This is a genomic window from Anaerovorax odorimutans (assembly GCF_024459955.1).
GTDB lineage: Bacteria > Bacillota > Clostridia > Peptostreptococcales > Anaerovoracaceae > Hominibacterium > Hominibacterium odorimutans_A.
Window position 1 is genome coordinate 57672 of the sequence record NZ_JANFXK010000004.1, and the last position, 57671, is coordinate 115342.

Consider the following 57671-nt stretch of genomic DNA (forward strand, 5'->3'; position numbering starts at 1 on the left):
TTCGGCAACTTTCGCCCCCTGGTCGGCCTGGGAAACAGTATACTGCTCAATCCGCTGTTTTTCGGTGGCAATCTTTTCCATCAGCTTGCCGATGGCCTGATTTTTCTCTGCCATGGATTCTTCCAGCTCTTTTCGTATGGTTTCCAGCATAGTAAGCTGCACCTGTTTTTGCAGCAGAGTGGCGTTTTTCTCCAGAGTGGAAATATTGGACCGGCAGTTCTCCAGCTTTGTTTTAATTACAGACAGTTTTACCAGCACATCCAGCCGATACTTTATATCCACATCCGCATCTGTAGTCAAAAAACCGGTTGCTGCTTCCAAATTCTCCAGCTGCTGCTGATCGGCCTGCATCGCTTCCTCCAGCAGCCCATACTGACGGTTGGCCTGCTCCAGCTGAATGCGGAAAGCATTTTTTCCAATAAAGGGTACCTCAAAGATCGACGGCTTGATGGCGCTCGCAACCCGATTCTGGTATTTCATGCACTCCTTGGTGATGGCGGTCTTGTATTTTTTCAACTGGTCATAGCGCTGGCACATCTGCACGTTTCCGAGAATCATATTGATGTAACGCTTGGCATAACGGCGCTTTGACTCCACCACCGAAGCAAGGGTTCCCGCGGGAGTTTGATCGTATTCTTCCATTTTCTGCGTGTTAATCAGCCCCACGCCAAAGGCTTTTCCCTCTTTGCGCAGCTTGTCATAGGTGCCCAAAGCGATATCAAAGTTCTCCGGTTCAACCAGCAGATAAAACCGCTGAGTGTTCAGGTAACCCTCCACCGCATTGCGCCAATCCTCATCGACAATTTCCAAAAGCTCACACAGCACATGGGGCTGCGAATCCCGCCCCAGCCTCGCGAATTCCTCTTGAATCGCTTCCTGCACACAAGTCACGGCCCGGGGATAGGACAGCTTTTTTCTGCTCAGATTTTCAATTTTTTTCTTAAGCTCACTTCTTTCGGCCTGCTTCTCATTGAGGCGAACCTGCAAGCGGGCTATTTCCTGCTGAATCTTGGCAAACTGCTCCTTTTTATAAGCAATGGCCGCTTCCACCAGACTCCGCACCTGCGACAGATCACCGGCCTGGCCCAGATGTTCCAGCATTTGCTGATATTCCGTCAGCACCGGACTTTCCTGTCCCAGCGTCTGCAAGCTGTAGAGATTATCCTTCGCCGCCCGTATGCTGATTTTCAGAGCCTTTTCTTCTTCCAGCTGTTCCCGTTCTTCCTCCTCCAGCCGCTCTAACTTACGCTTTTCCTCTTCCAGGGCCAGAAAATCCTTATCCTGCTTCATTTCCACCCGCAGGGCGGTTTCCATTTCCTGCTTCTGCTCTTTTTCTTTGGCAATGGCCGAAAGCTTCTGCCGTTCCTCCTTTAGCCGGTATTCTTCTGTCTGAATATAGCGCCTGGAATTTTGAATATTTTCCTTTGTAATATCCAGTCCCACCTGCGCCAGAAAAAAGTCGTACATGCTGTCCTGTTTGAGGCCCTTTACGACTTCATCGTGCAGCGTTTCGATTTGCTCCAGTTTGCCCAGCCGTGTCCTTACGCTGTCCAAAGTCTTTTGCAGATCCTGATAAGTCCGCACGTTTTCCCGGAGCACGTCAATGTTGACTTCCTTTTCATCCAGCACATAGGAATAAACAAAGTCCTTGATATCATCGATGGGCTTAAAGGCCAAAGCCTTCGGGATCAGCCGGAAAAACTTTTCCTCAATTCTGCCGAAGCGGGCTTTCATCATTTTTTTCGCCTCAGCCTGGGTCTTGCACCACTGCTTGATTTTCTTGGCAGAGCTGCGAAATTCGGTGATGGATTTGGGAACTTTGCCGTTAAGAAACAGTTCCTCCGTAAAGCGGATGTCGTCGATCAGATAACGGGCCACCGCCTCCTGCCCTTCGGAAGCCGAATCAATTACCGCTCCCACCACAAAATACCGGTCTTTGTCTTCTTCGTAAAACTCCAGCGCAATATGGGCGCTGATCTCCCCGATTCTCTCATAAGGCTTGTTTTCCCGCCCTGTTTTGCAGCGGATGTACCCGGTCAGCTTTCGCTTGCCGTTGTCGTGGGCTGCTTTGTTAAAGTAATTTGCCGAGCAGGTAATGACAAACTGAATGGCATCCAAAAGGGTTGATTTGCCGGCCCCGTTTTCACCGGAAAGCAGGGTCGCGTCTCCGAAATCAATGGTGCAGTTTGTAAAACGGTGCCAGTTAATCAGCTTCATTCTCACCAGTTTCTTCATCGACTTTTCTCCCCTTTCTGTAAATTTTCAGCTTTTCGTAGGCCTGCTTGATGTCCTCCACCCGAACCGCCATCAGCACCGAATCGTAAATCAGCACCCTCGATTCCTCGTCAGTCAGATCCTTATCCACAGTTTCGATAATCTGAAACCTGCGTAGCAGATTCAGCGTGTTGCGCATGGTCGTTTTGTCGATCATTTTATCCCGGATTTTCAGGCTGAGGAAGCGGTCCTGAATATCGCCCAGGTTGACGATCACTTCATCGCTTACGGAAAGCTCCCTCTTTTTTTCATCGTAAAGCACCCGCAGGATCAGCAGAATGATCGACTCAAAAAGCTTTAAATTCTGCCGGTTGTAATTCTGCGGGTTGGTCAGCTGAACTACGCCGTACTCCTCGTTGACTTCCAGGCGGTAGCCCAGAATCCCCAGATATTCTGAAAAACGTTCCTTATATTTGAGAATAAAATAGTAGTCCGACCTGGTGGTGCGATTGCTCTTGCAGAGAAAACACACGCTTAGAAGTCGGTTGCATATGCGCTTGAATTCGTCCTTATCCCTTTGCAGCATACCTTCTAATAATTCCACTTTTATTTCCTCCAAATCTCAAAATCCCGAAAGCGATAATCGTTCACTTCTTCCACGTCTTTCAGTTCTATCCGGTAGTTGACGTTTTTGCGCTGGCCGTACAGCCGCGCGTAAATAATTTTAATGAAATCCTCCGCCGTTTTAAGGGGCAGCGCCGTCGCCAACATGGTTTCCCGCCCGCCCATCTGGTCTTCCAAGTAGCGTTCGATCTTCTCCGGGCTGAGGGCGTTTTTCATCTTTTCCATCAGCTTGCGCAGCTTTTCCTGCCGGAAGAGCAAGTCCGGTTCGCCGTCCTCCACCTCCTGGGGCACAAATTCTTTTTTCCCTTCAATCGGCGAATAAAGGGAATTGCCGTCCAAAAAACTGCAGCTGTAGATACGGATCAGGCTCTCCAGGAATTCCACCTCGTAGATACCGCCAAGATCCATCTGTTCTCTGTTAATGGCTTCGTTGATGCCGATGAGGATTTCCTTCAACTGGCCGCGAATGTCTTCGCTGCCGGTCAGTAAAAACTTGGCCCGGTTGATAGCGGCCCTTTGGTACTGAGTGTTTTTCTGATTGATTTCCACTAAAATATCGTCCATATTGCGGAAAGCGTCTATGATTTCATGCAGGTAGCGAAATACGGTTTCCCTGGCCTCTTCTAATGAAATTTCCTTTAATGTCGCGAGTTCTGCCGCTGCTTTTTCTACATAACGTTTGCTCTTGCTTTTGCTCTCCAGCCGTTCGATGATTTCCGGGCGGAATTTGGAAACATTGTCCGAGGTCAAAAGCCGGTGATAGGCCTTGTCCACGATATTGGTGATATAGTCATTGAAAAGCGCGTCCATAATCTGCGCCACCGTACTGTGTTTCGTCAGTTCGTCGATGTAATGTTTGATATTGGAATTGAGGTTTTTCAGCCCAGTAATCAGCAGATCCGTATTTTCCAGAATTTGTGTCAGTACCACTCCGGGATGATCGGTGCTGGTGCGGACCAGGCTGTAGATGGTATAGATGTAACCCTGATATTCCACCTGTTTTCCGTCGGCAATTTCCAGGAGGGTCTTGATGATCCTCACTGCGTATTCTTTGAAGTTGACTCTCTGGACATAGCTTTTGTCAGTTTCAATTTCAATCCATCCGTAATTTTCCAGACGGCGCAGGATGCCGTTGGCCTTTCCCCTGCTGTCGGCTTCGGAAAATTCCTCGTCCACGATGTCGGCGGCATTGATCTGTTCAAAGTAGTATTGCAGTTCGTCCACCAGAACGTCTCTTTCCACACCAAAAGAAAGCTGATTATCCATGATGGAAAACAGCTTGCAAATACATTCCCAATATACGGTTTTGTTGGGCGATGCCAAAGGTACGAAAAAGTTTGTCGGAATTACTTGAAACATAATACCCCCAATGTCGCTGGACGGATTGCGGAGCCTGCGGAAAGGAGCCGCCTTTGTCACTCATTATAATACAGCTGCCCGGAAAACGACAGAGAAACTTTTCTACTCACAGTTTCCCATCTTTTATTCGATCCACTTCTTTTGGGTAGCGAACCTTGTCTTTTTCCGAAAATTCAGCAGCAGCTGCTTCCGTTCTTCTGGGGCCTGCCTGGCATAGTTGTGGATCCGTTTTCTTAGTTTCTCGGCGTCCATGCCGCTTATCAGCTGATCTACCTGCTCCATGTAGGGTTTGAATTGTATGTTTGGCCTCCTTTAAACAAAATTCCATTCTGCTGATTTATGCCGTCAATTCCTATTTGCTGCTCGACACATGCTGGAGTCTATGTTATTGCACTTCTGATTGCGTCATTTTCTTCAACAAATTACCGGCAGACTTCAAAGCTCCTTCTAAACAGCCGCTGTCCCCGAATACCAGGAATGAATCTTTCGCCCTTGAGACTGCAACATTCATCAAACTATTATTTCTATTGATAAAATAGCAGCCATCTTGATTCCCATATACGCTTGAAAAAATAATGACTCTTTTTTCCGCTCCCTGAAAGGTATGTACGGTTCCGACCTCTATGTCCTCATTCCATTTCAAAATTTCTCGTTTCATCAACCGTCTGATTAAATTACTCTGACTTTTGAAGGGGGTAATAATGCCCATGATCTGTTTCGGATTGAAGTTCTCCTGGTTTTCTATGGACTGCTTTTTATACAAATCGCAGATTATTAAATAATTTGCTTTTATCCACTGAACGATTTGCTTAGCCTCTTCTAAATTTTGTCTGCTGGTACCCATTCGCTGCGAATAGGCAGTTTTTATCTCTTTATGGCCCATTGCCGGTAAAATAGCCTTCAATACGTTTTCCCGGTCTTCTTGCGCAGTTCCGCGGAGAGGCTCCAAACGGCCATTATAAACCAGCTCGTTACAATAGGAAATAATCTCGTCATAACATCTACGGTGTTCACTCAGAAATAATCCCTTCCCATACTTCCCAAAAGCGCAGGACTGTGAGGCAAGCTTCATAAGGCTTGATTGCGAACAATTCAGACCATTATTTTCGATAAGAGGATATTGACATCTATCGCCAATCATCCCGGATTCTATTGCCATCGCAATATCTAAGGCTCTAATTGTCCCCCATACCGGCGGGATCTGCTGTTCATCGCCTACAACCACCGCCCTTTTCGCCAATGAAAAGGAAGCCGCTGCAATTTCCGGTGATATCTGTCCAGCCTCATCGACGATAAGTAGATCTATGTAATCGTACATGTAGAAATGTTTTTTATCGTTTCCATCATATGCTAAAAACTGTTTTGGCATCATAAAAAAGGTCATGACCATACACGGGGCCAGCATGGCCATCCTGCGATAACGGTTATTCAAAACATTTTCAAATGTCGTCTTTTTTTGTTTTTCTGATATCGGATTGTCTTCCATCAGCCATCTGCACTCGTAGTAATGGACTGCAAACCAGAACTCCACATATCGAATCTGATCAAGCAGATCGTTGATCTTACAGGCATCGAATTTTGCCCAAAGGTCCTCCATGTTTTTAGGCAGCTCTATGTAACCGGATAACTGATCAGTTTTTCTTTTCAAGCTATTAAGAGAGCTCTCAATTCGTTTTATTTTTTTCTCTTGTCTGGTTCTATTTCCTTTTATGGTATTCTTTTTATTTTGCAGGATTCTTAACTGCTCATCATTATCGTCAACTTTTTTTAGGTATGCGGCTTCAACCTCTTCTATTGTCATGTCCCTTTTTAAAAATTCTAGTTCGTCATCGTTCATAAATGCATATGACCAGGATAAAAGCTTTCTCTTAAAAGGCGGCAGGAATTTAAAAAGCCTTATGTACCACGGAAGCAGTTGGTACGACTCTCTCCATTTTAGACGTCTATCCAAAAATTCCTTGGTTCTTATCTTTATATCGCTTATTTCTTGTTTGATCCTGTATTCTTCTTCCTTATATGAGGTGAGTTGAACAACCAGTTTGTCAATATAGTCTTTGTAGCTTATCCCGTCTAAAATTGACGCTATTTTCTCAATAGCGGAAATGCAGTTTATCCGGGCCGTATCCAGCCAGTTTAATTGGGCGGATAAAGCATCCCTGCATTTAAGCAAATCCCGCTCAGGACTTCCAAAAAAAGCCGCATACTCGGAATAAAAAACATCCTTTGATTTGTCCCTATTTTCTTCCGTTTCAATATCTTCAGCAAAAGCCTCACCGAGTACATTGGTATATTGATACCGTTTTCTCTTTGCTTCCGCAGTTTTACTCTTTGCAGGAAAGTATACGGCAAAGCTGTTTATCCCTGAAATCCATCTTTTTTCCAGATTGTCCTCTCTGATTGAATTAATCTTTCCAAAAGAGTCTATTATATTTGTTACTGCTTGATTGTTTGTCGATGCGGCGACAATGATTGGCGCAGCTTCCTCTTTTAATGCGGAATTTACGTACATATTGGCTACAACGGACTGCAGCAGCGTCGTCTTCCCTGTTCCGGGAGGTCCATTGACAGCCAGGATTTCTCCCTCCCCGATTTCGTCAAAGTGATTTATTACTTCTCGTTGAGAGGGCGACAAAGGATACTCCCCACCCATTTGCCCCTTATGCTTTTTCATCTTTGCAGTATCAGAATTTTTATATAATTTTTTTGATTTTTCTGCTTCGCCGCTGGTTAGTTTGGAATACAGTTTATTTTCTTTGCTTTTCAGAAGGTGATTATACAACTGCAATATATGAAATGTGGTATTTATCGTGCGATCTTCAAAAAGATAATACTTACCGTCTGTCTTCACGATTTCCTCCCCGCACAGGAGAACTTGTTGGTCAAAACGGGCCTTTGTTACAAATTCATATAAATGCTTTGCATAATTCAAATACGTTTTCCATGAGCAGATTTGATTTCTTTCATCCGTTGTTTCTTCAAAAAAGGCATCGTATACTGCCGCATCCCCTATTGCCAGCACCGGCTCTTCCATAGGTTTTAGATATTCCCTCGGTATCCACGGTATTTTCCCGTCCTCTGCCGGATAAAGTCTTCCTTGGCGGCTGACTTTTACCGGCAAAAACAGAATGGATGTCATTTCTTCAAGATCCGTCTCTGTCTTCTTAGAGGCGACAAATTTTGTAGAAACAGTTTTTAACGCAATGATCGCCTGTTTTGTCTTCCTGTTACTGTCGTCTTCTTGAACATCTACTTCCTCATCCTGGCCAGTTGTCCTTAAAAAGGCCATTGAGTCACTTCCGAGCTGCCCTAATTCCACTTCACCAGCAGTAAGTGTGTAGAACGTTTCTTTCTTATAATCAATCGGTCCATTGGTACTTGCAGCAATTGCATTTCTAAAATAATTGGTTACTTGTTTCATAAACATCACCTTAGCGCTTGTATTTATTCCTCATTTTACCACTCCTTCTATAAGTTCGCTATAATATTCCGCAAAAAATACGTTGACTCCCACGTAGTCGCACCCTGCAGAAACTACGGCAAATCTTATTTTTTAAAGAGCTGGATTGCAAAGCTTAGGAACGTGAGCCTCTCACTAAAGGGCAGTTCCGGTAACTTTTCCCGATTTTTTCAAAAAGTTACGCATTTTTCAACGATCCTGCGGTCTTCAGAACGGACGAAAACACAAATTTTCATTTTTTGCAGTTTCGAGCACCCGCAAACCCACAACTTTGCGTAACTTTGCATAATTTTTTTAAAAAGTTACCGCAGCGCAGTGAAAATATCAATATTGTGCTGCTACTGGACACCCATTGATATTCGCAGGGACTTCTGCCTGCTACTACTGGACTTTCTACCGGACCGCTCGGCTCCCTGAGCGAGCGAATCACCGAAAGTTACTACTCTCCGGCCGACCGCAGCGCAGTGCAAACTAAAAACGGCGCTGCCCCAAAGTCACATATCCATGAAACTTCTTGGCAGCGCCGCAATTCAGTTAAGGCTTAATTTCATTTTTATTTCCAATGAGTCTGATGTTTCTCCCCATTTCTGCGAGCCTTGCTTTCTGCCAGCAGGCACATCATTTCAAAGGCCAGCCCCGCAGCCAGGCAAGCGGACTTTCCGGTCACGTCGTAATCCGGGCTCAGCTCCATCAGGTCCGCGCCGACAACGTTCATGCCGTACATGCCCCGGATGATATCTCTGACTTCTCTTCCGAAGAGTCCAAACGGCTCAGGCAGCGTGGTTCCGGGCATTTCGCCGCAATCGATGCAGTCCGTGTCAATAGTCAGGTAGCAAGGATAATCCCCGATCACCCTCTTGATTTCGCTTACAACATAAGGGATTCCCTTCTCCTGCGCTTCATCGACCATAATTCTTCTCATTCCGCTGTTGGTCGAAAAATCGCAGCGAATGATGCCTCTGCCCCGCTGGCCGATCTGCACCATCTTCTCCGGCGCAATGTAGCCGCCGCAGGCAGCATTCTGGAATAGCGACGCATCGCTCACCACCGCACCCTGGAAGTCAACGCTGGTATCGCCGTGAGCGTCGATGTGCACTACTGCCAGAGGCTCATCCTTGCCCAGTCCCTTCAGCATCGCATAGGTACAGGTATGCTCACCGCCGATGGTCAGAGGCGCAATGCCCTTATCCTTGAAGGTTGCGTACAGCTCAGCGATTTCATCTAAATCCGCCCGCAGATTATATGGATCGTTGACAAATTCCACATCGCCGTAATCTATGATATTGCACATGTCATACGGACACAGGCTGTTATAATAATTTACCATGTTCCTGTCCAGGCCCCAGAATCTTACGGCCTTCGGCGCATTTCTTGTGCCCGGTCTCGGGTTGGGCACGCCCAGATCCAGCGGCAGCCCCACCATGGCGATATCAACGCCGTCAAGATCCCGGCTGTAGGGCGCTCTGAACAGTCCCAGCTGGGGAACGTTATTGCTTACCAGCTCCACGCCTTCCTCCTCCGCTCTCTTATAGAAAGCTCTGACATCCGGATGATCCACATCCCACAGACCTTTTCCCTCAACCAGCTTTTTGTAAGTTTCAATTCTTTCCTGTTTATTCATCGTTTCTCCTCCTCAATATAGTATCTTTAAACTTTAATTACCATCTTCTTTGAACCATCTGAACAGTCCGACCAGCATCCCTATAATAATGAACAGGAACGGCACCGACAGTACAATGCAGACCGTCTTAATGGCTGTGAAAGGCGCTCCCGCAAACATGATGGACAGTGGAACCAGGGTCAGGATCAGGCACCACAGCACTCGGAACAACGGATTTGGATTGTTGTCCGCATCCAGCTTTTTCGTTGCGGATGCCGCCAGTGTAAAGGATGCCGAATCCAGCGATGTAGTCAAAAGTCCGATCGTTACCAAAGTAAAAGCGATTGGCAGGATCACGTTTCCACCCGGAAGCGTTCCCAAAAGGTCGAATAATCCCGCGTTTACATCAGCTGCTTTGCTCAGTTCATACGCACCCGTCAATTCTGCGTTCAGGCCGAAGCCGCCATTGATGGAAAACATGATCCAGATGCCGCCGGTAATTCCGATCAGGCAGGTGAGGATCATCTGTCTCAGGGTCCTGCCCTTTGAAATCTTTGTAATGAAGATTCCCATCATGGCCGCATAGTTGAGCGCCAGTGTGAACAGGAAAATGGTGTTCAGTTCTGGGAATCCCGACTGGGCCACCGGATCGGTGTAAGTGCTCATCTGAACGTAGTTCTGGAACATCTTGCCCAGACTGTAGGTAAATTCTTTCCAGATAAACTGCGTCGGGCCAACGATGAAGATAAAGGCGATGAAGATAATTGAGAGATACATGGTAAGATCGCTCAAGCGTTTCATGCCTTTCTGGATACCTACAAGGGATGTCACGGTAAAGATTACCGCAATAATCAGCAGTACGATAACGTTAGTCGTGAAGTTTGCTTCCAGTCCGAAAATCTTACCCAGACCCGCCGTTACCAAAGGAACGCCGACTCCCAGCGATACACCCAGGCCGCCGACAATGCTCAGTATGGTAAGTCCGTCAATAATCCTTGCCAGCGGCCGCTTGTATTTGAATCCCCCTAACATTTCTTCACATACGGCCCCTACTCTTAATACCGGAACCTTGCGCACATAGAAGGCGTACGCCATTGATACGGCTGTCATGATAAAGATTACCTGGCAGCTGAACCCCCAGTGGAAGAAGGTGTAAGTCATTGACATTTCGGCAGCCTCCACCGAATAGGGTTCAATGGAAAATGCCGGAGCAGCGTAATAGTAGGACCATTCAACAAAGGAATAAAAAATTGCGGTCGCGGCCAGCGATGCGCACAGCATCATGCCGATATAGCTGAATGTCGAATACTCCGGGTCCCCCTCCCCCAGTTTCACCTTTCCGTGCTTGCTGAACGCAAGGTACAGGCAGAAGAACAAGCCGATAAAGACAAACCATAAAATTGGCGGCCCCATTACCGCGGTAACCTTGGCGAAAACCGCGTTGACTACATTTAAGGTCGCATCCGGCTTGATACATATAAAAGCCACGAAGATCGCAACCAGTACAATGCAGATCAGCGATATGGGTTTGTCCGATACTGCCTTTGATTTGGTGTTCAAATTGTTTTCCATAAATCCTTTCTCCTTTCCGTTTAATTTGTGTTTATCGTGCCCATATAAAGAGCAACAACCGTGCCAACCAATAAAAACGTTGAAATTTCAAGGTTTAATTTAAAATCAATTTGCCGAAAATGAAAAGAGAAGGTCAAATCTGAACTTCTCTTTTCCGATGTTTTTATGGTCTTTTGCCAAATTGTTGGAATCTGCGCTTGTTTTATCAGGCGTCAACTCTGACCCCCAAAGTCATTTTTGACCCTGGATGTGAATCGCAGGTTGTGCTTACGCAATTTTCTTTTTAACGTGCTCTCTGAAAGGCCCAGGCTTTCCGACATTTCTTTGATGGTCCTGCATCCGGACATTCTTGTTTTTAAATACTCGTTTTCAAAGGCGTCCATCGCGCAAAGGTAACTGTCGCTCTGTTCAAAAATGGTTTTGATGCCGCTCTCACCATAGTTGGGGATGGCCTGCACAACATCCGCCAGATCGATTTCCGACTTGGGCGTAACCACAACCAGCCGCTCCATGATGTTGGACAGCTCTCTGACGTTTCCCGGCCAGGAATAACGGTACAATCCATTCACCGCCTCCTGAGAGATGGTTTTTCGATAGCCGTGCTTGTCGTTATACCGCTTTAAAAACAGCTGTATGAAATCAAAGATATCTTCCTTCCGCTCTCTCAGCGGCGGCAGCTTTACCGGAACAACGTTGAGTCTGTAGTAAAGATCCTCCCGGAAAAGCTTTTTTTCCACCATATCTTCCAGCTCTTTATTGGTGGCCGCGATAATTCGTATGTTTACCTTCTTTTCTTCCACGCCGCCGACGGGCAGAAAGGTATTGTCCTGCACCAGCCGCAGCAGCTTTGTCTGCAAGTTGAGCGGCATTTCTCCGATTTCATCCAAAAACAGCGTACCCTGATCGGCAGCTTCCGCAAGGCCCACCTTCCCCTTCTGGCTGGCTCCTGTGAAGGCGCCCTTTTCGTATCCAAACAGCTCCGATTCCAAAAGGGATTCCGACAGCGCCCCACAGTCGATTTTGATAAAGGGCTTGTCCTTTCTTAAGCTGTGCTCATGAATCCAGTTGGCAAACACATCCTTGCCCACGCCGGATTCTCCAATAATCAGCACCGACACCTCCGACGGTGCGATTCGCTGCAAAAGATCGATATTTTCCTGCATCTTATGGCTGTTGCTGATCAGAACATTTTCCTCACCGTTCCTTTTCTTCATCCGCTCCAGCTCTTTTTTATATTTTTCCAGCTGCTTCATAACCGCCATTTTGTCCCGTTTGACCTGAACCAGCTCCGTTACGTCCCGTTCATTAATATAGACCCACTTAATTTTGCGCCCCTTAAAAACCGGCACCCCGGTGATTACCAGCTGCCTGCCCCCTTTGAACTGCATGATGGTTTCCTTTTGGTTGGATCGGAAAACCTTTACTGTTACGGAAGCTTCATAGATCCCCTCTTCCAGCAGATCAGCGGCCCGTCGTCCCAGAATGTATTCCTTGTCCACCTCCTCAAGCCGCTCCGCCGCACGGTTCATATATACAATTCTTCCAAGTTCATCAGCGATGATAATACCATCATAGGACGCCTCGAAAAAGTCTTTCCAGTCGTCATGAAACATTTCCGGAACTCCTGCCATAGCGTCCCCCTCCTTTTTTGCGGTTTGGTCTCGTTTGCTTTGCAATGTATTTATTGCAATTATACAAAATTTTTGTACTAGAATCAATGTTAATGCACATAATGTTTATGGAAAGGTTTGGTAATATTTTATGTCCCAAAAGTTAAGACAAATCCGGGATGTTTCCATCGGGGGAAATCTCAGAAAACTGAGAAAAGAAGCGCACATGACGCAGGAGCAGGTAGTGGCTCAGCTGCAGCTTCGCAACCAGCCTACGACCAGAAGCACCTATTCGCAAATAGAGTCCGGCACTTACAATATACGCATCAGTGAACTGGTCGCACTCGCTGAGATTTTCCATACGGACTATAACACGATTTTTGATGGGGTGAGCTACAAGAAGTAGCTCCGGGAGAAGCGGCCTGAATATTGGTCAAATAAATTTTCTTGACAAACCCGATTTTCTTCTGATAAAATATGGTGCGTTGAAAAAGTTAAGATGTGTTTTAGATGCAAATGGTAGTGAAGATGGCAGTTGTTGTCATTCGTAGCGAAAGTTAGGAATGATGGCAGCTGTTTTTTTGCGTAGCAAACGCAGCAGAATAAAGGAGGATTTTATGCCGCACAACAAAAGAGAAAGTTTGATTTATACTGTGATTATGTGTTTTGTCATGGTGCTATGGATGAGTGTTTACAATGTATCCCTGCATAGTGGAGGATTGTCCGCGGAAAGCATCCGGGCCGGCTGGCTGGGGTTTCCCGCCGCTTACATCTTTGCCATGTGCTGTGACTGGTTCTTTGTCTCCAGACTGGCAAAGGGATTTGCCTTCCGCTTTCTGGTCCGCCCCGACGGCCACCCGCTGAAAAAGGTACTTTCAATTTCCTGCTGCATGGTGGTACCGATGGTCATCATCATGTCCCTGTACGGCGCATTGGAAAACGTTATTCACACCGGCCAGTGGAATATTCTTCCCATGATCTGGCTCACCAACATTCCCATGAATTTCATTATGGCGCTGCCATTTCAGCTTTTGATCGCGGGACCGGTGACCAGAAAGGTCTTTCGCCTGGCTTTTCCAGAAGGCAAGGTTCTGGCATAAAAAAAAAAGAAGAGCCTCTTTGAATTTATAACTCAAAGAGGCTCCTTTTCAGCTTGTGTAAACTCGGTTGCGCCCTTCATTTTTCGCCTTGTACAGCACCTTATCCGATGCTGCGACAAAATCCGCTAAGCAGTCATCCGGACACGGCTCGACACAAGCCACCCCGATGCTGACCGTTACGCTCGTAGGCTTCCCGTCGCCCAGATTTTCCACAGCAGCGCTTTCAACCTTCCGGCGAATTTTTTCCGCTACAAACGCAGCCCCTTCCAGATCCGTATTGGGCAGCAGTATGGAAAATTCATCGCCGCCGGTACGGGCCGCAAAATCCCCCGGACGCATAAGCGCTTCCCTGAATATGGCGGAAACCGTCTGCAGCAGCAAATCCCCCTGCGGGTGGCCATAGGTATCGTTATATTCCTTAAAACAATCTATATCGATTGTCAAAAGGCTCAGCGGAAGCCTGTATTTTATGGCTTCATTCCACTCATGCTGAAGCTGTTCTTCAAAGAAGTACCGATTGTACAGCGATGTAAGGTGATCCGTTATCACCATCTGGCGGGAAGAACGTTCTCTCTTTCGGTATAGGATCACCACCAGCACCAGCACAATAATGAGAAGGGCGCAGATACCGATCAGATACGGAATTCTCTGCTGGGCCAGTTTCTTATCATAGTCGAAAACCCTTCTTTCCCAGTGATCCGTGATTTCCTCACAGTCCACCACTTCCTGCGCCTTGCTGACAATGGAACAAAGAGTTTTCTCTTCCTTATTAAACCCGAAATAGGATTCGCAGGGAATATCCAACGCCACATTCACCTTAAAACCCGGACGTTCCATATAATTGGTAATGTACAAAAGCAGGTGACGGGGCATCATGACAAGATCCACCTCCCCGGAATCCAAGGCTTCAAAGCACTGCTGCGCATCAGGATATAAAACGGAATTTGTATGATCCGGAAAAATACGGTTGAAAATTTCCTCATACGCGGAACCTTCCAGCAGCCCTACCTTTGCTGCGGATACCTGGCTGATGGTCATATCGTCTCTATCCATGCGGGACAAAAGCACATAAGTATCCACAGAATAAGGCTCCTCCGGCCATAAATAGTGTCCTTCCCGATCCTTGGACTTAAGGAGATTGGTGATGATTGCCGCATCGCCCCGGTCTAATTTATCGAGAATCGAATTCCAGGGCTCGTCTGCCCCGGTGGTCACTTCAAATGTAAGGCCCGTCAGGCTCTGCATTTCTTTCAGGATATCATGCGCAATCCCCTGCCACTCTTTTTCCTGCTTGTTGTAAAAGCTGACCGGATAGTTGTCAAACTCAGCCGCCACAGGCACCGGTATCTTGTTGTCAATATGATATTCCAGATATTCCTTTTCCTCTTCGGTAAGCTTCTTATAAAGATTGTGGCGCAGATATTCCTTTTCCCCCTGCTCATGAAGGATGGACAATTCCTCTTTGCCCCCGTGTTCCAGATATTTCTGGACCACATCGATCAGGGGGCTGAGCTCCGGATCGGCAGTAGCCAGCGAAGCCGAGGTAAATGCTACCGGATAGTATTCCTGGTATGCGATATCCGGGTAGTACTCAAGGAGAGACTCGCTCATCGCCTCATAGATAAAGCCGTCGATCGTACCGTCCCGCAGTTTCTCGACCCCCTGTTGATAGTCCTGCACAAAGACAGCCTCAAAGGGCACTGCGGAAGTCTCCCGAACCCTTTCATAGGTAATGGAACCCTTTAAAAATCCGTAGCGAAGCTTCTGGCTGCCATTGATCAGGTCCAGCGGCGCCCGCTTTCCATTGCGAAATACGGAAAAGGACCGTTCCGCTATGGAGCTGGTCATAAAATACTTTTCACGCCTGTCAGGAGTCGCCGTCAAATCTCCGCACAGATCGACAGAGCCGTTGCCCAAACCATCCATCAACTCATTCCATTCCATGATCCTGGGAGTGATTTTCAAGCCAAACAGGTCGCTGAGCCGCTGGCATATGAGCCGGGTATAGCCTTCGATCTCGCCGTCCCCTGCCACAAATGCTTCCTCCGAATGGATCATTCCATAAACAAGCCCGTCGGGATTTTGTTTTTTTATCGATTCGATATCGGCGATTTCTTCTTTGGTCACTTCGGGAATGTCCGTATAATATGAAATATCTTTGCCGTTTTCCGTTTCCGCTGCTGAGGAAACGAGCGGACAGGCGCATAATATAAGGATCAAAGCGAAAACGCAAAAAAATCGATGCTGCTTATGCATCATTTATCCTCCAAAAAATAATTCTCTATGTTATTCATCCAGAACAAGTCCGGCGGCCTCCTCGAGTCCCAGCCCGATAAGCCGCTTCACAATCAATCTGATTTCGTGCTGCATCATCGCCTCCAGGTTTGCGGAAAAGCCCTCCACATCGCGCCGCTCCAAACAATCCAAAATGGGTTGGAAATACGGAATATAAACGGCGGTGTACTTTTGCCTGTCTTCCAGCAGGCCCCGAAGGGGGTACCCCCAAAGCAGAAGCCGGAACAGTTCCGTGTAGACCATCCTGACCGTCGCGAGGGGCGAGTCCTGGGAAATTCGTTCTATAATGGTGTATGGCACAAGCTCATGCCGCTGCTGCTGCGCACAGATAATGATCCCTGCTTTCCACTTTTCAGCCGTCTTTTGATCGATAGAAGAAAGCGTGGCCTCGGCGACCTGCCGGCAGGATAAAGTCAGGATATGCACACTTTTCACATGGGTCAGCAGACGCTTGTGCACAGACGGCTGGGAGAAATCACAGTTTTCCGTGATCTGCTCCGGCGGAAGAACCTTTGTGCCCACACCGTTGACGGATTTCGCCGCACCAATGTCGTTCAGGAGAGCTATCGCACGGCGTGCTGTATTGAGAGAAATATGCTTCTCCCTCGCCAGTGTGTTCAGCGAAGGCAGCAGGGAATCGGTAGGATAAACGCCCTGACTCATCTCAACCAAAAGTTCCATACTCAGCGAATAACAGATCTGAGAGGCTTTCTTGTACGGGCTCCACGAGAAAACGGCCTGCTGGTCAGAGGCTGGGAGCCGAACCCCGTTCTCATAGAACTGGCGAAGGGCGATCTCCTTCTGTCCCTGAAAGGCCTCAACCGAAGCGCGAAGGGCCGTCCAGTTTTGTTCCCGACACAACGTAATCATTTGCAGCAATGGATTTTGGTTCTGATTGAGCAGATTCAGGTTGCCGGACACGCTGAGAAAAGGCGTCAGGAAAAACATGAGCGTCTTCCACACAAGGCGATTGAGCATATCATTTCCCAAATTACCATAGATCGCCTGGAGCTGCTGAATCATAACATAGGGCCTCATGCTTTCATTCGAGGCGGAAAGCTGCTCGACCTGATCCAGCAATTCCGGAGAAGCATGCTTGAAACCCAGCCATTGCGCATTGCTGAACAGCGGCTGTATAGACTGCCCCAGATCCATCAGGGCGTCCTTCCGCCCCGCAAAAAATTTCCGGATACATGCTTCGGAATCCTGCCCGCTGTAAGATACGCTGACCTTGACACCGACGCTTTTGGAAATCGTAATATAGCCCTCACGCTGCAGCTGCCGGTAGGCAGCGCGAATTGTCTTGACGGAAACCATAAAAAGCCGGGCCGCATCCTCTATGGTTGGGAGACGTTCTCCAAACCTATAGACGCCAAACTGAATTTGCGTCCTGAGAACATAGTAGACCTCCTGCTGCAGCTCCATGCCATTCTCCACACAAATCCCCCCATTCCCGGTGTTCTTTTCAACTAGTATAGCATTTTTTATAAAAAATCACCATAAAAAAACGCAAGGAACTCCCCGGACCGGCCCCGGACCATTGCTATTTTAGAATAACTCTGTTATAATAAACGCTAAGTAACTATGTGGACAAGGTCGGAGGGGGCTTATGAGAAACTGGAGAAAAGGCAAAATTGTAGCCGTCGTTTTGACGACTCTGGTTGTTTTATCAGCGTCAGTGTGGGCGTATATCGATCGACTCTCCCATGCGACGGAATCATCGGTTCTCACCTTCATGAAGGAGCTGTCCTGGCACGACCTGCGAAATATACAAAGCGAGCTAAACAACTCGTGGAATGAAATCGCGGCTGTTTATTCCAGAACGGAAACCAGCCGGTGCAAAACCATACAGGAGGTCTGCAGTCGCCTGAATATTGAGCAGACGACCAACATCTTCGACCTCATTTATTTGGTGGATTCCGAGGGAAAAACCTATTCCGGCACAAATGCCGTGCAGGATGACAGCGACAAGATTTATATACGCACCCTGCTCTCCGGGGATCAAAAATTTGTCATGCGCTATGATGAATCGGATGTCTTAGAGACCACAAGGGAAAACCTTGTTTATGGTGTTCACTGCAACCCGTTTCGCGTAGACGGTGTGGAGTTCATCGGGATCGTCGGATTTGCGAAGATCAATCTGATTGAGGAACGTCTGAAAATCGACAGCTTTGACCAGCAGGGCTATACTTCCATTATCGACGTGGCCGGAAATTACGTGGTCAATCGGAATCGCGATGCCGGAATTGGAAAAATAAGTAATTATTATGAAGAGCTTCGAGATGGTGCAAATCTCTCGGAAAAGGATCTCGAATCAATTACTACCCGACTGGAACAGAGGGAATCTTTCATCGAATACTTTGACTATGGGGAGGATGACGCACAGGTCGTATCGTTCGTTCCCATCCCCGAATCGACATGGAGCATCGTTCTGACCGTTCCTGAAAAGGTATTCAACAAACAAACGCAGCATTTTGTCACGCTGACTGCCATTATGCTGGCAGTCGTTGTCCTTACGCTGTGCCTGATGATGCTGCTCATCATCCGCATGTCGGCGACTTCCGCCATAGCAAGAGCGGAAGCAAAGGCCCGCGGTGACTTTCTCTCCAGCATGAGCCATGAAATCCGTACACCGCTCAACGGTATCGTCGGGCTGAACCACCTGATGCAGGAAAATCTTGAGAATCCAAACAAACTGAAGGACTATCTCGGCAAATCGGATTCTACCGCAAAGTACCTGCTCTCCCTTGTCAACGATATTTTGGATATGTCCAAGCTGCAGGCCGGAAAGGTGGATTTACTCCTCAAGCCGTTTTCCCTTCATCATCTGCTCTCCATGGTCGAATCCATCACGCGCAGCCGCACGGAAGAAAAGGAAATTCACTTCCAAATTGAATCGGACCTCCAGGCCCCTGATCTCGTGGGAGATGAAATACGGGTCGAACAAATTTTAATCAACATCCTCGGAAATGCTGTCAAATTTACGCCGAAAGGCGGCCGCATCGTCCTGCGGGTGTTTCAGTCGGAGGCGGCAGCCGGCAAAATCACCACGACTTTTGAAGTCGAGGATACCGGCTGTGGCATCAGCGAGGAGTTCCAGAAAAAGATATTTAACCCATTCAGCCAGGAACACGGCACCATTTCTAAGGGGATGCAGGGTACCGGACTTGGCATGTCGATCAGCTCCCTGTTGGCAAAACAGATGGGCGGAACCCTTTCCGTCAGGAGCAAGCTCGGTGAAGGAAGCTGCTTTACCTTTGCGATGACTGCGGATCTGGCAGACGCGGTCCCAATAGTAGCAGTAGATGTGGACGCACAACCACTCCAAGTGGAGACGAACAGGAAGTTGAAGATTTTGATTGCTGAAGATAATGAGCTGAATGCGGAGATCCTGATCGAGCTGCTGCATACCGCGGGTTTTGACGTGTCCCACGCTGCCGATGGTGGACAAGTGGTCGAGATGTTTGAGGCCTCGAGCGCAAATGAGTTTGACGTCATCTTGATGGATGTGCAGATGCCCGTGCGGAATGGCTATGAAGCGGCCAGGATCATTCGCGCCATGGACCGCCCGGATGCAAAAACAGTTGTCATCTATGCCTGCACAGCCAACACCTTCAAGGCGGATCAGGAAAAGGCCAAAGAAAGCGGTATGGACGGATTTATCGCAAAGCCGATCGACGTAAAAAATCTCATGCAAATGCTTACTCTGCCAAAATAAAGGAGGACCTGAAAATGAAAAATTGGAAACGGATGTTGGCGGCAGGACTAATCCTGACAGTGGCTTTTGGCGTGCTGATCGGTTGCGCGCCCAAGGGGGCTGCGAAACCACAGGTAACGTTGATGATCAAGCTCCCGCCGCTGACCGTGGCAAATGCCGATACCGACATAAAGGACGCCTATGAGATTCTAAAACAGGCCGGCCAGGAATTTGCGGCGCAGTACGCAAATGCGGATGTTACGGTCAAGGTGGTCAAGTTCGCCTATACTGAGGAAGACGACTACATCACGGACTGCTTTGACACGGAGGATGCTGCGGATGTCCTGTTTGAAGGCTACTTCAATATGGCGGGGTATATCCATACGGGCCGCGTAGTTCCCCTGGACGATATTATCACGGAGGACATGCGCTCCGACGTGGATGACGCCAGCTGGGAAATGAGCCAGGTAAATGGGAAAACCTATATGCTGCCCTATTACAGCCTGCAAAACACCCTCTGCTTTAAGAAAAAGCTGTTCCGCCAGTGCGGGTTGGACGAATACATCGGAGAGGAGGGCACAATTCAAAGCTGGACGCTGGATGAATGGGAGCACATTCTCTCCACATTATCCGAAAAGCTGCCAAAGATGTCATATCCCATGCTGATGTACGCCAAGAACGATCAGGGAGATACCCATATCATGACCCTGCTGCGCAGCCGTGGAAGCGAATTCTTTGATAAAAACGGCCGCTTCCATATTAACACGCCGGAGGGAGTCGCCGCGCTTCAATGGATCGCGGATTGCTATAAAAAAGGATACTTCCCGGCCGGCTGCGAGAACATGGAAATCAATGACTGCAACACGCTCTTCCTGAATAACCAGTTGGCAATCTACATGACGAACAGCGCCACGGCGATCAATCTGGATTCGGACACGATGGGCTTCGTCAACTTCCCCAGCGAGGACGGGGCCGGATATAACACTTCGTTTGTCACTGGCTTTGAAGTCTTTGACAACGGGGATGCGGCAAAGCTGGAAGCAGCCAAAGCCTTTGTCCGCTATTTCTACGACAACGAGGAGCTGATGAATTATGCGCAGGTTGGCATTCCTGCAAGCAAGGCCACGACGGAACGCGTAAGCGAGCATATCTTCATGCAGGAAGCTTATTCAGCCAACGCCGTCAACACGGTAGATTTTACGGCCAACAACCCCAACTGGCGCGGCGTGCGCGATGTGTTCTATCCGCACATCCATGACCTGCTGGCCGGAAACAGGACCCCAAAAGAGGTTGCGGCGGCCATCGATGCGGACTGCAACGCTGCTATTGAAAACGGCTGGGCAAACAGTAAATTACATAAGTAGATATATTCTGTCTGCCTTTTCCTGAAAAAATAAAATAGTGTAAATTGGAGAGGAGGGAGTGACTAGCTCCCTCCTCTCATGGCGTCGTGCGCACTGTTTCCCAAAACAAAATCATTTCCTGTCTTCATGCGTAGGAAGCTTTTCCCTTGTTATTACTCCTCTGATTAATTTAATATCTCTCCATATAATAAACAACCATCCAATCAATCCGACATAGCCTACCGCAGGTGTAATAATGTTCACTAACATCTCAAATGGCAGATACGATCCGAAGAATCCCAAAACTGCTATGATTAAACAGGCTATTACAAACTTTACCGTTTTTTCCTTAGTGAGCCGGGCAGCAACTGACCACATGAGCGGTACGGCTGTTGTGAAGATCGCAAGGGCCAGAACGACCGCGTAAATGATACCCAGTATCGGCGAAAGCGATTGTGCCATTGCCAAAGCAGGAACCGCGATCTCACCTACCACGCTAATCTGCGAACCTTCTGCCAGCACCAGAAACAGCGCTCCCGCCGTAAACAGTACATTTCCGAAAATAACCCCTGTAATAACCTCTGTCCTGTTTTTGGCCTTTGATCCCATTGCGGACATAAACGGCAGACACATTACAATATTCCATAAGGCGTATAAAATTCCTGCCATTACCCACGAACCGGAAGCGAGCAAAACATCATGTGTAGTAATGTAATGATTCCAGTTTTCAAAGTCAACACCATGCTTTACGATTACGCCAATAGCCATAACCATTGTCACAACTATAATCGCCGGCCCTATGAATCCAATGGTGTCAATAACACTGGCCAACCCTAACAATACCACCGCTGTCACTACAATTACAAGAATGAGTGACCCCAGCCATTCCGGACCTCCGAATATCTGATGAAAGGTAGATCCAAATCCGGCCATCATTGTCATCAGTGTAAGGAACATGAATACAGGGACAAACCAGGAAAGAACCGTTCCTACATACTTTCCGCATAAATTCTTGTAACATTCCAGCCCCTGTACATCTCTGCTTTCATTTCCCAGATTCATAACAGCGGCTGATGTCCATGCGCCAAGCGCGCCATTGATAACCATTACTCCAATTGCTTTGGCAATACCATAGTTGGTAAAATACTGCATGACTTCCTGCCCTGTAGCAAACCCTGCTCCGATCAGGAACGCACAGAATGCGCCGGCAATCTTTATCACCATACTGATACGTACTTCGCTTTTTCCAATTTTCAACATGACGGTTTTCCTCCCTACTGAGGACAAATTTACAATTCACGTAAATTTGTCCTCAGAATACATGATTTCTAAAATCAGATCCCTATCTAATCCAACATTGAAAGGTCAAACTCAACATATGGCATTTCCTGATTAATTCCAATCTCAGGATGTACAATCTGTCCTTTAAGCGTGCTGATACATCTGCGGATCGCAGGATCATCCGTTGCCGCCTGCTTCAAGCCCTTATTGGCAATGTTCAAAATATACGGCCCGGTAATCATCAGCAGCGCTTCTGTCGCTGTCTTTGGACAGAGCGACGGCATATTGGGCACGCAGTAATGCAAAATGCCTTCTTCCGTAAAGGTCGGTTCTCCTAAGGTCGTATAGTGGGAAGTCTCTACAATTTCAGCTCCTGCAATATCCATGATGAGCGAACATTTTTTCATCTTTTTTACCGTTGCGCGCGTTACGAGCGGTTCTCTTTTTCCCGGTTCAGGGGAAGGGTATATGCAGTTAATAAAAACGTCACAGTCGGTCAGCAGTTTTTCTAAAGCGTGCGCTTCATATAAAACGACATCTGCTTCCGGAATCGCTGCCTTCAAATAATCAATCCTGTTCCAGGATGCTTCGATGATTGTAACCTGCAGTCCCAGGCCAACGGCTACCTGCGCGGCGTTAAAACCCGCATAGCCTCCTCCTAAGACTACGATTCTTGGCGTGGGCAGCCCATACACTTTTCTCAGCAGAAGACCGGTTCCCCCATTCACGGTTTGGCAGTACTTTACGGATTCCAGCATGGCCATGCTTCCCGCAATGTCACTCATTGGCTTCATGGTTGGTCTGGAACCGTCATCCAGCACGATCAGTTCCATGGACAGGCCGATGCTCTTTTGATCCACCAGCGCCTGAGCCATTGGCTTGTCATAGTCTTCGGCTAAATGAAACCAGGTCATAATCATCTGGTCTTCCCTGATTAATCCGAATTCCTGGGGCTGCAGTTCCTTGACCTTTGTTATAAACTCAGCCTTGGCATAAATCTCTTCCGCAGTGCCTGCCACCTTCGCGCCTGCCGCTATATAATCCTCATCGGAAAAACCGCTGTTTTTTCCTGCGCTTTCCTGTATCCAAACCTCATGTCCCGCATCCACTAATCTTTTTGCCCAGATCGGATTCATTGCGACTCTTGTTTCATTTTCCTTAACTTCTTTTGGTGTTCCTATGATCATTGTGTAACCTCCCATTAAATATTGATTTAACAGCTGTTGCCACTTATTAACGCAAGTAACATGCCATGATATATTGATAATTTAGAAGGTTTAAATTTCAACGTTTTGTCGGATCTCCAAATGGTAAGCACAAAAAAAGCGGCGCATAAATGCGCCGTCAAGGACAAAATGCCCCGGTAAAACATCAATCTAAAAAAACACTTTTTATTCCATATTTCTTTATTTTTCTATTTAAAGTTGATTTGTCGATTCCTAAAGCCTCAGCCAATTCCCTGCTTCCTTTATAGATTTTCATCTGCGACATTATCATATTTTTTTCGTATTCTTCGACGCAGGTGCGGAGATCATTATAAAGCGGCATGCTGTCTGCCACATTAAGGTCAAAGTTATCCAGCTGCTCTATGATTTGAGCCCCCGTCACTTCACTGTCATCTGAAATAATAACAAGCCGTTTAATTATGTTTTGCAGCTCGCGGACATTTCCCGGCCACGGATATTTATGCAGGGAGGCCCAGCCGCTTTTGTCGATTTTTAAATCAGCGTCAAATTCTTTATTATATATTTCGAGGAAATGTTTTGCTAAAGGGATAATGTCTTCTTTTCGCTCTCTTAAAGGCGGAATTACAATCGGCACTACGTTTAGCCTATAATACAAATCAAGCCTGAATTCTCCGGCTTTAACTGCGTTTCTCAGCTCCGTATTCGTCGCAGCAATGATTCTCACATCGATGGGAATGTATTCATTGCCTCCTACACGAATGATCTCTTTGTTCTGCAGTACCCTGAGAATTTTTCCCTGCAGAGACAGCGGCATAATTCCGATTTCATCCAGAAACAGGGTGCCTCCGTCCGCCAGCTCAAATAGGCCCGCCTTCCCCTTTTCTGAGGCACCGGTAAAGGCCCCTTTTTCATATCCGAAAAGCTCAGATTCAAATAAGTTTTCAGGAATCGCGTCACAGTTTACCTTTATAAAGGGCTTGTCCCTTCTTTTGCTGGAATCGCAAATATAGTTAGCGATTACCTCTTTTCCCGTCCCCGATTCTCCCTGTATCAGTACGGTTATATCTTTTGAGGCCACTTTATCACACATCGCAATTGTCTCTTCCATCGCTTTGCTGTCATAAATTATATTCTTCAGTTTCCGGTCCTGCTTCTTATATTGTCCCAGCTGGGTTCTATAGGTTTCCAGTAATTTTCTGTTTTCCCGCAATTCTTTTTCAAGCTGATTAATATCGGCTACATCCCGTTCGGTTACGACCACCAGCTCAACCTTCCCGTTCTCCAAAAAGGGAACGCCCGTTACCGTTATCTCGTGTTCGTTGTTTTTCCCCTTTTGTATCAAGCTCTCTTTTTTGCCGCTTTTTATGCATTTTAAGGAAACCACTTCATTCTCGTCAAAGTAGCCTTCGTTTATTAAATCCCTGACATTTCGCCCGATCAGCTGTTCTTCGCTATACTCGCTCAACTCAGCTGACGCCTTGTTTACCAACACAATATTGCCTTCACCATCCGTGATAAATATGCCATCCCTCACGCAGTTCAAAAGCTTACTAACTTCCTTATAATCAAAACCCCGCATGTTTTTCTCCTCCTACATTGCCACAGGTTTTCCGCAAACCGGCTGCTGTTTTGCGGCTTCTGCTTGTTAGTAATATTTGCATTTTCAATAATTCTCGTATTAAAGTTAGATTTTAGCTATATTGTATCATATATGGCTTTTTTGGGAAGTGCAAAAATTATGGGAGGAGGTTAGCAACACACTATCGTGCCTTTTTCTTGCTATTAAAATCACACTTTCGTATAATAAAGCGTAGTGAAGGAGAATGTTATGAAGGAAAAAAACGGCTTTAATTGTAATCGATATGCAGGCAGACTACATAGGAGAAAAGAGCAAAAATAATTACTATTCCCATGACCTTATAGAAAAAATCAACGAGAAAATTGCGGTTTTTCAGAAACAGGAAAGCCCTGTCATATACGTCAAAAATGTTGGCAGACGGAAAAAAGAGCCGTATATTTCCGATTTTGTATATGGGTTCTCGGTTGTTATGCCTATAAAATGTGTCGGGATAAAAGACCGAGGGCGATTTGCCAATACACGGAAAAAATTGACGGAGGCTAATGTAATTATAGTCGAGTGATGGATGTAAACCGTTCTCTCGAAACACCCAAATCTATATCTCCAATAGTTACTTTGTGCCATCTAAGACTAAAATTAAGCGTTAGTTTTTACATAAAGTAAAACACCCGTCCCACGCTTTCAAAATCGGACGAGTGCTTTTACTTTTCCAATTTGGAGCAACCGTTTACCGGTGGCTCTTTTCTTATCGGTATTATATGCCATGCATTTAAAACGTTTTTCAATCGTTAAAATTTCGATAATTCATCACTCAAACTCGGCGTGTCCTTTGTCAATCTTAACTTTATTTGCTTATGTTTCATATAAATACATGCCATTTTTTACTTCAATTATATCATTTATTCTGGCTTACTGATTTTCCGTTGCCAAAATATTGCCATACTACTCCATTAAATCGAATAACTGCAGCTTTAAGGGGGCGTTAGTTTTAAGCCATTCTCGCCATTTATTATATTCACTTTCTCGCCCATTCTGTTTAAATATTCTAAGTGCTAATTGAACATGATCGTCATCATATTGCTCATTTTGATACAGTCTTAAACATGCCACAATATTTTGTTCAGCCAAATCATACTTTTTCATATCAAATGCAACTAATGCATAATTATAAAAATATGATGGATTTGATGAAATTTTGGTTACCTCATCCAAAATTTCCATAATCTCTGAATATTTTTCTTCGCCTAAACCAAACAATAACCGTTGCTTCTGATTTAGCAAAAATGCTCTGAATTCTCCCAAAACACTTCTATTGTTTAACATATTCTCAAAATAGTCATTTAAAACTTCCAATCCTTTACTCTCTAAATCATGTTTTATATATGCAGTTATAACACTTCCAATAATCTTTTCTTGTTCCTCTTCTGCATATGTTGATACTACAGGAATTATGTTTTTTTCCAATATTTCTACGGCTTTGATAGAACCAAGAGCTGCAATACTCGGCAAAACAGTTTTATAATATATATCTAAATCCATCATAACCTCTAATTTAGACATTAAAGATTCCGCCAAAGGAAGATTTCTTTGTTTCAAAGCAATAACCAATACCTCCCTTGGATCTAATTCCCCAAAATCATTCTCCCTTAAAGTATCAAGTGTTACCTCAGACGATTTGCTTGTTATTAAATTAACCTTTCGCTCAATCCTATTTAATACCTCTATTACTGTCGATAAACTTTCACCAGATGCATTACTAGAGAATCCCTCCTTATATATCCTATCAACAAACTCCTGCAATGTAGACATTGCTTTGTGAACATTTCTAGGTGTATCAAGTTCGAAAAATATTGTCCTCATAATATTTATATCAAAAGGTAATTTTTCTCCATTTTTAGCCATAAGAATAGTGGGTTTACCTGTTTCATGCCTTCTTCCACATTCATACATCACATTTGCATTTTGTCCAGTAATGTCAACAATACATAAATCTGCTTCTTGTATCAGTTTAATAATTTCAGAAGTGATTGATGCAATTGTACTAAGTCTATCTGCACGAATGATATCAAGATCATACTTTTGCAATGCCGTTCCTATTACCATTTCAAACAGATCATCTGCGTGTTGTCTTATATCTGACCCTTCTTCCCCAATAGGAGAAATTACAAAACAAGTATATTTCATCTACATTTCCTCCTCTGCTTAGAATAATAATTTGGAGGCTCTTTTTAACCCCAATACTTTATTTTGCAACATATTTCTATCACAATCTAACATTTAAAATACAGCCAATAATCCGATAACCCCCCTACCATATAAATAATGTATCCTTGTACTATTTAAACTCCGCATGCTTTTCAATTACATTAACTATATTTATTTAATTTCATACAAATATACGCCCGTTTTCACTTCAATTATATCATTTATTCTCGCTTACTGATTTTCCGTTGTACACCTTTATTATAACAAATCCTCGCAGATTAACAACCTAAGTGTTACGCAATACAAGTCCATTTTCGGGGCGGTAGATATAAAATACCGCCGTATACTCCTATTCCGTCTGGAATCTCTTGAAATATAAGATTTCTGGAGTGCCTATAGCGTAATACCTGGACAACTAGGAATTATTATTTCCGATTCGGTTTTCTTTTAATAGCCAACAATTTCATATAATCATCAAATTCAGCAGTAGTGCACTAGTCAACAAAAAGTAGACAGTTATCTTAATAAGTAGTCATTGATGGATCCGCGAAGTATTGCCGATACTGTTTTGGAGTCAGGTAGCTCAGAGAGTGAGCAGGACGCTGTTCATTGTAGAACACGATGTAATCCGCCACTTCTTCTCGGATGTACTCGTTACTCGTAATATGAAGGTCCGTAAAGAGCTCGGCCTTGATCCACCCATTCATGGCTTCCATTGCCGCGTTGTCCGTTGGCGTACCGGCGCGTGACATGGAATGCAGGATGTTATGTAGAGGGAGCAACTCGTTGAAGGCTTTTGACGCGTATACGCAACCCTGGTCCGTATGGAGCACCATGTCGAGCTTTGGGTATTGGCTTTTGATGTCGATCAAATCATGGAGGCCACTGATATAGGTCATCCGGTCTCCTCGCTTTCGCGATAGACGAGGGGCCAGAATCTCATGGTTCCACAGGTCCATGAAAACGGTCAGTTCATAGTAGACCCCTTTGAAGGAAATGGCCGTCATGTCACTTACGACGCATTGAAGGGGTCCGTTGACCTGGAGTCCTTGCATCAGAAGGTTCGGATAAACTTTAAAAGGGTCTCCCGGTTTTTTATATCGATAGTGCTTTGACTTGCTGACAATTCCCGCCGTTTTACAGCATTTATGCGCGTAAGGGTTCGACAAGACCAGGCCCGTGTCAAGGCGTATTTTCGCGTTAAGCCATCGATACCCATGGGAAGGATATTTTTCGTGGTATTCCTTGAACAGCATCAAATTGTTCGCAAAGGTTTTCAAACGCTCCGAAGGATGCTCAAGACGGCGTTTCCATTTATAAAAACTGCTTCGGTTGATGCCTAAAAGGTCGCAAAGCACCTTTATGGGAAACTTCGCGGAAAGTTCAAAAACTATTTCGAATTCTTGCTGTTTAAAGAAATGAACTCCTTGTTTTGCCCACCCCCTTTCACTTCGTACCCTTTTTTTGCGCACAATTCATTCGCCTTTGATCGAATTAACGCTTGGATTAATTCTTCTTTTGAGATCGATTGATACGATTCCATATCTCCATCGGATCCGGATTCAATGGCAACCGCTGAGATGGATTGGTGCTACTTTACTGGAATGCCATGCGCTCGTTTGTAGTCCGTGACGTACCCCTCCGCGCAGGACTTGCTGATTTTATATTGGTCCATCGCGTCCGCTTTACTGATTTCACGGGTGTAAATCCGTCTGCCTATGTCTAATCGTTGTTCTTTTGGGTATTTCATTTGACACCTCCTATGGATACTTTTGTAGAAGTGTTCCAGGTTTCACTTTAGTGTAACCCTTATTAATTACGGTGTCTACAAAAAGTGGGTAGGTGTCTACTTTTAGTTTACCACTACAAACTGTCGATGACATACAAACAATAGACCTTTTTACACTCAAACATCCATTAGTAACAGTCGCAACTATTCTCTTTCTAACGGTAATGTTAATTGCAATATCTCATCTACAGAATCTTCTTCATCTACAATTTGAATTTCATCTTCACATTCTTCCAATTCACCTAAATTTTCTTCATCTAATATATTAGATCGCAACGTTTTTAATATGTTTTCCATTTCGACAGAAACATCTCTTTCTTCCATTGCTTCTAATATATCTTCTTTATTAAGATTTAGCTTTATTTCATTGTTTAACCAATAAAAAATTTGCTTTAACGTTTCCTTTCCCATTCCGACCTTTTTATAAGCTTCGCCATCAATAATTTCCTCATAACTCCTTCTAATTCGCTCTGCTTCGCTCTTTACCTCGTTATTATTTCTATATTGATGCAAATTTAAAATTAAACTTGCTTTGAAAATACTATCTTCCAAGTTATCATCATATTTATACCTTGACATTATTATTGTATTTTTCAAGAACTCGTATATCTTATTTTCAATTTGTTCTACGGTTGGTATATTATATCCTGGAAACTTTTTACATAATGCTCTATGTATCAATTCTCCATTTAAAATATAATTTTCCACCTCATACTTTTCTAATAAGTATAACTTAACTTCTTTTTTCTCTCCATATTCAATTAGTTTTTGTCTCCATTCATCAGATAAGCCATCACTATCACGAATAAAGATAATCTCAATATCCTTATTCAAAAAATCCTTCAGCAACGGTTTAATTTGAAAGGGCATTTTATCATCTTTGCTTCTCCCTTTATGTATTGATACTGTATTAGCTCCATAAAATACTTTTGTACCCAAAATTTTATCTATAGTTTCCCATACTTCAATATTAGCATCTTCTATAAACACCATCTTCCCACTAATAACAGATTTTGCCAACTCATAATTATCTAGTTGTGCAATACTCTCTTCAACCTCTTCCTCAACTGATAATGGCTTACAAATCAAATTATTGGTCGATATTGGGACAACACTAGACGGTCTTACAGATTTAATTATTGCCGCGGAATGGGTTGATATAATTATTTGTATACCCAGCTCTTTTTGAATTTTTTGTAATGATTTAGCCAATGCTATTTGCATATTAGGATGTAAATGCGCATCCGGCTCATCTAGTAGAACCACTTTACAATCATCAGGGCATACAGTATAAATAGGTGCTAAAATCTGTAGTACCTGCATAAATCCACTTCCTGATGAGTTAAAATCAAACGTAATTTTTTCATCTTCAAACTTTTCACTATAGGCAGCTTTAACAAACATGTCTTTTTGTTCATTGAATTCAACATCATCTAGATAAAAGCTAAAATCATCAACTAATCTATCCCTTAATTTATTATAGTTTTCAATGTTATTCTTTTTCAAGTCCAGTACAAGATTTCTAATAACTGCGCTGACATTCCCTGATGATAAATGTTGCCTTATATTTACCGGAAAAGACCTTTGCTCCGTTTCCTGTAGACCAACAAATCCTGAAATTAAAAGAGGTGTAAAATCATATATTGTTGGGGCATTTTCCAAGTCGTTAGCTGTTGATAAACATTTTAGGTTAAATCCTCCAAACAATGAAGATACCTGTAACTTATAAATATTTTTTTTGTCATCTGTTAATTCAATTATTGCACCAAATGTCCTATTGCTTTTTCTACTTTGCCGAGATATTTTTCCATAATATAATTCTCTAAAATCTGCAATATTTATTCCGGGTAGTGTTGTTGCTCCAATACCTTTTACCTTTGGAGTCGCTTTACCACCTTTAAGCGTGATTAAACCACTTTTAGCAAAAGTGTTTAATGATAAATTTATTGCTTGTATAACTGTCGTTTTACCACAACTATTTTCTCCCATCATTACTGTAAATGGTTTTAGCAGGACTTCATTATTTTTAAATTTTTTAAATCTTAAGAGTTTCACTTTCGTAATCATAATATTACCTTCTTCCATTGTACTTAAATGTGATGTTATCATCACACAATTGATTATTCTATGTTCAAGCAGTTCTATCAAGCCATTTATCTTCAAATTTTATTCTATCAAAGTTAAAAGCCATAGCCGTAGAGCCTTCTCGTTTATTCTATAAAGATTATACAAGAATACACATAAAAAATCAAAATTTTATATACCTTTATTAATGTCAAGCTATTATGTAATTTTCTTACATGAAGCCATTCTTCCAGTACAAGATTAAATCCTGTTTGACATTATCACACATTAAAGCATATCGCACATAATCGAGAAAATATTTGGCAGCGTATTTGTATCCGTTAATGGTTGTGCCCAATAAGTTCTTTATTTTATACTGTCGTAAATGTATCTCAGTCAAACTTTTATATCCAAAGAATCCTCGCTAAATGTTTTTCTTTCTCTTTCTTCCCCTCATTAAAAAGGTCCTCGGAATTGCACAGCCAGTCCTCATCTAACCTGTCTGCCATTTTGATTTGCCTTGTCGGAAATAAGTGCGCATATCACAATGTAGCTATCTAGACACATATTAAGGCGTACGTATGATGACGATAGGTGATAGAATCAAATATTTTCGTAAGAAACAGTATATAACACAAAATAAACTTGCGGAACCATCCGGTATTTATCCTGTTTTGATTCGTAAATATGAAACGAACAAAATGATTCCACAGGACCCACAGCTAACAAATTGCATAGGATTTAAAAGTCAATGTGATTGTATTAACCGCGTATATATTCCCAAAATGCACTTTGATACTGTGGGAGATGTAATGGGTGTGCTCATGCTTCTTTTGAGTACCAGTATTATTGAAATGACTTGCGACAAATCTCCTAAGGGGGGGTGATCCTTAAGGCTGTTGAAATTAAACCACATTCTATTTTTTCATCATTTCTAGGGTTAGCGCCAACATCGAATACGAACAGCAAAAACGTTTGAATGATTTTATTACTCAAATCACTCATCAACCAATGACCGGTGATTTAGTTGCTTGGTATGAAAATCGGAATGACTATTATGAACTATTATCCCCTACTGCTTATAAGGATATTAAAGCGCCGGATTTGGAGTTGTACAGATGCAAAGCGTTAAAAGAAAGCCAGGAAAACTAGCTTCAGTTTGACAGATTGCCCTTTGAAGAAATGTTAAAACGTAGTCTGGAAATACACGCCTCTGAGAGGGATACGGTTATTAACAGGGCTAAAAACAGATGCCAGATTATATGAATCCTGAAAAGAGTAAAGAGAGAGGAAATGAAAAATTGTACTCAAAGCACATAAAAAAATCCCACAAACCCGCATAATTGCTAGATTCGTGGGATTCATTTTTCTATTCAAACTCAATCGTCCCCGGCGGCTTGCTCGTAATATCATACATTACCCGGTTCACATGACTGACCTCATTAACAATCCTGCTGGTCACCTTCTGCAGCACCTCCCAAGGGATCTGCGCCGCTTCCGCCGTCATAAAGTCAATGGTATTCACCGCACGCAGCGCAATGGCATAATCATAAGTCCGTTCATCGCCCATAACGCCTACCGACCTCATATTGGTCAGCGCCGCAAAATACTGGCCGATATCACGCGCAATTCCCGCTGCCGCGATCTCTTCACGATAAATCGCATCGGCATCCTGCACAATCTTGACCTTTTCCGCCGTAACCTCGCCAATAATCCGAATTCCCAATCCAGGACCAGGGAATGGCTGACGGAACACCAGGTGCTCCGGAATTCCCAGCTCCAGACCTGCCTTGCGGACCTCATCCTTAAACAGGTCCCGCAGCGGCTCGATAATCTCTTTGAAATCCACATAATCAGGAAGTCCGCCTACATTGTGATGGGACTTAATGACCGCTGACTCGCCGCCAACGCCGCTTTCCACCACGTCCGGATAAATGGTTCCCTGTACCAGGAAATCCACCTTGCCGATCTTTTTCGCTTCCTCTTCAAAGACGCGGATAAACTCCTCGCCGATAATCTTTCGCTTGCGTTCCGGCTCAGTGACCCCGGCCAGCTTGGAATAAAAACGATCCTGTGCGTTGACCCGGATAAAGTTCAAATCATACGGGCCTGACGGGCCGAAAACTTCCTCAACCTCATCGCCCTCGTTTTTACGCAGAAGACCATGATCCACAAAGACACAGGTCAATTGTGAGCCGATGGCTTTGGACAGCATAACTGCCGCCACCGAAGAGTCCACGCCGCCGGACAGCGCGCACAGAACCTTGCCGTTACCCACCTTCTCGCGAATCGCTTCAATGGAAGTCTCAACAAAGGAATCCATTCTCCAGTCGCCTTTGCAGCCGCAGACGTTGTACACAAAATTGGACAGCATCTTGGTTCCTTCCACCGTATGGAGCACTTCCGGGTGGAATTGGAGGGAGTACAGTCCCTTTTCCGGCATTTCGGCCGCTGCAACCGGACAGTCGGAAGTATGGGCAGTCACCGTAAATCCCGGAGCTGCCTGCTCAATATAGTCATTGTGGCTCATCCAGCAAACCGTCTTTCCTGACACGTCCGTAAACATTTTCGAAGTCCGATCCACTGTCACCTCAATCTTGCCGTATTCACGGACCGGAGCCTTGCACACATGTCCGCCCAGAAGGTGCATCATCAGCTGCGAACCATAACAGATTCCCAAAATTGGAATTCCCAATTCGAACAGCTCCCTGGTATAAGTCGGAGAATCCGGCTCATAGGCACTGTTGGGCCCGCCGGTCAGGATAATGCCCTTTGGATTCATCGCTTTGATTTCTTCAATATCTCTTTTATAGGAATAGATTTCGCAGTACACATTGCACTCACGCACGCGCCGGGCAATCAGCTGATTGTACTGCCCGCCGAAATCCATAACAATTATTTTTTCATGTTCCATGGAAATTTCTCCTTAAAGTAAATTCAACAAGTTTCCTGTATCTCGATTGTTTTGACAGCTAAAAATTGACCTCAAACTTTTTGTATCCATTTGCCGCAGCCACCGGGCCGATAAAGCTCTGCTATCTCAGGTTGCTGCTGTTGGAGGTGTCTTTCAAAATAACATCGTGGGCGCCGCCCTCTACCAGGCTGGTTGCCGAAACGATGGTCATCTTTGCGTTTTTCTGCAGCTCCGGAATGGAAAGCGTCCCGCAGTTGCACATAGTAGATTTCACCTTCTGCAGGGAGTAGCGAACATTGTCGCTGAGCGCGCCTGCGTATGGAACGTAGGAATCCACGCCCTCTTCAAAGGAAAGCTTGCTGTCGCCACCCATGTCGTAACGCTGCCAGTTGCGGGCACGGTTGGAACCCTCGCCCCAGTATTCCTTCACGTAGTTTCCGTTGATGTTCAGCTTGTTGGTCGGAGACTCATCGAATCTGGAGAAGTATCTGCCCAGCATGATGAAGTCAGCGCCCATAGCGAGAGCCAGCGTCATATGATAATCGTAAACGATTCCGCCGTCGGAACAGATCGGAATGTAAACGCCCGTCTTTTCGTAATACTCGTTTCTGGCCTGGGCCACTTCAATTACAGCGCTGGCCTGACCGCGGCCGATGCCCTTCTGCTCTCTGGTGATGCAGATGGAACCGCCGCCAATACCGATCTTAATAAAATCAGCGCCGGCTTCTGCCAAATAGTTGAAACCGTCTTTATCGACAACGTTTCCTGCGCCGATCTTAACCGAATCGCCGTATTTCGCACGAACAAAGTCGAGGGTATCCTTCTGCCATTCGGAAAACCCTTCGGAAGAGTCGATACAGAGCACGTCCGCGCCTGCATCAACAAGGGCCGGAATACGTTCCGCATAGTCCCTGGTGTTAACGCCTGCGCCGACCATGTAGCGCTTGTGCTCATCCAGCAGTTCATTTGGATAAGCTTTATGTGTATCGTAATCCTTTCTGAACACAAAGTGGGTCAGCCTCTGGTTATCATCAATAACCGGCACGGTGTTCAGCTTATTGTCCCACAGAACATCGTTGGCTTCGGAAAGAGTAGCCCCTTCTTTTACATAAATAAGCTTTTCAAAAGGTGTCATAAATTCCTTAACCTTTGTTTCCAGAGACATTCTGCTGATTCGATAGTCTCTGCTGGTGATAATTCCCACCAGTTTGCCTTCCGCGGTTCCGTCCTCTGTAACGGCTGTTGTGGAATGGCCTGTCCGCTTTTTCAGTTCCAGCAGTTCACCCAGAGTCTGGTCGGGACGGATGTTGGCATCGCTGGTCACAAAACCAGCTTTATGACTCTTCACCCTGCGGATCATCGCCGCCTGATTCTCAATCGTCTGGGAAGCAAAGATGAAGGAAATGCCCCCCTCCTTTGCCAGCGCAACGGCCAGCTTGTCATCGGATACCGCCTGCATGATCGCGGAAACAAGAGGAATTTTCATCTTTATGGAAGCTTCCTCACCTTTTTTAAATTTAACGACCGGGGTGGCAAGGCTCACATTGTCAACCCTGCATTCCTTTGAGGAATAGCCCGGTACCAGTAAATACTCGCTGAATGTCCTTGATGGTTCATTGAAATATACTGCCATCTTTACCCTCCTTTAAAACGTTTTTATACTTCTCCCAAATATTCTTCGAGAGTAACTTTCTGTTCATAGATCTCTTTTGCCGCGTCCTCGCCCACATAGCGGATATGCCACGGCTCATATTCATAGCCTGTAATATCTTCCTTATCCTTTGGATAGCGAATAATAAAGCCATATTTGTGCGCGTTCTTCGCCAGCCATTTTCCCTCCTTGGTCGAGCCGTAGGCCTGCTCCAGATTGTAGTCCACCGAAGGCGATGAAACATCTGCGCAAAGACCGCTCTGATGTTCACTGTATCCCGGTTTGGCGCTGTATTGCTCCGCTGTGTATTTCCCATCCTTGTTTACATACGTCTCATAGAGCGATTTCTGATAAGAGTACGGGCGAAAACCACTGGTCAATTTAATCGTATGACCCTGTTTTTTCGCAGCCTTTGCCAGGCTGTTAAAAGCCGATGCCGCCGTTTTTCGCAGCTTTTGATACTGCGATTCCCGCGACGCAACAGCGTATTTAACTTTTTTTAAATCCCCCGGTTCATAATCCTTTCCAAGCCCATGAGTCTTATTGACAAGAACCAGATATTCCGAAGACTTGTCCACTGCCGGCGGCTGTGTCTGAGTGGTAGCTTCAGTCGGTGGAATCGTTGCGCTTACCTGCGCGTCCCCTTCCCCTACCTCTTCATGAACATAGGGCGCCAGCAGAAAATAGAATCCGGAAAACACCAGCAGCATCAATATGGCAACAGCAAGCCTGAGCGTAGGTTTTTTCCTGTTCTTAACCATTTATTTCCCCTTTTTCTTACTCAAAACTATATTAACATATTTTATAATAAATTACCCTCTTTTACAAATAAAATTTCCCTCTTTTCTCTGACTTCATTGAAATAATCCTTGTTAAGAATATCCTTTGTAAAAACATCCGCACTCCAAAAAAAGCTGTTGCCCGAAACTTTCTAAAGTCCCGGGCACAGCTTTTTTGTTCTTTAAACGTTCTTTTACAGGGTCAGCGAAGGCGCATTGTAAGTTCTTGCCGCCAGCTCGCTGTCCAGCATATACAGTCCTTTGGCATCGGTGCCGAAGAGTTCAAATTTGCGGACCAGGCTGTCAGCAGTATCCTCTTCCTCAGCCTGCTCTTTTACGAACCAATCGAGGAACTGCATGGTACGAAAATCTTTATCCTGATAAGCCGCGTCATAGATATTGTGGATCAGGCCTGTCACATAGCGTTCGTGCTCCGCGCCTGTCTTCAAAGGATCGATAAACTCTTTAAATTCCTTATCCGGCTTTGCGATAGCCTCCAGCGTTACGGATTCGCTGTTCTGCTGCAAATATTCCATAAACAGCATTGCGTGATCCCGCTCTTCCTGAGCCTGCACCTTGTACCAGTTATAAAATCCGTCCAGATTTTCATCTTTATAGTAATTCGCCATATCCAGATACAGATAAGCGGAATAAAACTCTTTGTTTACTTGATCGTTTAATAATTCTACTACTTTTTTCGATAACATGTCGTATCCTCCTTATTTTGATAATAACCTTATTTTATATTTATACCACAGTTTTTCAAATTCTAACAGCTTTATTCTATGCAGCTCATATTCCGGCCGGCACTGTCTTCTTTCATATTCCTAAAAAGGAAGAGCAGTCTGCTTAGCAGACTGCCCGAAACTATTTTTTTGGAAATGTCAGATTACATCATTCCCGGCATTCCACCCGGCATTCCGCCGCCCATCGGAGGCATTGCCGCGCCTTCTTCTGCCGGAGCATCCGTTACGCCTGCTTCTGTTGTCAGGAGCATTGCGGAAGCGGAAGCCGCGTTCTGCAGAGCGGATCTTGTAACCTTAGCAGGGTCTACGATACCTGCGTCGATCATGTTCATATATTCTTCGTTAGCTGCATTGAAACCTACGCCTGCGTCGCTTGTGAGGACTTTAGCCACAACTACGCTGCCTTCAAAGCCTGCGTTTTCTGCAATCTGTCTAACCGGTTCTTCCAGCGCTCTCTTGATAATTGCAGCGCCTGTCTTTTCGTCGCCGGCCAGGTCTTTCACATATTTTGCTACTGCCGGAATCGCATTGGCCAGCGCTACGCCGCCGCCGGATACGATACCCTCTTCAACTGCTGCTTTTGTAGCGTTAAGAGCGTCTTCGATTCTCAGTTTTCTTTCTTTCAGTTCTGTTTCCGTAGCTGCGCCGACTTTGATTACTGCTACGCCGCCGGACAGCTTAGCCAGTCTTTCCTGAGTCTTTTCCTTATCGAAATCAGAAGTGCTTTCTTCGATCTGCGCTTTCAGCTGATGAACTCTTGCTTCGATTTCTTTTGCGTCGCCTGCTCCGTCAACGATCACTGTGTTTTCTTTGTCAACCTTAACGGTCGCAGCTGTACCCAGCATGTCGATAGTAGCTTCTTTCAGGTCATATCCCAGTTCTTCGGAGATTACTGTACCACCGGTCAGGATAGCGATATCTTCCATCATAGCTTTTCTTCTATCGCCGAATCCCGGAGCCTTAACTGCTACGCAGTCGAACGTTCCTTTCAGCTTGTTAACTACGATTGTAGCCAGAGCTTCGCCTTCCATGTCTTCGCAGACGATCAGTAGTTTTCTTCCCTGCTGTACAACCTGTTCCAGAATAGGCAGCAGGTCCTGAATGTTGGAGATTTTCTTATCTGTCAGTAAGATGTAAGGGTTCTCTAAAACAGCTTCCATCTTTTCTGTGTCTGTTACCATATATGCGGACAGGTATCCTCTGTCGAACTGCATACCTTCCACTACGTCCAGAGTTGTTCCCATGGATTTCGCTTCTTCAACAGTGATAACACCGTCTTTTCCTACTTTTTCCATAGCCTCTGCGATCAGAGAACCGATCTGTTCATCAGCTGCGGAAATGGACGCAACCTGAGCGATGCTTTCTTTGCTGTCAACTTCTTTGGAAATCTTTTTGATTTCGTCAACTGCTACGTCTACCGCTCCCTGGATACCTTTTTTCAGTACCATTGGGTTTGCTCCTGCAGCTACGTTTTTAAATCCTTCTTTGATGATGATCTGTGCCAGCAGTGTCGCAGTTGTTGTACCGTCACCAGCTACATCATTGGTCTTGGTCGCAACTTCTTTAACCAGCTGAGCTCCCATGTTTTCAACGGAATCTTCCAGCTCGATTTCTTTTGCGATGGTCACGCCGTCGTTGGTGATCAGCGGTGATCCGAATTTCTTGTCGAGAAGAACGTTTCTTCCCTTTGGTCCTAACGTAATTTTTACTGTATCAGCAAGCTTATCAACACCTGCCTGTAATTTTCTTCTGGCGTCCTCACCATAGTGTAATTCTTTTGCCATTTGTCATTCCCTACCTTTCTTATTATTCCACGGTTGCTAAAATGTCTCTCTGGTTTAAGATCGTGTATTCATCACCCTGATATTTGATTTCTGTTCCCGCGTACTGGGAGAAGATTACAGTGTCTCCTGCTTTCAGCTCCATCTTTTCGTCTTCTGTTCCAGGTCCAACTGCAACGATCTCTGCCATCTGAGGCTTTTCCTTTGCCTGACCAGGCAGTACAATGCCACTGGCTGTCTTTTCTTCTGCTTCTAATCTTTTAATAACCACTCGTGCGCCCAAAGGCTTAATTCCAAAACTCATAGTTTCATCTCCTTCACTTTTATAGTTATTTTATTACTTCCAATTTGTTAGCACTCACTCTTTACGAGTGCTAACTATAATTTAATACTTTCCGCCTCCATTGTCAACAGGTTTTTTGGGTTTTTTGGTTAAAGTTTTTTTAAAGAAAGGAAAACGGCAGCCGGGCCGGTTGCTTTTGGCCTGCTGCCGTTTAAAAGTTCTATATCTTATTTTCTTTCCTTAAATTCATTGTCTTTTAAAAATTCGTTGATGAATCCTTTGACCCCGTCCTTTTGGCCGTTTTTATAGTCGTTTGCCTTTGAGATACTGATCCTTTTTCCACTTTCCGCCGAATAGATAACCCCGTCTATTTTTACGATATTCGCTTGCCACTGCCCATGATGGTTACTCTCATACGCTATTGAGCTTGCAAAATAGATAACAGTACCATTACCCAGCATATAAGGCCGCCAATACATCGTACCTGAAAGCCCCGCCTTTTGCAAATCCGCATCACTGACCTTCGGCAGACTCCCATATTTGTTATATACGTTATCGATCAATGTGCCATCTGCCCAGGTCTTATTCCCTAAAGCCGCCATTTCCTGCTTCACAATGGCCTCGAACTTGCTAAACTCATCCTCCACGCACTTGCAGGTAAACTCGCCCCGATACCCCGCGCCGGACGGCACCAATCGAAACTCATAATCCTGATCATACACTGGGCACTTGATTTCTCCTTCATAATAACCATTATCCAGCATATACTTTGCTACATTAGTCCCAGTAATATGCACGACTGCTGCTGTGGTCGTACAGCTCCTGATTTTCGGGTCGTAGTTGTACATGGCGATAAATTTCTGCTCCAGGTCACCCCGCTGAATCGCGCATCTGGTCTTTTCCGTCTTTTTAATATAGCCAATATAGGTTGGAACCAGGACCGCGGCCAGCACGGCTAAAATTACCAGCACCACGATCACTTCCACCAGCGTAAATCCTTTTCTGCATCTCTCCCTATTCATAATGCGCCCCCTTATTGCTGCGGAATCTTTATCTACAGAAAACATTCCGGTTTTATTTTACCACAAATTTTGGATATGAAAAGCCCTGATGGGAAAATCAGGGCTTTTGCGGCAAGGAGGTCCTTTGTCATCTCTTCTGGCAACATTCCAAAAAATTACAATTTCCGTTTTATGTTCCAAACGGCACTCTAGCACCATTTGGTGAACATATTTTTTCTTGAATTGTGTGAGATATCCAAACAACTCAGGCTCTGCCTGGAGCAAAACAGCAAATTTATCTAAACAACTACCAATTTGAAAACAAATTAATGATTTAGAGAGTTTATGCAAGCTTGTTTTATGTTCTACTCTGCGACAAAAGACGCAATATGGAACATAAATCCGAAAATTTCCTAAATCTGACATATCCCTTAAACAGATTCGGCACCGCCATCGGCCCAACTGCCGAATTTTCATGGATAAACCTGAGACGGACAGTCTTTCTCATGGGCAAGCTCTAAAGCGGACAGCCAGCCCCGGCCCGCACTGTTTCATTACCGCCGTTTCACCGCTTTCACCGCTCACCGCGGCCGGTTTCTCTTATATAATAGAAGAGATATTGCTGGGCTATGCCCCCGTATTGGCCGAAGGCCCGGCTTGCGAAAGCATCGATTTCTTTGGCTGTTTCCAGTCCATAGAGCTGCTTCATGACCTTTTTCATCCACACGTCAACGGGAAAGCAGTCGTACTTGCCCATGGAAAAGAGCAGAATACAGTTGGCCACCTTCGGGCCCACGCCGGGAAAACCGGTAATGTATTCAAAGGCTTCCGCAGCCGTTACGTCGGGGCTGCCCATGGATTCCAGCATGTCCGCGCCGTCAGCGACAACTTTTCTGGCCGTACCGATCAGATATTTCGCCCGGTAGCCCAGCCTGCACTCCGCCAGGTCTTCCGGTTCAAGGACGGCCAGGGCCTCCGGATCCGGGAAGGTATAATAAGAAAGGCCGTCCAGCTGGCCGGCCTTTTGCCCAAACTGACGGCACAGGGCCTCAATGCATTTTTTGATTCTCGGGATATGGTTGTTCTGGGAGATGATGAAGGAAAGCAGTGTTTCCCATTTATCCTGCTGCAGCAGGCGGATTCCTCGGCCGCAGTCAATGGCTTTTTTGATGATTGGGTCCCTTTCAGCCAATTCTTTTTTTATCCGGCCGTAGTCACGATCCAAATCCAGATAATCGTTCCAGAATGTATCGAAGTCTTCCTCCGTCACATTGGAAAGTGTCAGCCGCCCCTGGCCGCCGGGCCCTTGGCAGGGTTCAAATTGAATATTGGCGATCCGGTTTCCTGCGATGCCGGTATAGCTTCCGTCCGGCTGTCTGCTCCACCGAAAGGCCTGGCCGCAATCGAAAATATGATCCAAATCAAAATCCCGAACATTTTCCCTGATAACCCGATTCATTTATTTCAGCCCTCTCACTTCTATATCAAAGCGATTTACGTTAAAAGCCGTCATCTCCTCAACCTGGCGGGCCGCCTCTTTCTGCAGAGCCGCAGCCTGGGCCACAAGATTGAAGCCGATGCGCATATTGATCAGAACCGTAATCTCGACTCCTTCCACAGCAGTGATTGTCATCACCCGCAGAACGCTTTCCACACTCTCCATGCGGGCAGCCACACATTCCACGATATCACTGAAAACTTTATCCGACAGCTTGTAATCTCCCAGGTAGCTGTAAGTCGGGCGCACCACGGACTTCTCTGCGAATCCGCCCTTGTTGGCCGCGCTCCACCCGCGGAAGATGCGCATGGGGGACATGAAATAGCCGGAAAACTGCCGTTTCAGCTGAAAGGCCGGGGCCGGAATAACGTGCTGCCCCATTTCATGGCGCTGTTTATGGGCGATTGCCCGTTCCTCCTCCGTGGTGATATCGGTTATGTAAATGGTCTCTGAAATCTGCGGAAGTTCCAGCCGCTTTACGATCCGCCTCACCATTTCATCTGAGGTGCCGATCACCAAAAGCTTCTTCGGCGGGGTACTGCGGACACTCTCCGCCACCTCCTGCCGATGCTCGTCCTTGGTGAACAGGGCTGTCTTGACGGCGCCCACCTTGGTTGCCTGTCGTTTTGCCGAAATGCCGGCCATTACTTTATTCTCGTAAATAAAGAGCCCGTCGTCGATAATGCCTTCAATATTTAATTCTTTACATAGGTTTTGGGCCTGGTAGCTCTTACCGGTGCCACTTTTACCCACAAGTGCGTAAACTTTCATCTTGAATTCTCTATACCCTTCTGTTATAATCAATTGTATCGTGAAGATAAACATTAAAGGAGGTTGTTTACAATGGCTTATGTAATTAAAGATGCTTGTATCAGCTGCGGAGTATGCGCAGGTGAGTGCCCAACTGAAGCTATCTCAGAAGGCGACGGAATCTATGTGATCGACGCTGATAAGTGCATTGACTGTGGCGCATGCGCAGGCGCTTGCCCAGTTGACGCTCCGGTTGAAGCTTAGTTTATACATACTATCTTGTATACGTAATAACCGTTTCTTTTTAAGAAACGGTTATTTATTTTTTGCTATTCATTTTCTGTCGCGTTGCGGTTCATGTGGTATGCCAGGGAATGAAGGCTGTCGCTCAGATGCACGTTTTCAATGGCTACGTGATCCGGCACCTCCAGATCCACAGGAGCAAAATTCCAAAGGCCGCTGACCCCTGCGAAGCAAAGTTTGTCCGCAACTTCCTGGGCGCTGTCCTTGGTCGTACAGATGATACCTATATTGATCTGATTCTCTTCCACGTATTCCACGATATTTTCATAGTCCATGACTTCAATATCATTGATCTTCAGGCCGATCAGCCTTGGATTGATATCAAAAATACCGCAGACTACGAAACCCGCTTTGTAGTAGTACGTGTAGTTGGCAATGGCCTGACCCAGATTTCCCGCTCCCACGATAATCATTTTGTACTCTTTATCCAGTCCCAGAATGGCACTGATCTCATTGTACAGGCCTTCTACATTGTATCCGTATCCCTGCTGTCCGAAGCCGCCGAAGTTGTTGAGATCCTGACGGATCTGAGAAGCCGTATATCCGATCAGGCTGCTGAATTCGTTGGAAGAGATCTTATCCACTCCCTTTTTCTGCAGCTCTTTCAGGTATCGTCTATATCTCGGCAGGCGTTTGATAACCGCATTTGATATTTTCGTATCTTTCTTCATTACGTTTCCCCAATTTTCCTTATAATTTGCAAAACCCGTCTTGCGACGGGTTTTCTTTTCCTGATCTGCTGTCTTACGCTTTTTCTTCTACATATTTAACGATATCGCCGACAGTCTGGAATTTTTCTGCGTCTTCGTCCGGCACTTCAATGTCGAATTCATCCTCGATCGCCATAATGATCTCAACTGCGTCCAGAGAGTCAGCTTCCAGATCCTTCATCAGGTGAGTCTCCATCTTTACCGCATCTTCTTCAACGCCCAACTGTTCCGCAATAATACCTTTGATCTTATCAAAAACCATAATATACCTCCATTCAGTTAAAACATTACCTGTTTATCTTATTTGCCCATTGCAAAGTTTATCCGCAAATAACTCAAACTTATTATAGTAGACACTTCTTTATATTGCAACCGTTTTTTAACTTTTTTTACATCGGCGGTCTGGAAATTACACTAAACTTCCTGCAATTCCACCCATCTTTCGTATTCGCAGGACAACTCCTCCTTCGCCGCGTCCAGTTTTTCGCTCAGCTCTTTCAGGCGGGCGGGATCGGTCATGACCTCCTCCAGGCAGAGCTCTGTTTCGATCTCTGAAATCCGTTTTTCCAGTTCTTCAATATTCTTTTCCGCCTGTTCAAGCTGTCTTTTGAGACGCCGCTTTTGGGCTTCTTCTTCCTTTTTCAGACGACGTTCTTCGCTGACGCTGAGCTTGCCGCCCTCTGATTTCTCGTTTTTCCCGGACAGCTCTTCCAGATACTTTTTCCCGGACTCGATCTCCTGTTTCTTTTCCACATAGTAGTTATATGTGCCCAAAAAAGGAGTTATTCCTTCCCGGCCCAGCTCAAAGATTCTCGTAGGAATCTTATTGAGAAAATAGCGGTCATGGGAAACCACGATGACTGTTCCCGGAAATTCTAAAAGCGCATCCTCGAATACCTCTTTGGATTCAATGTCCAAGTGGTTGGTCGGCTCGTCCATAATCAGCGTGTTGGCACCGGAAAGCATCAGCTTTAAAAGGGCCAGACGGGCTTTTTCTCCACCGCTGAGGGCGCTTACCGGCAGAAAGACCATGTCTCCCTGAAAGAGGAAGCTCCCCAGGATGGAACGAAGCTCCGTATCGGTATAGAGCCGGTACGCGTCGTGAAGCTCTTCCAGTACCGTATTGCCGCCGCCCAGCAGCTGCTGTTCCTGATCGTAATAGCCAAAGTCTACATTATGTCCGACCTTCAGCCGTCCTGAGTTGGGAGAAAGATCTCCCAAAAGAATTTTAAGGAGCGTCGTTTTTCCCACTCCGTTGGGTCCGACGATGCAGATTCGTTCTCCCCGCTTGATGTCGAAACCGACGTTTTCAAAGAGGCGTTTTTCGTTGGAGCCGTAGCCAAAGCTTTTGGACAGGCCTTCTCCTTCCAGCACGTCATTTCCCGTTTTAAAATTCTGGCGAAACTGCAGTTTCATCCTGCCTCGCACAGCCTCCGGCCGGTCCACCCGTTCTACGGCGTCCAGCCTTTTCTCCCGCGATGCCGCACGCTTTGCCAGCTTTTCCGTTCCGTGCTGTTTAAACCGGCGGATGATCTCTTCCTGACGGGCGATTTCTTTTTGCTGCTGCTGATACTGGCGCATCTGCGCTTCCCTGCGCTGCTTTTTCTGCTCCGCGTAATTGCTGTAGCTGCCTTCGTATGTATAAAGCTTGTGGTTTTCCACCTCAAAGATCCGGTTCACCGTCTGGTCCAGGAAATATCGGTCATGGGAAACCAGCAGGATCGTCCCCCGATAGGATTTCAGGTATTGCTCCAGCCATTTAAGCGTGCCGATGTCCAGGTGGTTGGTGGGCTCGTCCAGAAACAACAAACCCGGTTTTTTCAGGAGCAGGCAGGCCAGTGCCAGGCGAGTCCGCTCACCGCCGCTGAGCGTGGAAATCTTCTTATTGTAAAAATCCTCACCAAAGGCCATGCTGCTGAGAATGCCGCTGATCTCACTCTTGTAGCTGTAACCTCCCTTATCCCGATATTCCTCCTGCATCTGGTCGTACCGCTGCAGCAGGCGGTCCACCTCCGGACCGGATTCGCCCCTGTCGGCTTTTTCCGAGATTTTAGCGGAAAGCTCCAGCATGTCCTTTTCCATCTGTTCTATGCCGGAGAAAATAGCCTCCACTTCCTCCAGGACTGTGTTTTCCGATTGAAAGTTATCGCTCTGTTTCAAATATCCAATTGTGGTGTCCGCAGACACAAAAAAATCTCCTGCATCAGCGGTAAGCTCGCCGGACAGGATTTTCAGCAGTGTTGTTTTTCCTGCGCCATTGGCACCGATGATGCCGATGCGGTCTCCTTCATTGATGTGGAAGGAGACATCCTGCAGGATCACATCGACTCCGTAGGTCTTTGTCAAATCCTTTGCTGATAAAATAATCATCTTTCTTTTCCTTCTGCTTATAATGGTAAATTGGGAATCGCGTCCAGTGTCAAATCGTCCGTGACCCCTGCTTTGTATTTGTAATATGCCGCGCAGCCGATCATGGCTGCGTTGTCCGTACAGAGAATGGGCGATGGGTAATAGAGAGCAAGGCCCTCTTTCTTACAGGCTTCCTCCATCATGCTCCGCAGCTTGCTGTTGGCTGCCACGCCTCCGGCCAGCACGATCTTATCCTTTTTCATTTTTACTGCCGCCGATACCGTCTTGGTTACGATCACATCCAAAACAGCCTGCTGGAAACTGGCGGCCACGTCGGCCACCTGAATCTCTCTGCCTGCCTGTTTCTCCGAGTTAATATAGTTGAGCACGCCGGTCTTGATGCCGCTGAAGCTGAAATCCAGGCTGTCCTTCTCCAGGAAAACCCGTTTAAATTCCACCGCATGAGGGTCGCCTTCCTTTGCGATTTTGTCGATCAGCGGGCCGCCCGGATACCCAAGGCCCAGCACTCTTGCCACCTTATCGTATGCCTCGCCCGCCGCGTCGTCACGGGTCTTTCCTAAAACGCGGCATTCATTATAGCCGGTCACTTCTACGATATTTGTGTGCCCCCCGGAAATGACCAGAGCCATGAACGGAGGCTCCAGCTCCTTGTGTTCTATGTAATTAGCGCTGATGTGCCCCTGTATGTGATGAACGCCCACCAAAGGCTTGTCCGCTGCCAGAGCATAGGCCTTGGCCGTCGCCAGCCCGATCAGCAGCGCTCCCACCAGGCCGGGGCCATAGGTTACGCCGATCATATCCACCTCATCCATCGTCACCCCCGCTTCCGCAAGGGCCTGGTCCGTCACATGGTTGATGTTGTCCAGATGGTGGCGGGAAGCGATCTCCGGCACCACCCCGCCAAACACCTGATGCACCTTGATCTGAGATGCGATAATATTGGAAAGGACATGCCGCCCCTCCTGAACGATCGCCACTGAAGTTTCATCACAGCTGGATTCAATCGCCATTGTCAATAATTTTCCGTCTTTCATAATTATCCTCTATTCTAAAGGGAAGATCTGATTCTGCGCCTTTACCACGCATTGATTGTCCGACGACAGGTGCCGGCAGTTCTCACAGGACTGATACGTCCCCATATTGAACATATCGAAATCATGTCTCCTGGAAAATCTGCTGCAGTGTGACGCCACCGCCACCATATCATCGCCCAAACGTTCTTCCTCATAAAAATCATCGTGTCTCATGATTCCCTCCTCGAAAGCTATTCTTACTACTAGTATCCTCCGGGAATCTTTTTTTATACCACACGAGCTACGTCGAGTGTGGTTCAATGGTTCCGACCTCTCGGCAACAAGGAAGAATATCGCACGCGATATTCTTTTCAATTGAATCGGCTCAGCAAAAAAGCCGTCCAAAAGGCAAATTACTATTTTTATCAACAAGCAGTGAAAAATCGGATTCTTGTTGACCTTTTTTCAAGGATACAGAGCATCCCAGTAGAGAATCTCAAGCAAAATGCCGTTTTTCGCAGGCGCAGAGACCGCAAACCTTGAAAATACCTCAACAACAAGGCCGAAATCAATTCGTCGTTGAACAAATATGTACATTGTCGAAAAAGGGGCACGCTAAAAAAGGCTGCAACTCCCAAATTTGCGCATTTCTCAACAATCCTGCGGCCCCGAACCGACCGGCAGCACAAATTTTCATTTCTTACGCTTTCGAGTCCCCGCAAACCCGCAGCTTTGCGTAACCCGACGCCGATTTACAGAAAAAGTTACCGCAACTCCCAGAACCGGGCTAATTCCAGCCATTCGCATCCAAAACAGATAAATATCCAATAGCTGCCGAAAAAAGCGAAAATATGATAGTTTTCCCTAGCTTGCCATTGGAAAATCAGGAAGAATATCAAAATATGCAATTATATCGAAACTCAGCGATACTTTCAGGCAAGAACACGCTAAAATTCTCTCAAAACTATCAAAATAACGCACTTGAACGCTTATAATTGATATTTAGTCGCTTTTATTTCCCCGAATCCGTGCAAAAGTATCAAAATCGTACTGTTTCCCTGCCGCTATTGATATTTTGGGGAGAGCGGGACCGGAACGAAGCGGGAGCGGCAGCCGCAACAGAACGGAAGCGAGAGCGGCAAGCCGCAGCCCCCTTAATTTTTCAGCGGCTCAGCCGGATCTCTCCACATGATCACCGCGTCCTCGCCGTTATCCTGATAATATCCTTTGCGCAGGCCCTCTTCCTTAAAGTCAAATTTGCGGTAAAGCGCCTTCGCCGCTTCGTTGGAGCTCCTCACTTCCAGGGTAAACCGCCGGATTCCCTGCCCCTCCGAAAACTCGATCATCACCGCGATGATGGCGGAAGCGATATGCTTTCCCCGATGTTCCGGCAAAACGGCCACATTGGTAATATGCCCCTCATCAACAATGAGCCACATACCGGCATATCCCACGATTTCTCCGTCCAGCTCCGCGATTACATAAAAGGCCAGTTTATTTTCCGTCAGCTCCTGCCGGATGGATTCCCTGCTCCACGGTGTGGAAAAACAGATTTCCTCCAATGCGGCAATTGCGCCGATATCGTTTTCATCAGCCTGTCTAATTACTAAATTACTCATTTTTCTTCTCTTCCAATTTCCGCTCGGCTTCCGCCTTTCGCATATAGTTGGGTTTTAGCTCTTCGTAGCTGACCGCTTTTCCCTGCGAAAACAGGTCTTTTGCCAAACGCGCCACGGAAGCCGCCGACTGCAGGCGTATTTCCTCCGGTGCCAGCTGCGCTTCCTGAAAATAGTCTGCGTACGCTTTTGTACCGTCGCCGAAAAACATTCTCTGATCGCCGGCAGCATCTACTTTTTCCAAAAACTCTTCTATTAAATACGGCGCGCCGGTCACCACTTCCTGAATCGCACCGTTCTCCCACCGGTAAGCTCCTGCATAAACCTGGTTTCTCCTGGCATCAAACACCGGGCATATCAGCCCTTTATAATCCGGTGCCTGATATGCGAAAGCTTTCAGCGTGGGAACAGCGATCGCTTTTACGTCCAGCACCTGCGCCAGCGCTCTGGCGGAAGATACTCCGATACGGATACCGGTGAAGGAGCCGGGCCCCTGGGAGGCTGCCACTGCCGTTATATCGGACAGCCTGAGATTATTTTCCGCCAGCAATTCCTGCGTCATAGGCATCAGGTGCTGCAGATGGTTCAAAACCCCGTCCGACTTTTTCAGAAAGATACGCTCCTCTTCATCTATAATCGCCACAGAAGCATGCGCTCCTGTCGTCTCCAATGCTAAAATGTACATCGATATATCCTTTCCCCCTCATGCTGCCCGTATTCGATAAAGATCTTTTTCGCTTCCTGCGGAATCAGCTCCTCAATCAGGTCCGCCCACTCAACGACGCACACGCCGTCACCGAAAAAATACTCTTCATATCCCAATTCAAACATCTCATCCGGGTCGCCGATCCGGTACACGTCAAAATGGTACAGGGGAAGCCTTCCGTCGTGGTATTCCTGTACGATAGTGAAGGTAGGGCTGGTGATGGTTTCCTGGATTCCCAGGCCTTCTGCGATATACTTGGTCAGGGCCGTCTTTCCTGTACCCAGGTCGCCGATGAGGGCGATGATGTCGCCCTTTTTCGAGTTCTGTCCCAGCTGACGCCCAAACACTCTGGTTTCTTCTTCATTTTTTAAGGTTATTGTTCTCATATCCATTTATTCTACCACAAGAAAAGTAAAATTGAAAATAGCCTTTCAGGCAAAAGCAGCTTTTGCAAACAGAAAAACAGCTTCCTTTGGGGAAAGCTGTTTTTCTGTCAAGGTTCGCCCTTTGATCTGGTCTGAGTGACAGGAATTGAACCTGCGGCCTCGTGGACCCCATCCACGCGCGCTACCAAACTGCGCCACACCCAGCCGTTTAATATTCCGTGTTCCTTTCTATTCTACCATAGACGCTCAAATTGGCAAGTAGAAATTTAAAAATACCCGGCAGAATCTAAAAGATCTGACGGGCATTTTCGTATATGGACATTTACATGAATCTCTATCTGTGCAGGAACTTCGATATTCTCTTGTACAGGAAGAACGTCAGCACTGCATTGATACCCGCCTTTGTAAAGTTAAAAGCGATAATAACCGGAATCATAGCCACGATCGCGGATCTCGGCGCGCCCATAAAGTACGGGGTGATGAGAATATTGGCCGGAACCATGATGATCACCATGGCCAGAACGCCGCAGATCAAAGCGATGATCGCTTTTTTTCTGGTCTTTTCACCTTTGTAGATCGAACCTGCCACCAGCACAAAGGCTCCCGTAGCGATCACATGCATCAAAATCCCGTATGCGCCGCTGGCCGAGCTGACCGTCAGGCCCTGGATAACGGATGTGACTACCGTCAGCAGAAGACCCGCCCACGGCCCAAAGGCAAAGGTGCCGATCAGGATTGGAATATCCGCCGGATCATACTCATAAAAGGCCGTAAACATCGGTATATGTATAAAATATACCAGTACGACAGAAATAGCTACCAGCATGCCCATCTTCGCCAGCTTAACCGAATTGGACTGCCTGTGTCCGTTTTGATTCAAATTCTCTCCCATTTTCGCTTCACTCATTTTGATTCCTCCATTTTTCTGTGAATAATTTCAGGAATCTGTCAGGTCACTAAAAAACCCTGGAATTAATTCCAGGGCAAAGTCACTAAATACATGAAAAGTATCCGTGTTTCTTTCATCCGGACTATACCGTCGGTACGGGGATCTGACCCGTTCGGCCGAAAAGGCTCGTGGACTCGTAGCTCGCAGGCTCATTACCACCGGTGAGGAATCGCACCTCGCCCTGAAACAGATTTTCTTTACAGTTGTATTATAGTAGGTAAATCGGATGTTGTCAAATTTTTGTTTGGGGCCGCCTACCGGCTCCTCTTCTGAAGCTGCCTGTAACCCTCGAGTATAAAGGCTTTTAAAAAAGCTTCATCAAAGTCATAGCCGCTGCGGTCCCTGGTTTCTTTGAAAATATCATCAAGCACCCCTTCGGAAAAAGGCGGCAGTTCAATGTGCAGACCTTCGGTGTCGAGGAAACGTAAAAATTCCCGCAGAAGGCCGCCCTTCCTCTCCTTTGACAAACCATAGTTGGCAAATAAACTGTTATTGTTGTCATAGTTTGGCGCCAATTTTAAAATCTTTCCCGTCCGCCGGTCGGTAAGCATTCCGTAGTTTTTCGTGTGACGGTCGTAATTCTCGCATAATGCGTCCAGGGTGCACAGGTTCAGGTACTGCTTTGCCATGGCAGAGGAGTATTTCAGGAGCTCCCAGTAGTTGTACGCGTAATCATCATCGGGAACCGTCCTGCCTGCTTCCTCATGATCCCTCATGACAGCGTCAATATGCTGCAAATTTACAGTCCCGGCAGTAAAGTCCTTCGTTTTTATGAACCTGCCGTTTTCGGCAATCTCATACTCCGCCATATCAAAGCCCAAAGCCTTGCCGATCCGGTAAGTCAGATATTCGGAAACTATTTCATGAATCGGTTCATTTTTATAAAGCCACCAGACGCCATCCTCCAGCTTCCAGCCTTTTTCCTGCGCGCCTATATTGGTCAGCTCCGGCGTTCTGGAGGGTTGAACCGACAAGCCGGAAAAGTCCCGATATAAAGCCAGACTAAAAAAATCATTTTTCCGGAACAAAATATCCTGATAGGTTCGTTTGTCCGTCTCCGCCTTTACCCAAAAGTTATCCGTAATGGCGGCGGCATCCATTTTCATCGCGGTTTCCAACGCGGCTGCGTTTTTCGACAACCCCTGCCTTGATTTCACAGCCCGGGAGTTTGGTCGGTTAGGATCTACCGCACGTTCTTCGATCCACGCTTTCACATTTCCCCTGTTTTTTATATACAGCGGCGCCAAATCCGGATCTAAAATTTTGAAGTCAAAGGCCTCATCATACTCCACGACCGGCTTATCTCCTGCCATAATATACATTTCTTTTTCCCCCTGTCGGCACTATCTCTATTTCGTATCACGCTTTTTCCGTTCCCTTTATTATACCACAGCTCCCCCATCTTCCAATCCGGTGATCCAAAATTTAATATTGATCGAGCGCCTGTTCTTATTGATCCGCCTTTATGATCTTCTCTCCGGCAACCGCGTTTAAATCGTCAATCTGCTGATAGACCAGCTTCTTAAAGTCATCGGACACCCACAGCAGATAACGGGGCGAGCCTGGCGTCGCCTGGTAATAGACAGCCACTGTCCTGATGGATTTAGTAGATTTCTTAGTACCGTCCACATCTGTCACGGTTCCATACACACTATCCTGCGGATCAGAGGAATAACTGAAAGAGACTTCATTTTTCATGGGTTTTCTTTCGAATATTCTGGTCCACAGGGAACTGGTGCAATGGACGATCTCCGCCTCATATTGATACTTGTCATCTTCTTTGACCAGCTCAGACTCCCCATACCAGCCCGCGTATGACTGGCCATTAAAGACCATATTGTACTGCGTGGGAATCTTTTTGTCCTGCACCACCGAAACCTTGATATCTTCATAGGAAATCGGCGTTTCCGCCATCTGCATAAAGACGGAAAGTCCCGTCCAAAGTCCAATCAAAACCACTGCGGCTGCGATGACGATCAGATACCTTTTCCGCAGCTTCCTTTTTATTTTCTGCAGAGCGCCCTTCCCTTCGTCCTGCTGCTGCGGTTTCTCAACCTGCGTCTGCATCTGCCGCAGCGTCTTTTCGCAGTCAGCGCATTGGGCAAGATGCTCTTCGATCATCCTCCGGCTTTCCTCACTGCATACGCCATCGATATACAGCGGCAGCAGGTCTTTTACAATTTTACATTCCAATTTATCCATGCCATTCCTCCTCCAATTCCTCTTGAATCCTTACTTTTGCCCGGTAATAGATCACCCGGGCCCATCCTTCGCTTTTGCCAAAGAGCCTCCCGATTTCCTTAAACGGCAGCTCACCGAAGGTGCGGACAGAAAAAACTTCTTTATATGGCTCTTCCATATGGTGGAGAATCTGATAGATCCGCAGCGCGCTTTCTTTTAATATAAATTCTTCTTCCGTATCGGAAGGCGCCGCTTGTTCCCGCTCCGGCTCTCCGGCAAGGCGCTTTTCCTTTTTCAATTCCCCAAGATAAGTATTTCTGGCAATTTGGCAAAGCCATACCCGCAGCTCACAGTCACCGCGAAAAGAATCGATTGCTTTCAGTGCTTTGAAAAAGGTTTCCTGCGTGATTTCTTCCGCAGTCGCTTTATTCCGGCTCAAAGCAAGCATGTATTTATAGACATCTTTAAAATATCGATTGTAGATTTCATCAAATTCCTTCACCGTCTCACCTCTTTGACTATATGACTCCGATGGAGAAAAAACGTTACAGCTTTTTTTTATCTTATCACAAAACACCCTTTTATTAATGTTTCTTTAATCTTTCCGTGTTTTAATATAACCATAATCAGGAATTATCAGTAAAGGAGGAAGTAAATATGAATACAAGCATTGCAAGGAAAGCGACAGCGGTCATTGTGGCACTGGCCATGGTCATGACCATGGGAATCTTCACCGCCGCCCCCGTTTCAGCAGCCAGCTCATCCGCTCCTAAAATCGAAAAGATCAAATATGACGGGAAGGGAAAAGTGGAAGTTGACTTTTATGGAAAGGTTAAATACAAAAAGGTTAAGGTGACGGTCAAGGACACTTCCGGGAAGAAATACAAGGCTTCTATCCGGGACAAGGACAATGACGAACTGGAATTTAAGATCAAGAACTACAAAAAAGGGAAAAAATATAAGTTCACCATTAAGGGCATTAAAAAAGCCCGTGCGTCCAAGTACACTTCCGTAAAAGGAACGGTTAAAATTCCGGCAGCCAAATCTTCCAAGGCGAAGATAAAGGTTAAAGACATTGATTACGACTATGAAGATCAGGAAGTAAGCTTTGATTTCAAGACCAAGGTTCAGTGGAAAAACCCGAAGGTAAAAATAACGGATTCCAACGGAAACAGCTACAGCACAATCATCACGGACAGGGATAACGACGATCTGGAAGTATACGTTTCCGGTCTGACCTATGGAAATAAGTACAACTACTCCATCTCCGGCATCAAAGCCAGAGGAGCATCTTCCTATACAACCATAAGCGGTTCATTCTACGCAATTGACGACTAAGTCTAACAGCACGAAAAAAGAAGGCAGGCCCATTAGATAATGCGGCTGCCTTCTTTTTTTACGTCCTATTAATTTCTTCTGCGTCCGGAAGGCTGTCTCCGTCTTCCTTCCTTCTTTTTCTTCTTACCGGATGGCATCGCCCTGTGGGGCTCCTGGCTGATTTCGGCGATTTCATCGCCCATCTGCATCTGCAGCAGCGCTGCGGCCAGGTATTCGACGGAATAGCCGCTTTCCTTAACCTTTTTGTGAAGCAGCTTGCCTATGGGCCTCAAATCCCGGTTCTCGGACATCTGAATCGCCTGATTGAGGATCTTCTCTGACTTGCTCTTCATCACCGATACGGCGGAAGGCAGCGTGCCTTTGGTAAGGTGCGTCCTGCAGTAACCCTCAATGCTTCTCAGCTTGTAGATTTCTTTTCCTACCACAAAGGTAAAGGCCTTGCCCTCTTTTCCCGCACGCCCGGTTCTGCCGATTCTGTGGACATAAGCTTCCTCTTCCTGTGGGATATCGTAGTTAAAGACCGCTTCCACATCATCCACATCCAAGCCTCTGGCCGCGACGTCCGTAGCTACCAAAATGCTGGCTTTTCCATGACGGAATTGAGCCATGGCGGCATTTCTCTGCCCCTGGCTCAGGTCCCCGTGGAGGGGCTCCGCCGGATATCCTCTGCCTTTCAGCTCTCCCGACAATGCGTCGGCACCTCTCTTTGTCTTGCAGAATATCAGCGTTCTTTTGGGATCGTGATAATCCAGCAGGCGGCACAGAGCCTCTGTCTTGTCTCTGCCTTTCAGCTCAAAATAGAACTGTTCCACCAGGGGAATCGTCAGTTCTTTCTTTGTAGTCTTAATGAGGGCCGCGTCTTTTTGATATTTTTTCGTAATGTTGAGGATCGCCTGGGGCATGGTCGCAGAAAAGAGTACAGTCTGCCGTTCCTTTGGCGTATCGCCCAGGATCGTCTCGATATCTTCCCGAAATCCCATATTGAGCATTTCATCGGCCTCATCGAGAACCACCGTTTGAATGCCGTCCAGCTTTAAGGTTCTGCGTCTCATATGGTCCATAATCCGGCCGGGCGTTCCCACGACGATCTTGGTACCGTTTTTCAGCATCTGAATCTGCTTGGACATGTCCTGTCCGCCAAAGACCGGCGCGATTTTAATGCCCTTGATATATTTTGAAAACCTTCTCAACTCTTCTGTCGCCTGGATAGCCAGCTCTCTGGTGGGACACAGCACCAGGGCCTGTATGCCGTGGCTTTCCGGTTGGATTTTCTGGATCAGCGGGATTCCAAAAGCCGCTGTTTTCCCTGTGCCCGTCTGGGCCTGACCTACCAGATCTCTGCCTTCCATCATGACCGGGATCGCCCGCTGCTGGATGGGGGTCATCTGTTCGAAGCCCATCTCTTCTACCGCATGGAGGATTCCCTTGTTGAGTCCGGACTGATTATAATTCATTTGTTCCATTAAAATTCTCTTATCTTTCTTTTTTCTTCTAAACAATAAAAGCCGGCGCTCGTTTACTGGAGCGTCGGCTTCTTTTTTACGATTCTTAATCAGTATACGCTATAAGGACCGCCTAAGTCAACTGTTTTCTTCATTTCCCGGATCGCAGGCCAGGCGGAAAATGGCTTCCGCATAGATTTTGGTCATGGCTACCAGACTGTCCACGGACAGACATTCGTTTTTCTGGTGGCCCAGCTCCGGTTCTCCCGGGAATCTGGCGCCAAAGGCAATGACATTTTTCATGGCTCTGGCGTAGGTGCCGCCGCCGATCACCAAGGGCTCACCGCTTTCATCTCCGGTCTGCCTTTTATAGATATCCATGAGCGTGACGATCATCGGGTCATCCGCCGGGATATAGATCGGCTCTTCGTGCTTTTCCTTGACAACCCCCAGATTATAGCGGTCCAGCACCGGCATGATGCTCTCATAGACCTTATCGCCTGTGGATGTGACCGGGTAGCGGACATTGACCGTAACGGAGGCCGCTTTTCCGTCCATGGCCGCCATGCCCACATTGAGAACCAGTTTTCCCGACGGTTCATCGTAAAGTCCGCATCCCAGGGATTCGCCGTCCAGCTCGTAGCCGATACAGGAATTATAGAAGTCAATAAATTCATTGGTGTCTTCATTGGCAAAGCTCAGAGTCCCCAGAAAGTCCATCAGGATGGAAATGGCGTTCACTCCCTGCTCCGGCTTGGCGCCATGGGCGGAAACCCCCTCTGCGGAAATTTCCAGGCTCTTTCCGATACCTTTACAGGTTACTTTAACCTGTTTTTCTTCGCGGAAAGAGGCCGCCTTTTCCCGAATTTCATCATAACCGCCTCCGGTGGTATCACGGACCACAGCCCGTGCGTGGTCCGCCACCATATTGGCTGCGTTTCCGCCGCTCAGAGAACGCAGCTCCAGGCCTTTGGCCGTATCGCCGTTCAGCTTTTTGGCAATCTCAAAGACCAGGATGCCCTTCTCCCCATGAATAGCGGGGAAATCTCCATCCGGCGTAAATCCGTAGTCAGGAGGCGCGACCTTTGAAAGGTAGTGATTCATTCCCTTCCAATTGGTTTCTTCGTCCAGGCCCAGGATCAAACGGACTGTATCTTTGAGGGGCGCTCCGCTGTCCTTGACCGCTTTCATGGCATAAAAGGACGCGATCACCGGTCCCTTATCGTCCATGGTTCCCCGACCGTAAATCTTTCCATCCGCCAGAACGCCGCCGTAAGGTTCATAGTCCCAGTCTGTTCCCTCCGGAACCACGTCCAGGTGGCCGACGATACCCATGATACCGCCGCCCTTTCCCGTCAGATCGATATGCCCGCCGTAGTGGTCCACATCCCTGACAACAAAGCCTTCTTCCTCGCCCTTTTTCATCATGTAATCCAGCGCCTGCTGAACCCCTTCTCCAAAGGGATATTCCCCTTCCGTATCTTCAGCGATACTCTTAATCCGAATCAATTCCTGCAGAGTACGGATCATCTGCTCCTTGTTTTCTTCTATATTATTGTTGATTGATTCCAAGTATTCCATCTGCGTCCTCCCTGGCCTGTTTGGCTCTGGACAAATGTCCGGATGCCGCCAGCGCCTCATTTTCTTTCAGTTTCTCATCCAGCGGAACAATTGTGTAAACCTGTTTGCCGCCGGAGTAGTATTTGTCCACCCAGGTGGGAACTGCGCTCATGGAAAGCTGACTGATTCCGCTGTCTTCAGCATATGTAAGATCTACCCTTGCTATGACGCCTTGCTCCGTGTAGCGGTTGTTCAGCGTTTCCGTCCTCTGGTTGGAAATGAAATTTCCCATGCTGTAAAAGACCGGAACCTTTTTCCCGGAATCACCTGCGGTGAGCCAGGCTGTTTCCTGCAGCACATGGGGATGGGAAGCAAAGATTATGTCCGCGCCCATGTCGGCGGTCAGCTGCGCCAGCTTTTTCTGATATTTGTTGGCAGCCTTCTGGTACTCTTCGCCCCAGTGATAATAAGCTATGATCACCTGCGCTCCCGCGTTTCTGGCCCGATCAATGGTCTCCCTGATTTTGCCGGAGTCCTCTTCAAGGGTATTAAAATTAAAGGAATTGATATGAGCCGCCACTTCATCGGAAACCGCGCTGCCATTGATGGACACGCCGCCGCTGCCGGAGCCGGTTTCGTATGTAAAGGCAACTACACCCACCTTAACACCCTTCACGTCCTGAATCAGATAGCGTTCCTGCTCTTCCTCCTTCACGCT

General features: G+C 46.3%; 47 protein-coding genes, 1 tRNA gene and 1 riboswitch (2 of these 49 cut by a window edge). Of the genes, 7 read left to right on the plus strand and 41 right to left on the minus strand.

Going from position 1 to position 57671, the window contains the following annotated elements; genetic code table 11:
* From NE619_RS05055 to NE619_RS05085, 7 genes are all read right to left on the minus strand, one after another.
* Positions 1 to 2235, minus strand: partial view of an ATP-binding protein gene (locus NE619_RS05055; RefSeq protein ID WP_256131287.1) — the 5' portion only. 1020 nt of this gene lie to the left of the window's left edge; the window shows 2235 of its 3255 coding nt (coding positions 1-2235); it begins with the start codon at positions 2233 to 2235; its stop codon lies off the left edge, out of view.
* The gene (locus NE619_RS05060; protein WP_256131288.1) at positions 2204 to 2818 is read right to left on the minus strand and encodes a DUF4194 domain-containing protein; all 615 of its coding nucleotides are present in this window, start codon (positions 2816 to 2818) and stop codon (positions 2204 to 2206) included. The genes NE619_RS05055 and NE619_RS05060 overlap by 32 nt, the downstream gene beginning before the upstream one ends.
* A gap of 2 nt (positions 2819 to 2820) precedes the next feature.
* Complete coding sequence (locus NE619_RS05065; protein ID WP_256131289.1) at positions 2821 to 4197, minus strand: Wadjet anti-phage system protein JetA family protein; 1377 nt, start codon at positions 4195 to 4197, stop codon at positions 2821 to 2823.
* A gap of 385 nt (positions 4198 to 4582) precedes the next feature.
* The gene (locus NE619_RS05070; protein WP_256131290.1) at positions 4583 to 7615 is read right to left on the minus strand and encodes a DEAD/DEAH box helicase; all 3033 of its coding nucleotides are present in this window, start codon (positions 7613 to 7615) and stop codon (positions 4583 to 4585) included.
* A gap of 592 nt (positions 7616 to 8207) precedes the next feature.
* Positions 8208 to 9275 (minus strand): arginase family protein, encoded by a 1068-nt coding sequence (locus NE619_RS05075; protein ID WP_256131291.1) that lies wholly within the window; start codon positions 9273 to 9275, stop codon positions 8208 to 8210.
* Positions 9276 to 9308: 33 nt separating this feature from the next.
* Positions 9309 to 10826, minus strand: coding sequence for a BCCT family transporter (locus tag NE619_RS05080; RefSeq protein WP_256131292.1), 1518 nt, complete (start codon positions 10824 to 10826; stop codon positions 9309 to 9311).
* Positions 10827 to 11038: 212 nt separating this feature from the next.
* Positions 11039 to 12457, minus strand: a complete 1419-nt coding sequence (locus NE619_RS05085; protein WP_256131293.1) for a sigma-54 interaction domain-containing protein — start codon at positions 12455 to 12457, stop codon at positions 11039 to 11041.
* Between the two features lie 130 nt (positions 12458 to 12587).
* On the opposite strand from NE619_RS05085, the gene NE619_RS05090 reads away from it, so the two are divergent.
* Positions 12588 to 12842, plus strand: coding sequence for a helix-turn-helix transcriptional regulator (locus NE619_RS05090; RefSeq protein ID WP_256131294.1), 255 nt, complete (start codon positions 12588 to 12590; stop codon positions 12840 to 12842).
* A 211-nt stretch (positions 12843 to 13053) separates the two neighbouring features.
* Positions 13054 to 13536: a DUF2798 domain-containing protein gene (locus NE619_RS05095; RefSeq protein WP_256131295.1), complete on the plus strand. Its 483-nt coding sequence runs from the start codon at positions 13054 to 13056 to the stop codon at positions 13534 to 13536.
* A gap of 48 nt (positions 13537 to 13584) precedes the next feature.
* Here the strand turns inward: NE619_RS05095 and NE619_RS05100 are convergent, their stop codons facing one another.
* Together NE619_RS05100 and NE619_RS05105 are read right to left on the minus strand one after the other, a co-directional pair.
* Complete coding sequence (locus NE619_RS05100) at positions 13585 to 15795, minus strand: GGDEF domain-containing protein (protein ID WP_256131296.1); 2211 nt, start codon at positions 15793 to 15795, stop codon at positions 13585 to 13587.
* Between the two features lie 27 nt (positions 15796 to 15822).
* Entirely contained in the window at positions 15823 to 17268 is a 1446-nt protein-coding gene (locus NE619_RS05105; protein WP_256131297.1) for a GntR family transcriptional regulator, read from the minus strand.
* A 172-nt stretch (positions 17269 to 17440) separates the two neighbouring features.
* On the opposite strand from NE619_RS05105, the gene NE619_RS05110 reads away from it, so the two are divergent.
* Together NE619_RS05110 and NE619_RS05115 are read left to right on the plus strand one after the other, a co-directional pair.
* Positions 17441 to 19549 (plus strand): hybrid sensor histidine kinase/response regulator, encoded by a 2109-nt coding sequence (locus NE619_RS05110; RefSeq protein WP_256131298.1) that lies wholly within the window; start codon positions 17441 to 17443, stop codon positions 19547 to 19549.
* A 14-nt stretch (positions 19550 to 19563) separates the two neighbouring features.
* Positions 19564 to 20892 (plus strand): ABC transporter substrate-binding protein, encoded by a 1329-nt coding sequence (locus NE619_RS05115; protein WP_256131299.1) that lies wholly within the window; start codon positions 19564 to 19566, stop codon positions 20890 to 20892.
* A gap of 111 nt (positions 20893 to 21003) precedes the next feature.
* Here the strand turns inward: NE619_RS05115 and NE619_RS05120 are convergent, their stop codons facing one another.
* From NE619_RS05120 to NE619_RS05130, 3 genes are all read right to left on the minus strand, one after another.
* A complete protein-coding gene (locus NE619_RS05120) occupies positions 21004 to 22131 on the minus strand; it encodes a hypothetical protein (protein WP_256131300.1) in 1128 nt (375 codons plus the stop codon).
* An 86-nt stretch (positions 22132 to 22217) separates the two neighbouring features.
* A complete protein-coding gene (locus NE619_RS05125; protein ID WP_256131301.1) occupies positions 22218 to 23339 on the minus strand; it encodes an alanine dehydrogenase in 1122 nt (373 codons plus the stop codon).
* 184 nt (positions 23340 to 23523) lie between these two features.
* The gene (locus NE619_RS05130; RefSeq protein ID WP_256131302.1) at positions 23524 to 24918 is read right to left on the minus strand and encodes a sigma-54 interaction domain-containing protein; all 1395 of its coding nucleotides are present in this window, start codon (positions 24916 to 24918) and stop codon (positions 23524 to 23526) included.
* A 271-nt stretch (positions 24919 to 25189) separates the two neighbouring features.
* Here NE619_RS05130 and NE619_RS19285 point away from each other — a divergent pair, with 271 nt between their 5' ends.
* Positions 25190 to 25480 carry a hypothetical protein gene (locus NE619_RS19285; protein WP_420314506.1) on the plus strand — a complete coding sequence of 97 codons (291 nt, stop codon included), beginning with the start codon at positions 25190 to 25192 and terminating at the stop codon, positions 25478 to 25480.
* Between the two features lie 380 nt (positions 25481 to 25860).
* On the opposite strand, the gene NE619_RS05135 is transcribed toward NE619_RS19285, so the two are convergent.
* The 13 genes from NE619_RS05135 to NE619_RS05195 all read right to left on the minus strand — a co-directional run bounded on the left by NE619_RS05135 (position 25861) and on the right by NE619_RS05195 (position 42400).
* Positions 25861 to 27102, minus strand: coding sequence for a hypothetical protein (locus tag NE619_RS05135; protein WP_256131303.1), 1242 nt, complete (start codon positions 27100 to 27102; stop codon positions 25861 to 25863).
* Between the two features lie 542 nt (positions 27103 to 27644).
* Positions 27645 to 28595 (minus strand): IS3 family transposase, encoded by a 951-nt coding sequence (locus NE619_RS05140; RefSeq protein ID WP_256131304.1) that lies wholly within the window; start codon positions 28593 to 28595, stop codon positions 27645 to 27647.
* Between the two features lie 119 nt (positions 28596 to 28714).
* On the minus strand, positions 28715 to 28873 hold the full coding sequence (locus NE619_RS05145) for a hypothetical protein (protein ID WP_256131305.1): 159 nt from the start codon (positions 28871 to 28873) through the stop codon (positions 28715 to 28717).
* Positions 28874 to 29056: 183 nt separating this feature from the next.
* Positions 29057 to 30979 carry an AAA family ATPase gene (locus NE619_RS05150; RefSeq protein ID WP_256131306.1) on the minus strand — a complete coding sequence of 641 codons (1923 nt, stop codon included), beginning with the start codon at positions 30977 to 30979 and terminating at the stop codon, positions 29057 to 29059.
* A gap of 1366 nt (positions 30980 to 32345) precedes the next feature.
* The gene (gene guaA / locus NE619_RS05155) at positions 32346 to 33890 is read right to left on the minus strand and encodes a glutamine-hydrolyzing GMP synthase (RefSeq protein ID WP_256131307.1); all 1545 of its coding nucleotides are present in this window, start codon (positions 33888 to 33890) and stop codon (positions 32346 to 32348) included.
* Positions 33891 to 34011: 121 nt separating this feature from the next.
* Positions 34012 to 35523, minus strand: a complete 1512-nt coding sequence (locus NE619_RS05160) for an IMP dehydrogenase (RefSeq protein WP_256131308.1) — start codon at positions 35521 to 35523, stop codon at positions 34012 to 34014.
* A 23-nt stretch (positions 35524 to 35546) separates the two neighbouring features.
* On the minus strand, positions 35547 to 36302 hold the full coding sequence (locus tag NE619_RS05165) for a M15 family metallopeptidase (RefSeq protein WP_256131309.1): 756 nt from the start codon (positions 36300 to 36302) through the stop codon (positions 35547 to 35549).
* Between the two features lie 212 nt (positions 36303 to 36514).
* A complete protein-coding gene (locus tag NE619_RS05170; protein ID WP_256131310.1) occupies positions 36515 to 37027 on the minus strand; it encodes a ferritin in 513 nt (170 codons plus the stop codon).
* A gap of 182 nt (positions 37028 to 37209) precedes the next feature.
* Complete coding sequence (gene groL, locus NE619_RS05175; RefSeq protein WP_256131311.1) at positions 37210 to 38850, minus strand: chaperonin GroEL; 1641 nt, start codon at positions 38848 to 38850, stop codon at positions 37210 to 37212.
* Between the two features lie 22 nt (positions 38851 to 38872).
* Positions 38873 to 39151 carry a co-chaperone GroES gene (locus tag NE619_RS05180; RefSeq protein WP_256131312.1) on the minus strand — a complete coding sequence of 93 codons (279 nt, stop codon included), beginning with the start codon at positions 39149 to 39151 and terminating at the stop codon, positions 38873 to 38875.
* 206 nt (positions 39152 to 39357) lie between these two features.
* A complete protein-coding gene (locus NE619_RS05185) occupies positions 39358 to 40152 on the minus strand; it encodes a prepilin-type N-terminal cleavage/methylation domain-containing protein (RefSeq protein WP_256131313.1) in 795 nt (264 codons plus the stop codon).
* Positions 40153 to 40705: 553 nt separating this feature from the next.
* Positions 40706 to 41590, minus strand: coding sequence for a DNA-3-methyladenine glycosylase family protein (locus NE619_RS05190; protein WP_256131314.1), 885 nt, complete (start codon positions 41588 to 41590; stop codon positions 40706 to 40708).
* The gene (locus tag NE619_RS05195; RefSeq protein ID WP_256131315.1) at positions 41591 to 42400 is read right to left on the minus strand and encodes an ATP-binding protein; all 810 of its coding nucleotides are present in this window, start codon (positions 42398 to 42400) and stop codon (positions 41591 to 41593) included.
* A gap of 72 nt (positions 42401 to 42472) precedes the next feature.
* On the opposite strand from NE619_RS05195, the gene NE619_RS05200 reads away from it, so the two are divergent.
* Positions 42473 to 42643: a DUF362 domain-containing protein gene (locus NE619_RS05200; protein WP_148396995.1), complete on the plus strand. Its 171-nt coding sequence runs from the start codon at positions 42473 to 42475 to the stop codon at positions 42641 to 42643.
* Between the two features lie 65 nt (positions 42644 to 42708).
* On the opposite strand, the gene NE619_RS05205 is transcribed toward NE619_RS05200, so the two are convergent.
* From NE619_RS05205 to NE619_RS05265, 13 genes are all read right to left on the minus strand, one after another.
* A complete protein-coding gene (locus NE619_RS05205) occupies positions 42709 to 43353 on the minus strand; it encodes a redox-sensing transcriptional repressor Rex (RefSeq protein ID WP_256131316.1) in 645 nt (214 codons plus the stop codon).
* A 73-nt stretch (positions 43354 to 43426) separates the two neighbouring features.
* Positions 43427 to 43654 (minus strand): acyl carrier protein, encoded by a 228-nt coding sequence (gene acpP / locus NE619_RS05210; RefSeq protein ID WP_256131317.1) that lies wholly within the window; start codon positions 43652 to 43654, stop codon positions 43427 to 43429.
* Positions 43655 to 43806: 152 nt separating this feature from the next.
* Positions 43807 to 45762, minus strand: coding sequence for a ribosomal protection-like ABC-F family protein (abc-f, locus tag NE619_RS05215; RefSeq protein WP_256131318.1), 1956 nt, complete (start codon positions 45760 to 45762; stop codon positions 43807 to 43809).
* A 17-nt stretch (positions 45763 to 45779) separates the two neighbouring features.
* Positions 45780 to 46796 (minus strand): tRNA (adenosine(37)-N6)-threonylcarbamoyltransferase complex transferase subunit TsaD, encoded by a 1017-nt coding sequence (gene tsaD, locus NE619_RS05220; protein ID WP_256131319.1) that lies wholly within the window; start codon positions 46794 to 46796, stop codon positions 45780 to 45782.
* A 9-nt stretch (positions 46797 to 46805) separates the two neighbouring features.
* The gene (locus tag NE619_RS05225; RefSeq protein WP_256131320.1) at positions 46806 to 47009 is read right to left on the minus strand and encodes a hypothetical protein; all 204 of its coding nucleotides are present in this window, start codon (positions 47007 to 47009) and stop codon (positions 46806 to 46808) included.
* A 920-nt stretch (positions 47010 to 47929) separates the two neighbouring features.
* Entirely contained in the window at positions 47930 to 48394 is a 465-nt protein-coding gene (rimI, locus tag NE619_RS05230) for a ribosomal protein S18-alanine N-acetyltransferase (protein ID WP_256131321.1), read from the minus strand.
* A complete protein-coding gene (gene tsaB, locus NE619_RS05235) occupies positions 48387 to 49076 on the minus strand; it encodes a tRNA (adenosine(37)-N6)-threonylcarbamoyltransferase complex dimerization subunit type 1 TsaB (protein ID WP_256131322.1) in 690 nt (229 codons plus the stop codon). Before tsaB ends, rimI begins: the two co-directional genes overlap by 8 nt.
* On the minus strand, positions 49064 to 49489 hold the full coding sequence (gene tsaE, locus NE619_RS05240; protein ID WP_330640670.1) for a tRNA (adenosine(37)-N6)-threonylcarbamoyltransferase complex ATPase subunit type 1 TsaE: 426 nt from the start codon (positions 49487 to 49489) through the stop codon (positions 49064 to 49066). Before tsaE ends, tsaB begins: the two co-directional genes overlap by 13 nt.
* A 121-nt stretch (positions 49490 to 49610) precedes the next feature.
* A tRNA-Pro gene (locus NE619_RS05245) sits at positions 49611 to 49687 on the minus strand.
* A gap of 130 nt (positions 49688 to 49817) precedes the next feature.
* Positions 49818 to 50390 (minus strand): ECF transporter S component, encoded by a 573-nt coding sequence (locus tag NE619_RS05250; RefSeq protein WP_256131323.1) that lies wholly within the window; start codon positions 50388 to 50390, stop codon positions 49818 to 49820.
* Positions 50391 to 50493: 103 nt separating this feature from the next.
* Positions 50494 to 50625, minus strand: a riboswitch (FMN riboswitch).
* A 61-nt stretch (positions 50626 to 50686) separates the two neighbouring features.
* Complete coding sequence (locus tag NE619_RS05255) at positions 50687 to 51754, minus strand: HipA domain-containing protein (protein ID WP_256131324.1); 1068 nt, start codon at positions 51752 to 51754, stop codon at positions 50687 to 50689.
* 127 nt (positions 51755 to 51881) lie between these two features.
* On the minus strand, positions 51882 to 52634 hold the full coding sequence (locus tag NE619_RS05260) for a zf-HC2 domain-containing protein (RefSeq protein ID WP_256131325.1): 753 nt from the start codon (positions 52632 to 52634) through the stop codon (positions 51882 to 51884).
* Positions 52627 to 53115: an RNA polymerase sigma factor gene (locus NE619_RS05265; RefSeq protein WP_256131326.1), complete on the minus strand. Its 489-nt coding sequence runs from the start codon at positions 53113 to 53115 to the stop codon at positions 52627 to 52629. Before NE619_RS05265 ends, NE619_RS05260 begins: the two co-directional genes overlap by 8 nt.
* Positions 53116 to 53270: 155 nt before the next feature.
* On the opposite strand from NE619_RS05265, the gene NE619_RS05270 reads away from it, so the two are divergent.
* Entirely contained in the window at positions 53271 to 53951 is a 681-nt protein-coding gene (locus tag NE619_RS05270; protein ID WP_256131327.1) for a hypothetical protein, read from the plus strand.
* 68 nt (positions 53952 to 54019) lie between these two features.
* Here NE619_RS05270 and NE619_RS05275 read toward each other — a convergent pair whose 3' ends face one another.
* The 3 genes from NE619_RS05275 to NE619_RS05285 form a co-directional block, all read right to left on the minus strand.
* Entirely contained in the window at positions 54020 to 55414 is a 1395-nt protein-coding gene (locus NE619_RS05275; protein ID WP_256131328.1) for a DEAD/DEAH box helicase, read from the minus strand.
* A 117-nt stretch (positions 55415 to 55531) separates the two neighbouring features.
* Complete coding sequence (gene pepV / locus NE619_RS05280) at positions 55532 to 56974, minus strand: dipeptidase PepV (RefSeq protein ID WP_256131329.1); 1443 nt, start codon at positions 56972 to 56974, stop codon at positions 55532 to 55534.
* Positions 56946 to 57671, minus strand: partial view of a CapA family protein gene (locus tag NE619_RS05285; protein ID WP_256131330.1) — the 3' portion only. It continues 498 nt past the right edge of the window; the window shows 726 of its 1224 coding nt (coding positions 499-1224); its start codon lies off the right edge, out of view — the gene reads right to left on this strand; it ends in the stop codon at positions 56946 to 56948. Before NE619_RS05285 ends, pepV begins: the two co-directional genes overlap by 29 nt.

What these genes read in the sequence shown, in the direction of transcription:
- NE619_RS05065 (WP_256131289.1), bottom strand. Translation starts at nt 4,197, where the DNA reads ATGTTTCAAGTAATTCCGACAAACTTTTTCGTACCTTTGGCATCGCCC.
- NE619_RS05070 (WP_256131290.1), bottom strand. Translation starts at nt 7,615, where the DNA reads ATGAAACAAGTAACCAATTATTTTAGAAATGCAATTGCTGCAAGTACC.
- NE619_RS05075 (WP_256131291.1), bottom strand. Translation starts at nt 9,275, where the DNA reads ATGAATAAACAGGAAAGAATTGAAACTTACAAAAAGCTGGTTGAGGGA.
- NE619_RS05080 (WP_256131292.1), bottom strand. Translation starts at nt 10,826, where the DNA reads ATGGAAAACAATTTGAACACCAAATCAAAGGCAGTATCGGACAAACCC.
- NE619_RS05085 (WP_256131293.1), bottom strand. Translation starts at nt 12,457, where the DNA reads ATGGCAGGAGTTCCGGAAATGTTTCATGACGACTGGAAAGACTTTTTC.
- NE619_RS05090 (WP_256131294.1), top strand. Translation starts at nt 12,588, where the DNA reads ATGTCCCAAAAGTTAAGACAAATCCGGGATGTTTCCATCGGGGGAAAT.
- NE619_RS05095 (WP_256131295.1), top strand. Translation starts at nt 13,054, where the DNA reads ATGCCGCACAACAAAAGAGAAAGTTTGATTTATACTGTGATTATGTGT.
- NE619_RS05100 (WP_256131296.1), bottom strand. Translation starts at nt 15,795, where the DNA reads ATGATGCATAAGCAGCATCGATTTTTTTGCGTTTTCGCTTTGATCCTT.
- NE619_RS05110 (WP_256131298.1), top strand. Translation starts at nt 17,441, where the DNA reads ATGAGAAACTGGAGAAAAGGCAAAATTGTAGCCGTCGTTTTGACGACT.
- NE619_RS05115 (WP_256131299.1), top strand. Translation starts at nt 19,564, where the DNA reads ATGAAAAATTGGAAACGGATGTTGGCGGCAGGACTAATCCTGACAGTG.
- NE619_RS05120 (WP_256131300.1), bottom strand. Translation starts at nt 22,131, where the DNA reads ATGTTGAAAATTGGAAAAAGCGAAGTACGTATCAGTATGGTGATAAAG.
- NE619_RS05125 (WP_256131301.1), bottom strand. Translation starts at nt 23,339, where the DNA reads ATGATCATAGGAACACCAAAAGAAGTTAAGGAAAATGAAACAAGAGTC.
- NE619_RS05130 (WP_256131302.1), bottom strand. Translation starts at nt 24,918, where the DNA reads ATGCGGGGTTTTGATTATAAGGAAGTTAGTAAGCTTTTGAACTGCGTG.
- NE619_RS05135 (WP_256131303.1), bottom strand. Translation starts at nt 27,102, where the DNA reads ATGAAATATACTTGTTTTGTAATTTCTCCTATTGGGGAAGAAGGGTCA.
- NE619_RS05145 (WP_256131305.1), bottom strand. Translation starts at nt 28,873, where the DNA reads ATGAAATACCCAAAAGAACAACGATTAGACATAGGCAGACGGATTTAC.
- NE619_RS05150 (WP_256131306.1), bottom strand. Translation starts at nt 30,979, where the DNA reads ATGATTACGAAAGTGAAACTCTTAAGATTTAAAAAATTTAAAAATAAT.
- guaA (WP_256131307.1), bottom strand. Translation starts at nt 33,890, where the DNA reads ATGGAACATGAAAAAATAATTGTTATGGATTTCGGCGGGCAGTACAAT.
- NE619_RS05160 (WP_256131308.1), bottom strand. Translation starts at nt 35,523, where the DNA reads ATGGCAGTATATTTCAATGAACCATCAAGGACATTCAGCGAGTATTTA.
- NE619_RS05165 (WP_256131309.1), bottom strand. Translation starts at nt 36,302, where the DNA reads ATGGTTAAGAACAGGAAAAAACCTACGCTCAGGCTTGCTGTTGCCATA.
- NE619_RS05170 (WP_256131310.1), bottom strand. Translation starts at nt 37,027, where the DNA reads ATGTTATCGAAAAAAGTAGTAGAATTATTAAACGATCAAGTAAACAAA.
- groL (WP_256131311.1), bottom strand. Translation starts at nt 38,850, where the DNA reads ATGGCAAAAGAATTACACTATGGTGAGGACGCCAGAAGAAAATTACAG.
- NE619_RS05180 (WP_256131312.1), bottom strand. Translation starts at nt 39,151, where the DNA reads ATGAGTTTTGGAATTAAGCCTTTGGGCGCACGAGTGGTTATTAAAAGA.
- NE619_RS05185 (WP_256131313.1), bottom strand. Translation starts at nt 40,152, where the DNA reads ATGAATAGGGAGAGATGCAGAAAAGGATTTACGCTGGTGGAAGTGATC.
- NE619_RS05190 (WP_256131314.1), bottom strand. Translation starts at nt 41,590, where the DNA reads ATGAATCGGGTTATCAGGGAAAATGTTCGGGATTTTGATTTGGATCAT.
- NE619_RS05195 (WP_256131315.1), bottom strand. Translation starts at nt 42,400, where the DNA reads ATGAAAGTTTACGCACTTGTGGGTAAAAGTGGCACCGGTAAGAGCTAC.
- NE619_RS05200 (WP_148396995.1), top strand. Translation starts at nt 42,473, where the DNA reads ATGGCTTATGTAATTAAAGATGCTTGTATCAGCTGCGGAGTATGCGCA.
- NE619_RS05205 (WP_256131316.1), bottom strand. Translation starts at nt 43,353, where the DNA reads ATGAAGAAAGATACGAAAATATCAAATGCGGTTATCAAACGCCTGCCG.
- acpP (WP_256131317.1), bottom strand. Translation starts at nt 43,654, where the DNA reads ATGGTTTTTGATAAGATCAAAGGTATTATTGCGGAACAGTTGGGCGTT.
- abc-f (WP_256131318.1), bottom strand. Translation starts at nt 45,762, where the DNA reads ATGATTATTTTATCAGCAAAGGATTTGACAAAGACCTACGGAGTCGAT.
- tsaD (WP_256131319.1), bottom strand. Translation starts at nt 46,796, where the DNA reads ATGAAAGACGGAAAATTATTGACAATGGCGATTGAATCCAGCTGTGAT.
- NE619_RS05225 (WP_256131320.1), bottom strand. Translation starts at nt 47,009, where the DNA reads ATGAGACACGATGATTTTTATGAGGAAGAACGTTTGGGCGATGATATG.
- rimI (WP_256131321.1), bottom strand. Translation starts at nt 48,394, where the DNA reads ATGAGTAATTTAGTAATTAGACAGGCTGATGAAAACGATATCGGCGCA.
- tsaB (WP_256131322.1), bottom strand. Translation starts at nt 49,076, where the DNA reads ATGTACATTTTAGCATTGGAGACGACAGGAGCGCATGCTTCTGTGGCG.
- tsaE (WP_330640670.1), bottom strand. Translation starts at nt 49,489, where the DNA reads ATGGATATGAGAACAATAACCTTAAAAAATGAAGAAGAAACCAGAGTG.
- NE619_RS05250 (WP_256131323.1), bottom strand. Translation starts at nt 50,390, where the DNA reads ATGAGTGAAGCGAAAATGGGAGAGAATTTGAATCAAAACGGACACAGG.
- NE619_RS05255 (WP_256131324.1), bottom strand. Translation starts at nt 51,754, where the DNA reads ATGTATATTATGGCAGGAGATAAGCCGGTCGTGGAGTATGATGAGGCC.
- NE619_RS05260 (WP_256131325.1), bottom strand. Translation starts at nt 52,634, where the DNA reads ATGGATAAATTGGAATGTAAAATTGTAAAAGACCTGCTGCCGCTGTAT.
- NE619_RS05270 (WP_256131327.1), top strand. Translation starts at nt 53,271, where the DNA reads ATGAATACAAGCATTGCAAGGAAAGCGACAGCGGTCATTGTGGCACTG.
- NE619_RS05275 (WP_256131328.1), bottom strand. Translation starts at nt 55,414, where the DNA reads ATGGAACAAATGAATTATAATCAGTCCGGACTCAACAAGGGAATCCTC.
- pepV (WP_256131329.1), bottom strand. Translation starts at nt 56,974, where the DNA reads ATGGAATACTTGGAATCAATCAACAATAATATAGAAGAAAACAAGGAG.